At 46.7% G+C, this 50,070-nt stretch carries 48 protein-coding genes and 3 pseudogenes; 12 read left to right on the top strand and 39 right to left on the bottom strand.

Annotation, left to right across the window (positions count from 1 at the left end; genetic code table 11):
• On the top strand, positions 1-2,039 hold a 2,039-nt coding region (locus tag V5298_RS07935; RefSeq protein ID WP_332930926.1), incomplete at its 5' end, for a GH92 family glycosyl hydrolase.
• Positions 2,040-2,042: 3 nt separating this feature from the next.
• Here V5298_RS07935 and glf read toward each other — a convergent pair.
• The 23 genes from glf to V5298_RS07820 all read right to left on the bottom strand — a co-directional run bounded on the left by glf (position 2,043) and on the right by V5298_RS07820 (position 21,589).
• Positions 2,043-3,161 carry a UDP-galactopyranose mutase gene (glf, locus tag V5298_RS07930; RefSeq protein WP_332930925.1) on the bottom strand — a complete coding sequence of 373 codons (1,119 nt, stop codon included), beginning with the start codon at positions 3,159-3,161 and terminating at the stop codon, positions 2,043-2,045.
• 49 nt (positions 3,162-3,210) lie between these two features.
• Positions 3,211-4,452, bottom strand: coding sequence for a hypothetical protein (locus V5298_RS07925; protein WP_332930924.1), 1,242 nt, complete (start codon positions 4,450-4,452; stop codon positions 3,211-3,213).
• Positions 4,453-4,470: 18 nt separating this feature from the next.
• Complete coding sequence (locus tag V5298_RS07920) at positions 4,471-5,016, bottom strand: hypothetical protein (RefSeq protein WP_332930923.1); 546 nt, start codon at positions 5,014-5,016, stop codon at positions 4,471-4,473.
• Complete coding sequence (locus V5298_RS07915; RefSeq protein WP_332930922.1) at positions 4,997-6,655, bottom strand: hypothetical protein; 1,659 nt, start codon at positions 6,653-6,655, stop codon at positions 4,997-4,999. Before V5298_RS07915 ends, V5298_RS07920 begins: the two co-directional genes overlap by 20 nt.
• A gap of 7 nt (positions 6,656-6,662) precedes the next feature.
• The gene (locus V5298_RS07910; protein ID WP_332930921.1) at positions 6,663-7,436 is read right to left on the bottom strand and encodes a lytic transglycosylase domain-containing protein; all 774 of its coding nucleotides are present in this window, start codon (positions 7,434-7,436) and stop codon (positions 6,663-6,665) included.
• Complete coding sequence (locus V5298_RS07905) at positions 7,433-7,873, bottom strand: hypothetical protein (RefSeq protein ID WP_332930920.1); 441 nt, start codon at positions 7,871-7,873, stop codon at positions 7,433-7,435. Before V5298_RS07905 ends, V5298_RS07910 begins: the two co-directional genes overlap by 4 nt.
• A gap of 39 nt (positions 7,874-7,912) precedes the next feature.
• Positions 7,913-8,683 (bottom strand): hypothetical protein, encoded by a 771-nt coding sequence (locus V5298_RS07900; protein ID WP_332930919.1) that lies wholly within the window; start codon positions 8,681-8,683, stop codon positions 7,913-7,915.
• Between the two features lie 5 nt (positions 8,684-8,688).
• On the bottom strand, positions 8,689-9,138 hold the full coding sequence (locus V5298_RS07895) for a hypothetical protein (protein WP_332930918.1): 450 nt from the start codon (positions 9,136-9,138) through the stop codon (positions 8,689-8,691).
• On the bottom strand, positions 9,135-9,632 hold the full coding sequence (locus tag V5298_RS07890) for a hypothetical protein (protein ID WP_332930917.1): 498 nt from the start codon (positions 9,630-9,632) through the stop codon (positions 9,135-9,137). Before V5298_RS07890 ends, V5298_RS07895 begins: the two co-directional genes overlap by 4 nt.
• Positions 9,632-10,027, bottom strand: coding sequence for a hypothetical protein (locus V5298_RS07885; protein ID WP_332930916.1), 396 nt, complete (start codon positions 10,025-10,027; stop codon positions 9,632-9,634). The genes V5298_RS07890 and V5298_RS07885 overlap by 1 nt, the downstream gene beginning before the upstream one ends.
• 11 nt (positions 10,028-10,038) lie before the next feature.
• Positions 10,039-10,896, bottom strand: a complete 858-nt coding sequence (locus tag V5298_RS07880) for a hypothetical protein (protein ID WP_332930915.1) — start codon at positions 10,894-10,896, stop codon at positions 10,039-10,041.
• A 7-nt stretch (positions 10,897-10,903) separates the two neighbouring features.
• The gene (locus tag V5298_RS07875) at positions 10,904-11,434 is read right to left on the bottom strand and encodes a hypothetical protein (RefSeq protein ID WP_332930914.1); all 531 of its coding nucleotides are present in this window, start codon (positions 11,432-11,434) and stop codon (positions 10,904-10,906) included.
• A gap of 186 nt (positions 11,435-11,620) precedes the next feature.
• Positions 11,621-12,505, bottom strand: a complete 885-nt coding sequence (locus V5298_RS07870) for a hypothetical protein (RefSeq protein ID WP_332930913.1) — start codon at positions 12,503-12,505, stop codon at positions 11,621-11,623.
• Positions 12,506-12,595: 90 nt separating this feature from the next.
• Positions 12,596-13,510 carry a hypothetical protein gene (locus V5298_RS07865; protein WP_332930912.1) on the bottom strand — a complete coding sequence of 305 codons (915 nt, stop codon included), beginning with the start codon at positions 13,508-13,510 and terminating at the stop codon, positions 12,596-12,598.
• A gap of 93 nt (positions 13,511-13,603) precedes the next feature.
• A complete protein-coding gene (locus tag V5298_RS07860) occupies positions 13,604-14,737 on the bottom strand; it encodes a trypsin-like serine peptidase (protein WP_332930911.1) in 1,134 nt (377 codons plus the stop codon).
• A gap of 16 nt (positions 14,738-14,753) precedes the next feature.
• Positions 14,754-15,227, bottom strand: a complete 474-nt coding sequence (locus V5298_RS07855; RefSeq protein WP_332930910.1) for a hypothetical protein — start codon at positions 15,225-15,227, stop codon at positions 14,754-14,756.
• A gap of 10 nt (positions 15,228-15,237) precedes the next feature.
• The gene (locus V5298_RS07850; RefSeq protein ID WP_332930909.1) at positions 15,238-15,564 is read right to left on the bottom strand and encodes a hypothetical protein; all 327 of its coding nucleotides are present in this window, start codon (positions 15,562-15,564) and stop codon (positions 15,238-15,240) included.
• Positions 15,558-16,925, bottom strand: a complete 1,368-nt coding sequence (locus V5298_RS07845) for a S8 family peptidase (protein WP_332930908.1) — start codon at positions 16,923-16,925, stop codon at positions 15,558-15,560. Before V5298_RS07845 ends, V5298_RS07850 begins: the two co-directional genes overlap by 7 nt.
• 223 nt (positions 16,926-17,148) lie before the next feature.
• Positions 17,149-18,009: a hypothetical protein gene (locus tag V5298_RS07840; protein WP_332930907.1), complete on the bottom strand. Its 861-nt coding sequence runs from the start codon at positions 18,007-18,009 to the stop codon at positions 17,149-17,151.
• Between the two features lie 28 nt (positions 18,010-18,037).
• Entirely contained in the window at positions 18,038-18,754 is a 717-nt protein-coding gene (locus tag V5298_RS07835) for a hypothetical protein (RefSeq protein ID WP_332930906.1), read from the bottom strand.
• A 16-nt stretch (positions 18,755-18,770) separates the two neighbouring features.
• The gene (locus V5298_RS07830; protein WP_332930905.1) at positions 18,771-19,658 is read right to left on the bottom strand and encodes a hypothetical protein; all 888 of its coding nucleotides are present in this window, start codon (positions 19,656-19,658) and stop codon (positions 18,771-18,773) included.
• Positions 19,646-20,818, bottom strand: coding sequence for a hypothetical protein (locus V5298_RS07825; RefSeq protein WP_332930904.1), 1,173 nt, complete (start codon positions 20,816-20,818; stop codon positions 19,646-19,648). Before V5298_RS07825 ends, V5298_RS07830 begins: the two co-directional genes overlap by 13 nt.
• Positions 20,819-21,019: 201 nt before the next feature.
• Positions 21,020-21,589, bottom strand: coding sequence for a histidine phosphatase family protein (locus V5298_RS07820; RefSeq protein ID WP_332930903.1), 570 nt, complete (start codon positions 21,587-21,589; stop codon positions 21,020-21,022).
• A 111-nt stretch (positions 21,590-21,700) separates the two neighbouring features.
• On the opposite strand from V5298_RS07820, the gene V5298_RS07815 reads away from it, so the two are divergent.
• From V5298_RS07815 to V5298_RS07785, 8 genes are all read left to right on the top strand, one after another.
• On the top strand, positions 21,701-22,654 hold the full coding sequence (locus tag V5298_RS07815; protein ID WP_332930902.1) for a cation diffusion facilitator family transporter: 954 nt from the start codon (positions 21,701-21,703) through the stop codon (positions 22,652-22,654).
• Between the two features lie 46 nt (positions 22,655-22,700).
• Entirely contained in the window at positions 22,701-23,063 is a 363-nt protein-coding gene (locus V5298_RS07810; RefSeq protein ID WP_332930901.1) for a hypothetical protein, read from the top strand.
• On the top strand, positions 23,060-23,449 hold the full coding sequence (locus tag V5298_RS07805) for a hypothetical protein (RefSeq protein ID WP_332930900.1): 390 nt from the start codon (positions 23,060-23,062) through the stop codon (positions 23,447-23,449). The genes V5298_RS07810 and V5298_RS07805 overlap by 4 nt, the downstream gene beginning before the upstream one ends.
• Before the next feature lie 258 nt (positions 23,450-23,707).
• Positions 23,708-25,192 carry a hypothetical protein gene (locus V5298_RS07800; RefSeq protein WP_332930899.1) on the top strand — a complete coding sequence of 495 codons (1,485 nt, stop codon included), beginning with the start codon at positions 23,708-23,710 and terminating at the stop codon, positions 25,190-25,192.
• Entirely contained in the window at positions 25,185-26,420 is a 1,236-nt protein-coding gene (locus V5298_RS07795) for a hypothetical protein (RefSeq protein WP_332930898.1), read from the top strand. Before V5298_RS07800 ends, V5298_RS07795 begins: the two co-directional genes overlap by 8 nt.
• A gap of 439 nt (positions 26,421-26,859) precedes the next feature.
• The gene (locus V5298_RS07790) at positions 26,860-28,500 is read left to right on the top strand and encodes a methyl-accepting chemotaxis protein (protein ID WP_332930897.1); all 1,641 of its coding nucleotides are present in this window, start codon (positions 26,860-26,862) and stop codon (positions 28,498-28,500) included.
• Positions 28,501-28,621: 121 nt separating this feature from the next.
• Positions 28,622-28,825, top strand: coding sequence for a class IIb bacteriocin, lactobin A/cerein 7B family (locus tag V5298_RS21030; protein WP_416351157.1), 204 nt, complete (start codon positions 28,622-28,624; stop codon positions 28,823-28,825).
• Positions 28,826-28,887: 62 nt separating this feature from the next.
• On the top strand, positions 28,888-29,193 hold the full coding sequence (locus V5298_RS07785; protein ID WP_332930896.1) for a hypothetical protein: 306 nt from the start codon (positions 28,888-28,890) through the stop codon (positions 29,191-29,193).
• Positions 29,194-29,461: 268 nt separating this feature from the next.
• Here V5298_RS07785 and V5298_RS07780 read toward each other — a convergent pair whose 3' ends face one another.
• Both V5298_RS07780 and V5298_RS07775 read right to left on the bottom strand, forming a co-directional pair.
• On the bottom strand, positions 29,462-30,958 hold the full coding sequence (locus V5298_RS07780; protein ID WP_332930895.1) for a Na+/H+ antiporter NhaC family protein: 1,497 nt from the start codon (positions 30,956-30,958) through the stop codon (positions 29,462-29,464).
• Between the two features lie 272 nt (positions 30,959-31,230).
• A pseudogene (locus V5298_RS07775) lies at positions 31,231-31,713 on the bottom strand (transposase); the annotation flags it as partial.
• A 250-nt stretch (positions 31,714-31,963) separates the two neighbouring features.
• Between V5298_RS07775 and V5298_RS07770 the strand changes: the two are divergent.
• Both V5298_RS07770 and V5298_RS07765 read left to right on the top strand, forming a co-directional pair.
• Positions 31,964-32,119, top strand: coding sequence for a hypothetical protein (locus tag V5298_RS07770; RefSeq protein WP_332930894.1), 156 nt, complete (start codon positions 31,964-31,966; stop codon positions 32,117-32,119).
• 26 nt (positions 32,120-32,145) lie between these two features.
• Positions 32,146-32,466 carry a hypothetical protein gene (locus tag V5298_RS07765; protein ID WP_332930893.1) on the top strand — a complete coding sequence of 107 codons (321 nt, stop codon included), beginning with the start codon at positions 32,146-32,148 and terminating at the stop codon, positions 32,464-32,466.
• Between the two features lie 134 nt (positions 32,467-32,600).
• Here the strand turns inward: V5298_RS07765 and V5298_RS07760 are convergent.
• The 5 genes and pseudogenes from V5298_RS07760 to glmU all read right to left on the bottom strand — a co-directional run.
• Positions 32,601-32,768: pseudogene (locus V5298_RS07760) on the bottom strand (IS5/IS1182 family transposase); the annotation flags it as partial.
• Between the two features lie 390 nt (positions 32,769-33,158).
• Positions 33,159-34,991 (bottom strand): glutamine--fructose-6-phosphate transaminase (isomerizing), encoded by a 1,833-nt coding sequence (glmS, locus tag V5298_RS07755; protein WP_332930892.1) that lies wholly within the window; start codon positions 34,989-34,991, stop codon positions 33,159-33,161.
• Between the two features lie 2 nt (positions 34,992-34,993).
• Positions 34,994-35,770: a DeoR/GlpR family DNA-binding transcription regulator gene (locus V5298_RS07750; protein WP_332930891.1), complete on the bottom strand. Its 777-nt coding sequence runs from the start codon at positions 35,768-35,770 to the stop codon at positions 34,994-34,996.
• A gap of 65 nt (positions 35,771-35,835) precedes the next feature.
• Positions 35,836-36,882 (bottom strand): Gfo/Idh/MocA family oxidoreductase, encoded by a 1,047-nt coding sequence (locus tag V5298_RS07745; RefSeq protein ID WP_332930890.1) that lies wholly within the window; start codon positions 36,880-36,882, stop codon positions 35,836-35,838.
• Positions 36,883-36,962: 80 nt separating this feature from the next.
• A complete protein-coding gene (gene glmU, locus V5298_RS07740; RefSeq protein ID WP_332930889.1) occupies positions 36,963-38,321 on the bottom strand; it encodes a bifunctional UDP-N-acetylglucosamine diphosphorylase/glucosamine-1-phosphate N-acetyltransferase GlmU in 1,359 nt (452 codons plus the stop codon).
• Between the two features lie 210 nt (positions 38,322-38,531).
• Between glmU and V5298_RS07735 the strand changes: the two genes are divergently transcribed.
• A complete protein-coding gene (locus V5298_RS07735) occupies positions 38,532-39,953 on the top strand; it encodes a sensor domain-containing diguanylate cyclase (protein WP_332930888.1) in 1,422 nt (473 codons plus the stop codon).
• Positions 39,954-39,967: 14 nt separating this feature from the next.
• Here the strand turns inward: V5298_RS07735 and V5298_RS07730 are convergent, their stop codons facing one another.
• From V5298_RS07730 to V5298_RS07690, 9 genes and pseudogenes are all read right to left on the bottom strand, one after another.
• Positions 39,968-40,651, bottom strand: coding sequence for a hypothetical protein (locus V5298_RS07730; RefSeq protein WP_332930887.1), 684 nt, complete (start codon positions 40,649-40,651; stop codon positions 39,968-39,970).
• Positions 40,652-40,776: 125 nt separating this feature from the next.
• Complete coding sequence (locus V5298_RS07725; RefSeq protein ID WP_332930886.1) at positions 40,777-42,867, bottom strand: TonB-dependent receptor; 2,091 nt, start codon at positions 42,865-42,867, stop codon at positions 40,777-40,779.
• Between the two features lie 182 nt (positions 42,868-43,049).
• Positions 43,050-43,730 carry a response regulator gene (locus V5298_RS07720; RefSeq protein WP_332930885.1) on the bottom strand — a complete coding sequence of 227 codons (681 nt, stop codon included), beginning with the start codon at positions 43,728-43,730 and terminating at the stop codon, positions 43,050-43,052.
• A gap of 3 nt (positions 43,731-43,733) precedes the next feature.
• The gene (locus V5298_RS07715) at positions 43,734-45,017 is read right to left on the bottom strand and encodes an ATP-binding protein (protein WP_332930884.1); all 1,284 of its coding nucleotides are present in this window, start codon (positions 45,015-45,017) and stop codon (positions 43,734-43,736) included.
• Positions 45,018-45,234: 217 nt separating this feature from the next.
• Entirely contained in the window at positions 45,235-45,744 is a 510-nt protein-coding gene (locus V5298_RS07710) for a hypothetical protein (protein ID WP_332930883.1), read from the bottom strand.
• 39 nt (positions 45,745-45,783) lie between these two features.
• Positions 45,784-47,958: a YHYH protein gene (locus V5298_RS07705; protein ID WP_332930882.1), complete on the bottom strand. Its 2,175-nt coding sequence runs from the start codon at positions 47,956-47,958 to the stop codon at positions 45,784-45,786.
• A 250-nt stretch (positions 47,959-48,208) separates the two neighbouring features.
• A pseudogene (locus tag V5298_RS07700) lies at positions 48,209-48,664 on the bottom strand (type II toxin-antitoxin system YhaV family toxin).
• Between the two features lie 20 nt (positions 48,665-48,684).
• A complete protein-coding gene (locus V5298_RS07695; RefSeq protein WP_332930880.1) occupies positions 48,685-49,017 on the bottom strand; it encodes a type II toxin-antitoxin system PrlF family antitoxin in 333 nt (110 codons plus the stop codon).
• A 560-nt stretch (positions 49,018-49,577) separates the two neighbouring features.
• Complete coding sequence (locus V5298_RS07690; protein WP_332930879.1) at positions 49,578-49,958, bottom strand: hypothetical protein; 381 nt, start codon at positions 49,956-49,958, stop codon at positions 49,578-49,580.
• Between the last annotated feature and the right edge of the window lie 112 nt (positions 49,959-50,070).

Raw genomic sequence — 50,070 nt, 5'->3', positions numbered from 1 at the left:
AGCTAAACCCCACCCAAAAAGATGAGGCGTGGAATTCCCGGGGCTACATCTACGAAAACGGTTTTCTTACCGGATTCAGCCACCTTAACTTAAGCGGTGTTGGTTGCCCGGAAGCTGGGGTGATGCTGCTCATGCCCACCACCGGAAAAGTAAACTACGATCCTAGCGAATATGGCTCAGCTTACTCAAATGAAAGCGCCAGCCCCGGTTATTACCGTACGCACCTGGACAAATACGATATTACCGCGGAAGTCTCCAGCACATTGCGCACCGGTATTAGTCGGTTTACCTTCCCTGCCGGTCAGGCCAATATTCTGATGAACCTTGGTCTAGGACTAACAAACGAAACCGGCGGCATGGTACGAGTGGTGTCTGATACCGAAATTGAAGGCATGCGCACTGTCGGCACATTTTGCTACCATGCCGACGCCGTACGCCCGGTGTATTTTGTGGCCCAGTTCAGCAAACCGGCAACCCAACAAGGCGTTTGGAAAAAAATGCCCACCTATAAAAATGTGGAAGCCCAATGGGTAGGCTATAACGATACCATCAAACCCTATGTTAACTACCGCGCGCCAATGGCAGGGGATAATGTGGGTGCTTGGCTAAGTTTCGACACCGCGGAAAACGAAGCCATTGAAGTGAAAGTGGGGATTTCTTTTGTCAGCATTGAAAATGCCCGCGCGAATCTGGCGGCGGAACAACCCGGTTTTGCATTCAATGACATAAAAACGCAGGCCAAAACCGCGTGGGATTCCTATCTGGATCGCATCGAAGTTGAAGGTAAACACAATGACAAGGTGAAGTTCTATACCGCCTTATATCACACCCTTATTCATCCCAGTATCTTTCAGGACGTTAACGGAGATTACCCACTAAACGGCCAGTATGAAGTCGGCAATAGCGGCGATAAAAACCGTTACACCGTGTATTCACTTTGGGATACAAATCGAAATGTTCATCCTTTGCTAAGCTTGGTTTACCCTGCCTTGCAGGCCGATATGGTGCGCTCTGCCATTGCCATGTCACAAGAAAGCGGCTGGCTGCCTAAATGGGAGTTATACGGCTTGGAAACCCATGTCATGGTGGGGGATCCAGCCACCCCCATGATTGCCGATACCTATTTGCGAGGGATCATTGACTTTGATGTTAACGCCGCCTATCAGGCCATGAAGCGTTCCGCCGATGAAACCGAAAACAACCCCTTACGCCCTGAAAACAAAGACTATCTGCACCTTGGTTATGTGCCCGTGGATGACGAGGGCCCCTATGACGGTAGCGTTTCCACCAGCTTAGAATACTATTTAGCCGATTATAGTCTTGCCCGACTCGCTGGCGCACTAGGTAAAGACGACGATGCCAAACGTTACATGGCTCGGGCACAACATTATCAACGTTTGTTTGATCCAGCCACCGGCATGCTGCGCCCCAAAGATCGGCAAGGGAAATGGTTAACCCCATATGATCCTGAGCTGGGCCGTAACTTTGAGCCTGCGCCTGGCTATATTGAAGGCAATGCCTGGAACTACCGTTTTTACGTGCCCTTTGACACACCGGGGTTAATCAAGTTGCTGGGCGGAGAAGACGGGTTTATTCACGCCCTGGATAAAACATTTGATACTGACAACTTTGATATGGCAAATGAGCCGGATATTACCTATCCGTTTTTGTACAACTTTGTTGCTGGTCACGAACCCCAAACCCGTGCGCGGGTAAAACAACTTATCGATGAGCACTTTTTAACCACCCCGGGCGGGATCCCCGGTAATGATGACACCGGTGCACTATCGGCCTGGCTGGTATACAGCATGATGGGCTTTTACCCGGTTAGCCCCGCCGACATGGACTATGCATTGTTTGCGCCGGTATTTGATAAAGTGACCTTACACTTAAATGAAAAGTACTATGGTGGAAAAACATTGGTAATTGAAAAAGCCTCTGAGGCCCAAACGTCACCGATGTGGAATAATCAGCCTTTAAACCGCTATTTTATTTCCCATCAAACACTGACTTCCGGAGGCGTGTTACGCATCCACTAGTCTCTAGCCTAACTGCGTCTTTACTAACTGTAAGGACGCAGCCACCGTATCATCCATATCGTAATATTTGTAATCGGCCAACCGACCACCAAAAATATACTTGTCTTTATACGGCGCGGTATTCGCCAGCGCTTTATAGCGTGCGATCAACGCATTGTTGTGACTATCGTTCATAGGATAATAGGGCTCGTTATCCTTGCTGTATTCATGGGGGTATTCCCGGGTTACCACGGTATGCGGCTGGGTACCAAACTCAAAATGCTTATGTTCGAGAATGCGAGTATAGGGCACCGCTTTATCGGTATAATTGACCACTGCATTGCCTTGATAATTCTCCTGCTCCAAGACTTCGCTCTCAAAATGCAAACTACGGTATTCCAGCTTGCCTAACTGGCAATCAAAAAACTCATCAATTTTACCGGTATACAATACTTGGCGCGCCTGTTTGTCTAGTTTGGCTTTATGCTCAAAATAATTAATGTCGGTGCGAACCTCAATGCCCTCTAACAAGGCATCGGTCAGGGCGTTGTAGCCGCCAATGGGAATGCCCTGATACAAATCATCAAAGTAGTTGTTGTCGAAGGTAAAACGAAAGGGCAGACGTTTAATAATAAACGCAGGAATTTGGGTGGCGGGCCGTCCCCACTGTTTTTCCGTATAGCCTTTTATCAGTGTTTCATACAGATCCCGCCCGCCCAAATACAGCGCTTGTTCTTCCAGATTCTGAGGCTCTAAATGGCGGTAATCCTGTCGCTGCTCAGCAATTTTGGCTTTAGCTTCGGCAGGCGTTTTCACCCCCCACAATTGATAAAAGGTGTTCATATTAAAGGGCAGATTGAACAACTTGCCCTGATAGTTGGCAATGGGGGAATTCACGTAACGGTTAAACGACACAAACTGGTTGACGTAATCCCACACTGCCCGATCGCTGGTATGGAAAATATGTGCCCCATATTTATGCACATTAATACCGGCTATATTTTCACAGTGAATATTGCCGCCGGTATGGGCGCGCTTATCAATCACCAATACCCGCTTGCCCGCCTTAACGGCCTCATGGGCAAAGACAGAACCAAACAGCCCTGCGCCAACAATTAAGTAGTCGTACTGAAACACTGACATCTTTTCGCCTGCAACCTCGTGTAGCTAAAATGTATCAGAAAATTCGCCATTATTCGCCACTAAGTGTGTGTTGATACAAGGAAAACCGAGGCATTAACTGGACAAGCTTCTGCTCTACCTCTCCCCGTGTAAGGGTAGTTGGGGAAGCCTGTTCAAACAAGTACCCTTTTAGCTGATTCAAGGTTTTTTCATTCAGTTCATCCGCCAATGCAGCCAAATAATAACGCTTGGTACCCTTACCTTGCGGTAATGGAATGAAAGGTTTATTCATGGGCAACTGACGCAATACCACTCGCTGCTCGCCCAAGCCAATAAACAAGAGCGCCGTCACCGCTTCGGAAGGAAGAACAGCTATTCTACAAAGGTTTTTATTCACCGCCACTTCGTTAAATACATTATCTTGTTCAGAGACTGGCGCTTTACTCATCTTAGCTGCCCCGCAAGTCTCACCGTGCTGTGTTTCCAGCGCTAAGGTGAGCGCAGGGTCCGGTGAGGCATTTGGCACCGGCGTACTGTGATCCGCCGAGGATGACACCACACCTTGATGTTGGGTGTCTGACTGGGCCTGTGCAGGGTTTCCCGAGCCTGGCCACTGCCAGGCAACCCCGCTTATTATCGCTATCCCTGCGCAGGCTACCAAAGCCGCTATCCAATAGGATATAGATCGTGACGAGGGAGCAGGCACTTGTTCAGGTGATTCGGCTGGTAACAGTGTGGATTTATGAAGGGGTCTTATGGCAGCATGATCAGGTAAAAAAAGCGCCACCTCTTCCGGTGCTTCGACAAGTTGAAATGTGACGCCTTCGACCTCGGTGATCTCCTCGGCATTGGCTTGTGGCAGCAAAAAAAGTACTGAACACATTGATTGCCAAAGCGTAAGTTGCTCCCGTGCCCATTCAATCTTGACCGGAACATGATCCACTTCCACCACACGGCGCTGGGCCGTATTGATTGCACCGGTGGCGCAGATAATGTGATCGCCAGGTTGCGGTTGGCCGTTTCCCAAAATGCCACAATGACGTGCGGCATGGGCCAGATAAAAACCCAGTTGCCAGCTAAGTCCTTGGGTAATTTCATCGCTTAAATCAATGCGAAATTTCCCCTCGCCGAAATCCTCTTCGATGATGCCAGAGCCTAACTTCACGAAATTATGATAATTATTCGCAATGGGTAAGGGCTGAGAAAATCCTTTTGCCGTTACCGTGGAATTCGCCACAGCTCCCGGCAGCGTGTATAAATTATTAACCGCTACCAAGCCTTGTGTGGTTGCAATAAAAACATGAGTGGCCACGAATTGTCCTTATTCTGTCTAATTCATAATAACGATACTGGCTTGGGGATCGATTAATGCCTGTAACGCACTATCACTTTGTTCAAACAACAATTGTGTTTTGTTATCGATGAGGGGCCCAAAACGAATTTGCTGGATCCCCTGTTGCCCATCCACATTCACCAACACGCCGTCAGTACAATGCTGCGAATTAGGAAAATGAATCGTCAGTACCACATATATCTGGGAATGAGCCACCGGATCACGGCTGAAACTCAAGGCAAATTTATCGGTTTCCCGCCCCTCTAAGGTATCAAGACTGCTTGCCGCCGCCTGCGCCGAACTGTATTCATAGGAAAACTGTTTGACCAAGTTCATGTATTGGCGGCGCAAATCAAGGGACTGATTAATTTTATGCAAAATATTGCGATGGCTGCCGGGCAGCCGTCCGCTGGCTAATTGCATAAGATCATTAAATACCACAGCGGCCTGCTCCTCGCTGTTCTCATGGCTTGCACTTAAGACATCATATTGTCGCTTGGCAACAAAAATCGCTTCTGCCTGCTTATGATTCACTGGCGACATGGATCTCTCCGTATAATTGATTAAACCTGGCTGTGAATATAGAAACATCAGCGTGGAATTTGCTGTCTTGAGGGGTGATTTCCCCTAATGACTTCAGCGCTTTTAAGTGATTTTGTACAATGCCCTGCAATTTGCTCACCTCGCTAAGTGCTTCTAAATAAGCATCGGTAACATAGGCGTTGGGCAATGTTTTAAAGCCCTCTTTATTGTTGGCTTTATACGCGGATGCCAGTTTATTCAGCGCATCTTGTAAAGCGGGCCAATCCCTGGCAAGAGTCTCCACCAAGGTCTTTTTTTGTTGTGGGGTGTTGGTCCCTTTTACCTGCAAAGCCAACTTTTGTTGGGCGTTTTCATCCAGTGGCGGCAATGTACCGATAAGCTCGCCAAGTACCCGTTCAGGCTCATGGGGCAGTAATGCATACAATAAACACTGCCGTGAAAATGCCAGTGAATCGGCACAGGCGATCATTTCCTGTTGATAGCCGTCATAGCCGTTATCCGGCGGCGAAGCCATTTTTTCCTTTAAACTGGCAGCGGATTTTCGCTTTGCCTGAGACAATACTGCTTGCCATTGCCCAAATACCTGCAACCTGAGTAAGCTCTGGCAAAACCGTCCAAGATGCACAGTATGCTTAACAATGGGCTGCATGCGTTTTGCCTGACTTTTGGTTAAACATTTAGGCGTCAGGGTAAGTAAATTAGGCTGGGCTGGGGCGGGGATATGGGTAAACAACGCCCCATGCACAAACTCCCCAAGGCTATCTTCCCCTTGGGATCCCTCAGGCTCGGCCATAACCCGAGAGAGATCAACTTCACCTAAATCATCATCAAGCCCTTGGGAGAACGCCCGCTGGGACGCCTTTTGAATACGTAACAACGCGAGGGCCTGAAGTGTATTAAGCACATCATCCACCGCAGTTTCAAACCTCACATGGCTGGGTTTGGCCGGTGCGGGATCATCATTGGCCTGCTGCCAGAAAAGCAAAATATCATCATCATTGATGTCTTCTGGCGCTTGCTCATTGCGGTTTAACCAATCGGTGACATAGCGATAACGGCTTTGCTCATTGGCTTCGGGCAAATGGTGTTTAAGAAAGTCGTACAAACACTTTTGCAGGGCCTTGGACAATATATCGATGTCGCCGCTTCCCCCTTTGCTCACCGTATCAGTAATATGTTGAACCTGTGTGTTATCTACCGAAGCAATAAATTCCATAAGACCAGCCAATACACCGGCACGGGAAGACGAGATAACAAATGAAGTTTGCCCAACCTGAATGTGCAGCGCGCCCTCTTGCAGGTAAACCTGGTCTTGGTCGCCCTGCCAAGGATTAGCAAATGCCCGTCGCAATCCAGCGGCCGTGGCCACATCTGTGAGCCAAAAATAAGTGAATAAAGGAGCGTTGAATTGTTTGTCGGAGCAGGCACGTACAATTGCCCAACATAAAAAGCACAGCTCCCGACAAAGAAAACCATAGTTTCGACAACAAATGTATTGGGCAAGACGGTCAATATCGGCACAGAGAAATTTGCGCTTTATCTCCCTTTGCGGTTCTGACGTAGATATCGTGGTCTGTCTTAACCCATCAAACATACTCAGTAGCGTTTCGCTAACGCCATAGCCCACTGTACTTACCATGTGTCTTTTACTCCTTGTAAATCGACTCCCACTGGGCAACCTTAGCGCGTTTGCTATTTGGCGCAGTGTTATAGGGCAAAACAGCCTGCCTGATTGAACTAGTTTGCACCCCTCCCGCCGTGCGGGTCAAGTTATGAACACGGAGTTTTTGCAGCCGACTAATTCGACTATCATCCCTTGCACTTATGTCCGCTTCTACACCGTGGGAGGTGCTGTATTCCGTTGTCGCACGAGCATAAGTTTGTGAATACTCACCATTACCATAAGGGTTGTAATTAAAGGTATCCACGCCTTCTTTTTGATATTCCCGTTGATAAGCGAGTACCTTTGAAACATAACCTTGCGTGGCAGGAATAACCCGATAATTGCTGTACTGGTCTTTCACTCGCGAGCCGCCGTTATAATGAGAAAGAGCTATATCAACTCGGCCACCATAAGTTTTTATTAGCTGGTTGATGAAAGCCACGCCAATACGAATATTTGTCGCAGGATCATAAAGTCGCGATGCCGGTACGCGAAATTCCCCTTCCGCAGTGGCGGGCATGATTTGCATAACCCCCCGGGCACCGGCATGACTCAACGCGTAAGGATCAAATCCTGACTCGGCCTTGGCCATAGCCAGCGCCAGTGACGGCGGCAAACTCTGGCGCACCGATTCGGCGATGATCATCTGCTCGATATCCGATTGTTGATACGGACTATAGGCCAATGCCCGCGGACAAATCGTCAGTACAAACAGTAAAAGGACAAAGGAAAGTCGTGTAATGGATTGTTGTATCATGGTTGTTGCTCCAGCCGTATTTGCCATGCGTGATCAATCAGGGTTATAAAAAGCTTTGGATGATTTATTTGTTGCTGAGTTTTAATAATATTGGCCAGCGCTAAATCAGGGGGGACTGCCAGATAAACGGGGCTTGCGGGATCCAGCGTCTCGACCACAACTTCCCTTAAAGTTTGATCCAGTAACTTCCCATCGTGATAAAAAATAAACTGGGCATCCCCTGTGGCCTTGGCATTGCTCGTGGCAGACCCCAAACTTAATGAAGTATCCGGTAAGGTCATCGGCTTAATTTCCTGCGATTGGATTTCAGGGGGTTGATGAGAGGCGCTCGTTGACAGCAAGGCCACTATCAATATGGCGAAAAAAGCCATGGATAAACCCAGTGCCACCTCGGTCATGGCTTGGCTACTAGTATCCTGACTGTAGGTGCTATTCATCCTGTTTTCTCCATAATAAAAAGGTAATAAGTGATAACGTTAATGACAATTTGAGGAGCCCGTTGAAAGTAACCACTCACTTTCAATCTGTTTTCCGTTGATAAGGATCTGATTAAGATAAAGTTGAGAATGGGTTAACTGGTATTGCCCCCGCAATGAAATAAGGCTTTCATCACCAAGGGCTTCACTGACGTAGGCCGATAAGCGCTGATCCACCGCTTCGGGCAGTATCCTCACCGCCGTCCCCGTTACCGATGATGCATTTATCCAGCGTTGTTCCTGGGCGCTTAAACTGCCGTGCACCAGGCGCAGCCACTGGCTTTTACGTTCAAAGGTATTCGCCGACAGGTACACCAGCGTTTGACCTTGAAGCAAAGCGAACTCTGCGGCCATACAGGTATATAAGTAGTCAAGGAGCGCCTCACGTTTGCTCCTGTCTTGGGGCCAGGCCAATTCAATATCCAGCTGGGAGTTCTGCGCCAACTGATAATAAATGTCTTGCCCTGCCACCGCTTTAGCCACCGAATTAGTTGGCCCGTTTACCATGGGTTGTTTTAGGGCAATATCCCTTTGGGCGGCTTGGGGCTGGACTGTTACTTTGGGCGGGGGAGGCAAACGCGCAGCAGGTAAAACGCGAATATGCCTATCTTTCGGTAATGCCTGCGCGTCAACGACGGGCGGTTTTGCCCTGCGTTTCGCCGCATCGGATAACACCTGCGCCGCCTGATAATGGGTCCACATCACCAGGCTTGCGCCAAGCAGTACTACCACCATCGATACCCCAAAAAACCGCAGCAGCCCGATACTCATGGGGTTTACTCCTCAACAATATGTGCAAACGACAAGGCCTGCATGCGCTCAGTAATAGCTTGCAGGTGGGTCTGGGCACTGGCCGAGGTGCTATCTGCAACCCGGCTATTTACCCCGTGGGGATCAGGGGGCGTTGCCGATAAATCGGGGCTAACAGACATCACAGATACGGTTTTCTCTTCACCCATAGTTTGTTGCTGTAACAGGGTATCCACTTGATTTTGTAGCCTATCAAGGCGCTGATTAATCTTAGCCATGGATGCTTGTTGCGCCTTTTCATGCTGCAAGGTAAATTCCGCAATTTGGGCATCCACCTCATCGAGCACTTGCTGGGCGGTGTGCGCCATTTCATCGCCCCAGAAAAATGCGCTCACCGGGTGCTCGGCGATCTGCGGTCGCGCGACTAAATAGACAACAGCACCGGCCACGACAATAATAAAAAGCAAGGATTTCATGACGCCTCTCCCCCTTTACAGGTAATGGCTTGTAAGCGAATACTGCTCCATGCTCGCAATAAGGTCGCTGAGGGCAAGCCCACCACTGTCGTCATAAAGGCCGTAGAAAACCGCGCCGTAAGTTCACCGATAATGCTATTGATGTTATCTGGCGTAAGAGGCTGAACCGACAAGCTACCAATGCCTAAACTAATCCCTAGCAAGGTAAAAGTGAGAGCCAGCGAGGCAATGCCATTACCGGCTTGTTGCGCTATTTCCCAGTAAAAAGCGGCCGTTTTGTGGTTGTTTGTTGCCTGACACGCTAAAACACCGATCACCATCAACACGCTATACAGGCCAGCAAAGCTCCAGCCAAATACCTGTTGCGCCCACACAAGTAAATCGGACAGTCCTTTATCGGTGAGGTAGCTCGCCATAGCCAGCATAATGATAAGGCTACCTATGCCAGCCAGCGCCCAACGACCAAGTTGTTTGGGGTGCGTAAGAATACTCATTATCGTCCTCCCATTTTGCTGCGGCCTAACACCGCTGGCGTAATATTTAAGGTGAACAGCCAATGGCTGTAGGGCGTGCGCTGGCTTTCTGCGCTGGCGTGAGCTAAAAAGGTCAGTTCGTAATGGGAAAAGGCGTTTTTCACCATGGGCGCGTCACTTTGGGTAATGCGTTCGTCCCGCAGCACCATCCGCTCCATATCCACCATGCGCCGATATGTTTGTTTGCTTTGACGCAGACGTTCATCGGCACTCAAGGCGCTGTTAGCTAACAGGTGCAGATAGGTCGCTCGCTCCCGTTCCAGATTTTCAAGGCTAAACAATGTGTTGCTGTGCGCCTGATGGCTCATCAATAATGTCCCCATCATCAACCCTGTGGTAATAGAAAGTAATTTCATGTCATCGCCCCTTATAAGATAAATAAATCCACAGCCTGACTGGCCTGGTTCACCACACGGGTTTTGTTGCCGTCGCCGCTATCACCGTAGGCCAGTTGATACTCCAATTCCTGGGCATCCAGGGCCACCAGCCGGGCCATGTAACTCAGCATGAGTCCTTCCTGATCCAACAGCGACTGATGCATGGCGATATCCATTAATAGCTGACGTAAATACTCTTCGGAACTCACTTGCGCGCCGTTTAAGGTAGGCGATGCGTTACCTCTATGACTGGTAATAGCGTTTTTCAGCTGTTCAATCTGCGCGAGGTTGCCGGCGTATTCATCGGCGTACGGTGATGTCTCGTTAAACCCCGCGTGGATGAGGTTTTGATCCACTTCGGCCATCACTTTTTCCATTCGTGCCAAGGCCGCTTCCTGCTTTTGTTTTAATTGAATTCGGGTGGGCGTATTTCCCGCCGTTTGCTGATGTCTGAATTTTTTTAATACCTGCTGATACACGCCTTGCTTTTGTATCGACGCCTGTTTTCGCAATTGATGGCTTTCTTGCAGTAAATCCAAATAATCCGATTTTTCCTGCACCAAGGCGTACTTCACATCGGCCAGCGCCTCCCCATCTGCGATTTGTAAGCTATTTTGCAATTGGGCAATACGCGCCGTTTTATCTTGCATTTGGCTATCCAGATCGGTCAGTCGCTGAGCCATGGGCGAAGCACTAAAATCTTGCTCAATACGTTTTTCAATAATATTGGCCGGTAAGGTAATCAACTTGTCACTGGCTTGGGGCTGCCAGTCAGAAGCGACGCTCAAACACGACATCCACAGGGTAGCCATGCCACAACAAAAGGTTAATTTACGTATCTTCATCATTTGCTCCTTAATGGGTAAGCCAGTATTGCTGACGCTCTATTTCAAGGCGTAAATTACGACTGATATTTAACGAGGCCAAAATCTGTGGCTGTAAGCTGGCGCCGGCCAACAATGCGGTAGCCGTGTCTCGAAAAGATGTGAAATCTGGCAGGTAAAGATCTTGCGCCGGGAATTGCGTATCAAACCGGCGAAACTGTGCGGCGGCGCCATTCATGTCTCCGGCTTTAAGGTAGGACAACACCGAAATTGCCATCACCTGCATGATCTGTTCGCTGTCTTTGTCACTGAGGTTGGCGGGCAAGGGATTGGCTATACAATGTTGCATGGCATTTGCCGCGCCTAAGTGTTGCGCCGGTGATTGGCTATATTCTGCGTGCTCACTCATTTTTTGGGCATGGGCGACACAATGCTTGTCAATCGCGCTCACCGCCATGGTAGTTTCAGTGCTAGTACAGGCCGTAAGAGCAAGGGCCAGGAAAACACCGGTAGTAAGAGAAAGTGGTTTGAGGTTGGTCTGTGCGAAAATGCTATTCGACATTGCCTTTTCCTTATCAGTTGGGAACACATCTGACTATGAAAGGCTTTGGCGTTTTTTTTAGCTCGCAAATTCGATGATGTTAAAAACGCCCATCAACAGGGAAAAAGAAAAAGGCCCTAACCCTTATAAATCAGCCGTTAGGGCAATATGGAGATAGCAGATTACATCGCAGTTTTAGGACAATGGTTACTCTTCCCAGCTATTAAGATCGTCTTTGGTATCGCTGACGCGCCCTTTAACAATGGTGGCCGTATTACCCGATAGTCTGACGGTACCGGTTAAACCCAGCTCAGACAGCACACGGTTGAGGTTTTTATGCAGTTTATTGCGGCTAATGGCCCCAATATACTGTATTTGGGCAAATTGATACCCTGAGGCAACATAGGTCATACTTTGGTAGCCAGAAAACACCGGCAAATAGACATCAATATCTTCCATTTGCTGTGCATTAAAGCCCTCAAAAACAAGGGTAAAATCCACCGCGTTGGGGGCACTAGGGGCAATCGGAGCCGAAGCCTTTACCCTGCTTTTCACCTGCCCCTTAGCGCCGGGTAATGTACCCAAAATATGCTCGGTAACCTCACCGGTTAGGGTTAAAAGCGTCTCTTCTATTGCAGCGTTTATGCACACCCTTGCACACTGGGCGTCGCGATTGGTTTGGGGGCCATCCACATGATATGTCCCTGCCACGCGGCCATTGTTCACACTTAGGGTTTGTCCGGTCACATTGGTGCTTATTTTGGTGCTATAAGCGGTATGGCGGACGGAGCCATCGAGGGTTAAAACCACCACAAAATCCACCGCTGGCGTCGTTTGACTGCGGGCAATAGCCAGTAATTGGGCTTTCGTCTTTGCCCCTGCGGCCTCACCTTGGTACACATCTACGCCTTGCTGGGTAAGCTGACCGGATACCGCATAAATAAAGCGTTCCATCTGGCGGTGGGCGTCGGGTAACGCCCTAGCCCCATCCTCTTGGGCTAGCAGCATGATTCGTAGGGGTTCCTCAACGCGGTTTTGATGAGCGCACGCGCCCAATACCACCACTAAAAATGTAATAAGTAGCTTTTTCATGTCCTTCCCCGGTATCGCTTTTTATGATGCGCCACAAGGTCGCGCATCGGTGTGATAATGACAAGATGATTTAAACCGATGAGGTGGCCCTTACCAGCCACCATCGACAGAGGGCTTACGCTTTTCGCCGCGACGGGTGATCCGTTTAAGGGTAAAGGTATTGCCTTCAAAGGTTACCGTGGCACGCATATCCAGTTCACCTAACATCTTTTTCAGGTTACGGCTCAGTTTTGCTGTGCCAATACTCGAACGATATAAGACTTCCGAGCGAGTATGACGCTGCTCTGTGGGGCGATGAGATTTATAACCACTGAAGATAACTAGATATTCTTCAATATCCATAAAGTCTTCGGCGCTAAAACCATCAAAAATGAGGTAATAGTCGGTGATCATGTCGTTGGTGGCACTACGATCCTGACCATTTTCAGCCATTTGGCCTTCCACTAACCAATCTAGCTTCTCTGCCAGCACTGCGCCTAGTTCTTCTGCCAGAATTTTTGCTTTGTCACCCACCACTTCCAAAATACATTCACGACTACACTCATTGGGTGCGTTCCAGAACTGTCCGCTATCCACTTCAAAGGTGTCGATAAACTTACCGCTTTTCGCGTTAATCATGCGCCCGGTAATGCGCGCTTTGATCTTGGTGGTATGATCTTTTTGTTGTGCGCTGGCATACATGGTAAACACCACCACCACATCAATGGGCGGACGCTTGACCGAACGGGCAATATCAAACAACTCGGCGTCGCTACGACGTACCCGCCCCTGGGTAAAGTTGTCCATGGTGACATAGGTTTCATCGTACACATCAAAACTGTAGTAATTCATTTGCCCTTGCAGCGCATATACCACACGCTTAAACACACGACTGTTACGGGGCACAGAGTCTTCATCGGCATCCTCGCCCATGACCAGTAAATTGGGATTATCTGCCGCATAAACAGGTACAGAAAGCAGACCGAACGTCAAAACAAAAGCCAGGTTTTTCAACAAGTAACGCATAATAATTCCTTAGTTAGCTATATTCTTTGCTACCTGGGTTTATAAAAACCTTTGGTAGATTTCCTTTTACTGCATGTAATAAATTTTATTTTTCTACCACTTCACACACGAAACATTGCCCTTTTCATCGGTGACTGCCATGCCCTTTCCTTGGCAATCCACGGTTTTTACCGGAGCAGGTTTTGGCGTGGCAGGCGCAGGCTTGGCGGGAACCGGGGCTATAGGTTTAGGCTCAGCAGGGGGCGGCGTCTTGGGCTGAGATGGTGCAGGCTGTGATGGAGTCGGTGTAGCCGGTACGGCGGCCTGAGGTGGTGTTTGTTGCCCCGAGCGCCGTCTTGCGGCGGGTGCCTCCGGTGTTTGTGGTGCCGGCGTGGTGGCAGCCCGCTGTTTGCCTCGACGGGTTGGCGCTTCCTGGGGTAAAAACTGACGAATTTGGGCATAAATTCTCGACGAGGGGATCCCTTCGTTAACCAACCCCTTACCTTGGTTGTCTTTAAAACCCGAGTGGTGCAGCGCAATGATGGTATCGCCATCGGCAGAGAGCACCGGTGAACCACTGGAGCCTGGCTCGGTATCCGCAAAATAGTGGATCACGCCATCATTTAAGTATTTTTTATAGAGCCCGGTATTTTTTAATACCACTTCCTTTGAGCGCCCGGCAGGATGCTGAATAATTTTCACTTGCTGAGCATTAATAATGGCGCTGTCGTTAGGGGCTAACGGGAACCAGCCAAGGGTATTGCCCACCGGTTGGTTTAATTGATATAAGGCATAATCCAGTTTGGCGTCATATTTAAGCAAGGCCACCGCCTTGAACAAGGGCAAGCCAGAGACCTGTTTTAAGTCATCCACATAATAATCAAAGCTAAACAGGTATTGTGACAGTGGAATGGCTTTTCCTGCAGAAAAAGCACAGTGTTCATTAGTAAGAAATAAATCCGGGCCAACCAGACTACCGGTACAGATGGGTCTACCTTTTACGAATACCGCGCCCACCCGACGACTTAATTTATACAGCGCACTGGCCGATGGATAATCTCGCATTTTCTCAAAGTCGGCACTGCCAACAATGGTTTGAATATCGTAGCCCTGAGTGATCTCGTTGGCTTTCACCGGTTTAAAAAAACCACGACCTGGAAACTGATTAGATGGGGTTAAATCTGCCGCGAAAACGGGCAGTGTCAGCAGACATAGAACCACACTGACAAATCGATTGATGACGCACATATCGCTTTCCTTGTAATTAATGTGGTGTGAACCGGATATGGGCAAGCTCGATACTGCGCCACTGCGCCTGCAGTTGTTCACGGTACTCATACTGTAATTGGCTAAGCCTAAAATCATTCACGGCCTGCCACTTCCCGTTTATAAAAACATCAGCGGTATAATTGCTGCTATCCACGGCCTGTGGTGACAGGATCTCGGTAATAAATACCGCCAACGGGGTGTTATCGTGATAGCGCGCCACCTGCAACTGGGGAGGATAACTTTCCAGTATGTCATCGCTGTTTTTGTAGGCCGGCCAAATATGCCCGTCTACCGTCACCATCATCAGGCTCCCTTGTGCCAGCAGTGCCAATTGAAAATCACTGTACTGGGGTGAAGATAAAGACAGTGGTGACATCCCATCTTGGGAGGCGGGTTTACTGTGACAGCCTGTTACCAACGTAAGCAGTAGCAAGAGTGTGAAAAGATTAGTAATACGGAGTATGCCCATGACGGAGTCCTTATCGTGGATAAAATTTATCAATGCTGATGTTTTCAATACCGGGCTGAGCACTTAACGCAATAAATTCGCTCATGGTTAATTCCACTAACCATTGATCGGTGGCTTCAAATTCCGTGACAATGCGAATATCCTCATCCTCCAACCATGACTTCAGCGTCGGTTTATCCGCGGTAAAGCTAGCGGTGACAATGGCGGTGATAGGCTGATGATTTTTTAGCTCTGCACATACAGCGGGGAAGCGCTCACAGGCATGGGTTGAGTCTTGCTCACAGCCGGTACTCAGTAGCCCAGCAACAATGCAAAAGTAATAACGGCTTATTACCATTGGATAGCTCCTTCTTGTGGCTGACATGCTGCGTCAGTGTTTTCGATGACAATTCCATCTATAACCTGCCGACAAGGCGTTTGTGGCGTGTTATCAGGAACCGGCGAATTCTTCGGTGGCGGTACAGAGGACATCACCTGCTGCAAATAAGCCAAAGCGGTGGGCAAATACAACCCAGGGGTCTGCACATTATTTCTCGGATCAGTAAAAGCATGCCCATGCTGTAACGCTGCCATTAACTGCTCCACCGAGGCCTTCGGATAAGTGGATTTAAGCAGGGCGATGGCGCCAGCCACATGAGGGGCGGCCATAGAGGTACCGGAAGACGCGGCATACTCACCGTTTAACACCGACGAGGTAATATGACCGCCGGGGGCAACCATATCCAATTGGGCATAGCTATTGGAAAACGCAGAGATGGTGCCTTCAGGTTCAATGGAACCCACCGTCACCGCGGTAGAAATACAGCCTGGACTGGCCACGCCGTCTTCACGGCCCTCATTTCCGGCCGCAATAACGGTCACAACCCCACGTGTTGCCAGCAAATCCACATAGCGTTTAATGGGGGAGTCATCGCAGGGCTGGGAATAATAGCCGCCCCCCAAGCTCATGTTGACCGCTGCAATATGATAGCTATCGGCGTGCTGATAAACCCAGTCCAATGCTTGCATCACATCACTATCACGGGAGGTAATACCCTGCCCCAAGGTTGAAAACACATTAATGGCGATCAACGAAGCGTCTTTGGCAATGCCGCTTAATTGCTCATGTTGACCGGCCACAATACCGGCCACATGGGTACCATGAAAACATCCCGGCCCGCTGCACGGCATACCGGCTTCAATGCCCGAAGCCCGTTTTGTTCCCCCCGGACAACTGGCATTAAAGGAAAAACACGCGCCCGCTATCACCCGGGAGGCTAAAAAAGGATGGGAGGCTTGCACACCGGAATCAATAATCGCCACCGCATAACCTTGTCCAAGACGAACGGTATCCGCCAGTGCATTGAGGCCAACGGTTTTGCTGCTGGTGTTTAATGACAGATTATTTAAACGGTCGGTATACACCCCCTGGACTAAATCCGATGCCGCAAGCTGTTTAAATTCCTGGGCAGTAACGGTTTTGGCAATGGCTGGGACATGTTTAAATTTAACCATGTCATTAAAGTTTACCCAGCCCATGTCGTCAGCTAATTGTTGCTGCACCTGTTCAATATGATCTTGCAGGTTAAGCCACTGCCCCTTTTTCTCAGCCGTAGTGGATTTGTTGTCGCCGCTATGGTTTAAAAGCACAATGACGGGCACGGGCTCATCATCTTGGGCCATCGCCTCGAAGGCTACAGGGTTGAGTTGTCCAGCCATAACGCTGCACACCATGCCAGTACAAAAAAGGCAAACATTTATGCTAATAAAAACGCGGATTTTAAACATGGAACATTCCATTTATTGCATCACCTGGCGTTGTGCTGCTGCCATGGATGCCGGTTTTGTTGTCTCTTTTTCTTGTTATAAAAAGAACAGAACAAAAACCTGTTATTCCCAGTGAACGGTATTGTCGTTCACGGTGCTGTGTCTTACCGCGCCTTTAATTAAAAATGCTAGACACATCGACTTTCTGTTTTTCTTGCTCAACCGACGAGGTATTTACGCTGACGTTAAACACGCTGCCTAACTGCTCAACACCTAAAGGATGTGGCCAATCTGAAACCAGCTTTTGCAATTCCGCCGCGACCTTTTCCCGGCTTTGCCGACTACTCAACATCACGCCAATATTTTTGTATTGCACCACGTTTACGAAGCCTTCCATTTGCGGCAAGGTTGCAATAAAACGGGCAATGTCGTCGTCGGTCATCTTGATAAAATTAATTTGATGCTTGTAGGCAAAGCCCGGTCGGTTAACTTCGTACTCCAGCATTTCAGCCAGCACAGCGCCAAGCTCTTCGGCCAACCAGCTGGCATAGTGCCCCACCGATTCAGATAAACACACCGACGTGCAATCACTAGGTACAAACCAAGAATCCGATGCCTTGGTTTCAAACGACCCCAAGGACTCACCGGTAGCAATATAAATCAGTTTACCCACCAATCGGGCTTTGACGGCTTTTCGGGTTTTATAGCGGTTTTCAGGGGTATAAAGATGAATGGAAAACTGCACTAAAATATCAACGGGTTGACGCTGAATACTGCGGGCGAGTTCCTTCACCCGCTTGTCATCCCGTTTACCCGTTGTTTGATAATCCAGCGTAAAAATATCCTTGTCGGCATAGGTGGTGAAACCGCGAAATACCATTTGCTCCACAATGGCGGTGGTCACCCGAGAATAAATAGGATCGCTTTGCGCTATGGTACTTTCGTCGCCATCGGCACCGATGACCACCAAACTGGGCGTAGCATAAGCAGGTAACGACATCAAAAAGAGTACGCATAACATCGGTAGTTTTTTCATTGTCGCCTCCTGATTATTGCCCGCGGCCCTACAAATTCATCTGGGAAATATCGTTAAGCTCTTCCATTTCAGAAGGCATCTCGATGCCTTGATCTTGGGAGTATTCGTATACCAGCGCCGTTGTTTCATACAAGGTGGTCAAATAACTCGGCCCCGTGCGGGTGATTTCCGCTACCGCATTTAGGCGAAGTTTGTTACTTTCTAACTGCCGATAATCGGCGGCATTATCCACGAGATATTGGGAATAACCTGGCGCAACCTCTACCACGTCCCGCGCTTGTTTCACCCCCACGTAATAAGGCACAAAACCGGTGGCAAACAAGATGGCATTTTCCCGCGACAAGGTTTCTTCTTTGTCCTTGGTTTGTGCAATGACTTCCTGCGCCTTGTTACTTAATTCGTTAAGGGTATCTAAGGCTTCGCTGTCTAATGTACTGCCTCGTTCCAGATCTTCCCGCTGGGCTTCCAGTTCTGCCGCCAATTCGGCTTTACCCAAGGCGTTTAACCAGATTTCCTGGGCGGAAAGAATGGACAACAATGACGTGATATAGGCGCCTAGCAAAGGATCAGTCACCGCCAGACCGGGGTTGATCTCAAAGCGTTCGCTAATGTCCTCGGGACTAACACTTTCGGTGGTGCTTCCCTGTAAAATCACCAAAGTATCCTTAATGACCTGTTCTGTTGTCTGGCAGCCACACAACACGCTGGCCCCCACGAATACTGCCACTACTTTCGCTTTTAACATGGTTTATTCCTCTGATTTATATTTTGCGTAAAAAGTAACTTTTTATTTTTCCTGCTAATTTCTTAGTGGCAGTATTCACACCGTTTTGTGCCGCCAATTCCATGGTTTCACCTTGTCCTAGCACGTTGCTGACGGTTTCTGTGGCTTCTATGTCGCCACTTTTCGCATTGATGATCCTGGCTTGAGATTGCAGCTTCACCAAATGCATGGTTTCAGTGAGTTCATCAAGCCCCACATAAACCAATTGATGACTCACCAACACGCTATACGCCTCTGAAAGACCCGCTTTGGCTTTGGCTGCCAAATTTAGCGGGGCTAGGGAGATATCGCCCCGAGATTCAAATTCGTCATGCAATAAGGCTAGGTTGAAGGCGCCACCGGTACGATCTGTAAGCTCGTTGTAATTGGTTTCCACAGCCAGATGGCCGCCACCAAGTAAGCCGGGCAGCGAAGGCGAAATGCCTTCAATCACCGTTAACAGTTCCCCTTGGGGCGGTTCGAACAGTTCAAGTACCACCACCGTCACCGAGGATTGGCCGTTCATAAGCTTATCGAGCCGGGCTTCAAAATCCCCTTTGTTAAAATAGGCCACGACGTCAGTTTGTAAGGTGGAATCAACAAGAGTGTGGGTTACCTTGTGCTCACCAATAAGCTGCTTCACGTTGTTAATCATGGTCTCTTCGGGAATGTGCTCTTTAATGAAGGCCAGCATGTGCGGATCGTGCGCCTGATAATAGCTTTGCATACCCTTATACAAGGCCACCTGGGTTTGCCGTGCTTTTTCTTCTTGCGTAAAGCCAGATTGGGTGAGCTCGGCGTAGCCTTCTATTCTGACTTTGGTGCCGGCGTAAGTGGTTGCTGAAAAGGTGCTTAACAGCACCAGTAGCGCCATTAAAGCTGGCATGACTCATACGCCTTTTTTAACGCCTCAAATTGTTTGAAAAACGCCCGTTTTTGCTTGCGTTCAAACCCCTGCATTTTAAAAAAGGCCGTGGTATCAGAATAAATATCAGTATTGGATTTGTAGATTAACGATTGCAATTGCTCATCAAAGAGATTCCATTCATCAAAATCCGTAAGGGTGCTGGATGTGGGAATAGACTGGCCAAAACGTAGCGGTTGGCTAAAGATAAGAACATCCCCCCGTTCGAGGTTTTTATTCACCTTGAGGTGAGAAAAGGCGACGTAATAATTGGCTTCACCAGCCTTATTTTTACTAAAAGGGACTTTTTTAAACCCTCTGACGGTGTAATCCACTTTGTAATAGGGTTTAGGCAAAATTAAATTGTATGTTTGTTCGCCGCCAGAAAAACGCCCCTGCATGGTCAAAACAGACAAATCGGCATTATAGGGTTGCACCGCGATCCCTTGTGTTTCCGCCATGGCTTTGGTGAGTTGGTTGGCCACGTAACGCTTCAATACCGCCATATCATCGGTTTTAAATTTCTCAGGAATAACCTGTTTGGCTTTTTCTTCAATGGTCACTGAGGTAACAGCAAACTGGGTGAGGTTTGATTTGCCCGGCGGTGGCGCAGCGTGTAAATAATCCACAAAATGGGCAAGCAAGCTTGCAGATTGACCGCATACATTATTTGCTAACATATCTGCCACCCTGCGATGGATAACCGCCTCGGTGGGAGGTGCAGTGTCTACGTCTTTACAGCGCACAACAGGTAAAGTGTGCGTATGTACCAACTGTGAAGACTGCACATCGAAAATAAGCAATTGCCCTGAAAGCTGCACCCACCACGGATAGAGCCCTTGATTGTCGATGACCAGGCGTTCGGTGGATACCGTTTCGCTGTCTAGCAGCAAGGTGACGGCATATTTATAACCGTCATCTTTATCTAGGATGCTGGCGGTGAGGGTGAAGTTTTTTGGCGGCTTTTTTAAAATTGCCTGATAGAGGGCCCGATTGAGCTTTTCAGATTTAACAATCGATATGCTATAGGGGAAACGAACTGATAAATCCTTTTTTCCGCCCTGAAACGTAATACCCGCAAAGGCCACGGTTTCTTTAAATTCGTCATTGCCACTGGCATTTAAGGAAAGAGGTAGCCACACAACTAGCCACACGTACCTTAGAAATGACCTTAAACGCCATTGTTGTGGTAATTTTTGCTGCCATAACCTCTGATACATAACACCCATTGCCTAACCTGTCCTTTTGTTTGAGGCTATAAGAGTATTTGCTTTATTTTTTCTTAATGCTCAATCTATATTAACTTTAAAGACTGTGCAAATTTTGATCGTTTGGCGAGATTTTTAGTCTAACCATTTCTCCCAATGCAGCTTGTTGTCTTCCCAGCGCAATAACATGCCCCCACAATTATCAATGACTTGGCCTTTATCAAAACTCTGCGCCAAACAGGCCATGGCATCACCGTGGCTGATAATCATGACCCCCTTACAGGCATGTGTTGCAAACAAATGGGCAAAGGTTTGATAGAACCGGGCAGTGACCATGTTGGCACTTTCACCGCCGGTATTCGGCATAAGATCCGGGCGAGTATAGCGGTGCTTACGAAAGGCCTGATAATCGGGAAGTTCAGCGGTTTGCTTTCCCTGCCACGCCCCAAAATGGCGTTCACAAAAGCCCGGCAAGGTTAAACGGGGCTTGTTAAGGGTGGCGGCAATAATATCTGCCGTTTGCACTGCGCGCCCTAAATGGGAACTCACAATCATCTCCACCGGCCAGGATTTTGCTTTTTGAGCAAGCTGCTGCGCCTGTGCCTGCCCTTCCTCGGTAAGCGGGCTATCCAGTTGCCCTTGTAAAATTTTTGCTTTGTTCCACTGGGTTTGTCCGTGACGACACAAGTAAATCTGTTGCCCCATTGTTGTTCCTCATTAAATTGAAATTAGTGGTGTAAAACTTTGATAAATGACTGCCAGATTAAGTACACTTAGTCACCTTAACGTCCACCTATCAATAAGATTAAGTGCCCGGTGACACAGAAACAATCTACCCATAACCGCTGGATCAATGCCGCAACCACTGCCGCCGTTTGTGTCGCACTTTTATTATGCGCCGTGAAAATAGCAGGGTGGCTTATTACAGGTTCAACGGCAATATTAGGATCGCTAGCCGACAGTTGTATTGATTTACTCGCCAGTGTGGCTGCTGCATTGGCCGCGCGATTTGCGGCTATCAAACCCGATGCTAACCATAAATATGGGCACAATAAAGCAGAAGCCTTATTTGCCCTCACTCAGGTTGTGTTGATCAGTGTGTCTGCTGCGCTGGTGCTCTGGGAATCCACCCACCGTTTACTCACGCCGCAACCGGTTTACGACCCCCATATTGCCATGGGCACACTCGTATTTGCCCTACTTGCCACCCTTGGTTTGGTTAGCTTTCAAACCTATGCGCTGAAAAAAACCGATTCGTTGATTGTAAAATCTGATCGCGCCCACTATTTGGGTGATGTGATGGCCCTTACCGGCGCATTGGCCGCGGTGGTTATTGGTGAAACTTACGGTATTCCCCGGCTCGATGCAATTGCTGGGCTGGTGATGGGACTCTTTTTAGCCCGCGCCGCTTGGCAAGTGGGTAAATGCGCCATTCCTGAGTTGATGGACGAAGAACTGCCCGAAGAAGACAGGCAAAAAATACTCGCAATCTTAGAACAAAATAAAGAAATTTTAGGTTATCATGCCCTACGTACCCGACGGGCAGGCTCAAAGCGCTTTATTCAGCTGGATATTCTACTTACCGCCTCGTTATCCTTTCGTCAGGCCCATAAAATCACTGATGATCTCGAACTTGCGCTAGAAGCCGCATTTGCCGACACCGATGTAATTGTGCATGCCGATCCTGCCGGTGAAGCCAGACTCGAACGCCGGGGACGAGAAGAAGCCGCTTTCACAAAACAAACGGATACCGAGCATAACGCATCCTGACATCTACCGTTTAATTTATCATCGTCATCCTTAGAGAGTTTCCATCATGGCTTTCTTATTTAGCAAACTTGTTGCGTTCTTTTTAGGTACCTTTACCTGCTTTGTGCTGCATCAAGAATTTCAGGTTCCCGTTGTACTGGCCGGAGCCATCACCGGATTAGCCGGGAGTTTCTGGCATTATCCCAAACGCTTTGACCCTCATCCTCAGGCGGCGGTGTATGCGGGCGCATTTGCCGGAATGTGCTCTGCTCAGCTCATTGGTGGCTACGTAGAGTTAGCCGCGGTAGCAGCATTAGGTGCGGTACTTTATACCCTTAGCCGCCCTTTATTTCATGGCTTTGGCGGGCGCTTAGGCACCATTTCCTTTATTGCCGTTGCCTTGGTACTACTGATAAAAGGCTTCGTATGATTGAACTATTTACGGTAATTGTGTCGGTTATCAGTGCAATGAGCACCTACAAGCTGGCACAGTTTTCTTCCTTTAATGCCATACGTGCATCCAGTACGCTTACTATTGTGTCCTATGCGGTGACATATGTGGTGCAGGTTGACGCCGCCTATTGGTCATTGGTTTTCTTTGGTGCCAGCTTTGTGGGCATGAGTACACCGAAAAAATTTGGTTATACCTCGATGGCGGTTTCCGGTGGGTGTTTTGGAGGTATGTATCTTTTAATTGCGCCGTACATTGACGGCATTGGCGGCGCATTAGGCAGCAGCGCCTTTTTAGCCGTGTGTATATCCCATGTGGGAATATTGCTAAAAGAGCGCCATATGAAAACCCAACCAGTCGATTAACCTCTTTTATTTAAAAAGAATAAAGGCTTGTGTTACGTAAGATTTTGAACATTAAATAGGCTATAAGCCAAAACCATGAAGCCAAAGGGGAGAAATTAACACTTTTGCAACAGAAATCGCGCTAAACATTCTAAATAATTAATTTGAATCAATAATCTAAGTACTTTAGTCTTTGCCACTCTTGTTGCGCGCATTCCCACCAAAGCGACAAAATAGTGGGTCTAGCGGTGAATTTTTAACGGATCAAATAGAGTAATTATGAAGGTTTTTCTTCTCGATTGGTTAAGCACCATATTTTTCTGGGGCGCGGCATTTTATTTCTGTTTTATTGGCACCGAAGTTGGCCTTAAATACTGGAAAAGAAAGCTCGTCGTTGGTGTGCCCTTCTTCCTTTTATTTGTTTTTTTGGTTCAAGCCTTTGGCGTACCCCGTTACTTTGTTTATGATCATGTGGAACCCAAAGTCATCGAGGGCAAAGCCTATTACCCTGCGGTCAAAAATCATCTCATCTTTCAGGGGCCGGCGTTCAAAGAATATGGCGTGATCAACCAAGATCTCACCGAATTTCAGAAAAACGAAAGCTATTTTAATGCCTTTTCTGTAGCGCCTCTTGAAGACTATCCTTCGGTGCAGGGCATTAAGCGATGGGCAAACGAACTCATTTTGTTGGCTTATTTTGTACTGTGGCTGTTACTGCTGAATAAAATGCAAAACGCCAGTGCTGCCAGCGCCCTTTATAAAAATGCTCGAAAAATGGGGCGTCTGGAGGGATATCAGGCTTACCTCGATGCGTCACATCCCATACGCTTTTTACAACCCATAAGAAGGCACAATGCCAAACGTCATTTCAGTGAAATACGGCAGGTTTATATCCAATCGTTGCACAGGATACTCAACAGCCTCTCTTTAGGCGCCAATGAACAGTCTGCTGCCTTTATAAGCTATATATCCCAAAAGCTTGAAGAATCGATAAACCCCTGGCCCTCCATTAATGTAGAAGGGAAAATTGACGATATCACCACCAGCCAAGACGCAGCATTGCACGAATCAGGTGTTGATCTTAAGCGCGACCACTACAAACCGTCTGATACCGACTTAAGTGAAGCGCTAAGCAATAGCCTAACCCGCACCCTTAACCTGTTTTTACCCGAAGCGTTTTTACAGCAAGAAAGCGATCCGCACGATGCCACCATTGCGCTAAGCTGCCCTTTAACCATGCGGGCCCAGATGCAATGCGAACTGAAAGATTCCAATAAAAAAATCACCCTAGTTGCTGTGGCTGGCAAGGAAGAGCCGGATAGCATTCGACCTGTACTTCCCTTAAGCAAAGTCATTAGTCCCTTCCCAGCGAAGATATATCAGCACGGGCAAGACAAAAATATAAAACTGTGTGCAAATACACTGGCTCAATTGGTGGTAAATGATGCCTTGTTTACCAACACCAAAATGGTGGATATCAGCAATGAAGATGAAAAAGCCCTACAGGATGAATTAGCGCATATTAAAGCGCGACAAATCCCCTTGTTTGACGCCATTCTCCGTGAATATAAAACCACAGCTAAAGGGGCGTTACTTGCCGAAAGCATCAATGCCGCCATTAAACACAATGAAGCCCAATTTGACAGTTTAGTGGCAGATCTACATCAATTGATTGGCGAAAATACCAATTTATACGCTGACTTTGTAGCCCAAGAGGTAGTTAGTGGCCTGCATGAAGGGCTAGTGGAGGTTGTCAGTGAATAAGTTAACTCGGCTTAGCCTTTGGGCATTCGTTTCGCTTTTACTCTTATCGTGCTCAAAAAACGACACGTTGTGGGATATTGCAAATGAAGAAGGAGTTGCTTCCGCAACAAGTTGGGGCGTAGATCCACTATTGGAGTATGTAAAACTCGATTACCTGCTTTCACTGATAGAAGAAAACCGCGTTCATAGTGCAACGGCGGGCAGAGGTGTGATGTTAAGGATCAAGCACTGGCAAAACAATATGGAGCTTTCAATAGCGCCGGTAGACGGTGTGGGTAAAAAACGCAGAGTCTATGAAACCATTCATGTATTTCCCGGTACCTATACCATCACCTCCGATAAAGGGGCGGCATCGTTAACACTGACCCTTAATCAAGATTCCACGCTGAATTATTTTGCTCTTGCCAAAAAGCTGCAAGCAGATAGCAACAAGGGGCTAGGCAGATTAACGCTTACCATCACCCCAGAGGATGCCCAGGTTGTCATTTATGGTACGCCGCAAAAATACCATGACGGGGTAAAACTGCCCGAAGGACAATTCAAAATAAAAGTATACAAAGCCGGATATGAGGATTTTCTATCCACGGTGGTTATTAATGACAATGCCTTAACCACTAAAACCATTTCCTTAAAGAAAAAGCCATCGTTGCCTCACTCAGATAACAAGGGTGGCGAAGACAATGTCGAGACAATTCCAGTTACCGGTGCACCCCAACCGGCATCAGACACCGATGAAAAGGTGATCACCGGACAGTTAGAGGTGTTGCCGCAACGAGACGATGTGACCTACTTAATCACATCGGCATCCGGTGAACAATTCCCGTTTTCTCCTACCCGACAATTGCCCGTTGGTGACTACAGCGTGACAGCAAAACGAAGCGATAACGGTGAGGTGTTGAGTACCAAACAGGTTACTATTAGCGAAAATGAACCCCAGTCGGTGGAATTCGACATCCCCGAGCCACCGTATCAATACGAATTGGATACCCTATTAAGCTTTAAAACCCAGTTTTTGTATCGACAACGCGCGGTGATCCATTTAACGCCTAAAACCGGCGACATAATCACCTTTCAGGAACGCATAGGCCGACACGGGTTAGAAATCGAAACGCCGTTGCTTAACGGTGAATATGAAGCCGAACTGCACGCAAAAGGCGTAAAATACGAATTGGGAACCATCACCATTTCAAAAGCGAAGAGTAACAAGTTTGAGTTTGTATTGAAGTAGATCGCGGCGCTAAGGTAGCCACTGACAACGAAGCCGCTTTCCTTAGATGAGTTCACCGCCATAGTAGCCGCGGCACAATAAGGGATTGGTACAATTCCAGTCCCCCACTATCATATTGTTAATGACTTGAAATTGGGCACCTTGCTGCCCCTGTTAGATACTATTTCCCCTCGTCATCACCGGTCTCCATTTTGGATCCCCAAAACCGAAAACATGCATCCAGAGTTAACGTATTGATAGACTGGTTGGAAGCCATTTTTCAATAGCTACAACGAGATCTTAAGACTGAATGTAATTTTTTTAAAATTTTGCCTGTGTCATTGAACTTCTTTTCCTCTTCTGGGGGTCTATTTCCTTTTCTCGGCTCCCCTAGGCTTTTTATAGGCTACTCGTGGTGGCCTGACGACACACTTCTACACTGGAAATTGAAAGGCTCAATATGCATAACTTAACCATTCGACATAAATTATTTGCAGGCTTTGGTTTAGTGCTATTGATGATGATCTCCCTCGTCGTTATTGGTATTCAGAATGTGAATTATATCGATGAGACATTAACCGAAATATCCGATATTAATTCTGTTAAACAACGTTATGGGATTAACTTTCGCGGTAGTGTGCACGATCGTTCTGTCGATATCCGTGACGTCGTATTAACCATCACTAGCGCTGAAATAGAGGAATTAGAACGCAATATCAATTCCCTGGAAGCCTTTTATCAGGAGTCGGAGCAAGCCATGCAAGAGATGATTGATTCTGGCGTTCCGTTCACACCAGAAGAGATGAACATCTTATCTGCTATCGCTGCGGTTAAACAAAAAACCACGCCGCAAATTGAGCAAATTATTACCCTTATGCGGCAAGGTAACCAGTCACAAGCCCGCTCGTTGTTAGCCACAGAGGTGGCGGTGGATTTTAAGCTGTGGTTAGAAGCGATTAATGAATTTATCGATTACCAGGAAGAGATGAATAAAATCGCCACACCCAAGGCCCGGGAAGTGGCGGGCAATTTTCAGTTTTTAATGCTCATTATTACCACTATCGCCATAGTGATTGGCATCGGCGTCACGCTATTAATTAGCCGTAATTTAACGAACCAATTAGGCGCAGAGCCTTCTGACGCCGCCAGCGCATTAGCCAATATGAGCATGGGCGATTTAAATACCTCATTTGCGCATTATCGCTCTGACAGCTTGATGGGATCAGTGGTCACCATGAGGGAGAAATTGCGCGGAATTGTGGCCAGCATCCTTAATGGTGCGACTGAACTTGCCGCGCAGACTCAACAAGTCTCCGTGGGGTCCGGGCAGGTATACTCCTCAGCGCAAATACAAGCTAAGTTAACCAATGAAACCACCCAAAACCTCGAAACTATGCGCCACGGACTGGCATCTGTGTCTGAATCTATGTCTCAGTCTAAAAGCAATTCGGCCTCCACATCAAACTTTGCCCAAATGGGCAAAGATAAAATTGAAGAAAGCGCCCGTGAAATGGATTTGATTGCCAGTACCGTTGCTAAAACCGTTGCGCAAATAAAACAACTGGAAGACAAAACAAAAGAAATTGGCAGTATTGTGAGCGTGATAGTCAGCATCTCGGATCAAACCAACTTACTCGCCCTGAATGCAGCCATTGAAGCGGCTAGAGCAGGCGAACGGGGTCGTGGATTTGCCGTTGTCGCCGATGAAGTGAGAAACTTGTCTTTACGCACAGGGGAAGCCACCCAGCAAATAGAAAAAATGATAAACGAAGTGCAAAAGGAAACCGCCGCATCGGTACTGGCGATGGAAGAAACCCAGCCTTTGGTGGAAAATGGCCGCGCCCTAACCATTGAAACCATAGATTTACTTCAAAATATCGAAAAACAGGCAGCCGACACGTTACACAACGTGCAAGACGTTGCCGGTGCCACCATCCAGCAAGTGGCATTTATTGAAAAAATTTCAAGCTCCATGACAGAAATTAACACCATGTCGGCAGAATCCATCACGGCCTTGCAGCTAAACAATGAGATAACCCAATCACTGAATGCCCTATCTCAGGAACTAAAATCAACGGTGAATTTCTTTAAAATTAATTAAGCCCAAATCAACTTAACGACGCCTTTCTACAAAACATGATGGGCGTTAACCTGAGCTAGACTCCCCCATAACAAAACCACCTTAAGTACAGTATTTTAAAATTTTTTATCGCATAAAGTGAATGGTGCCAATGTTGGCGAGTGAATTAGTAAATGGAAAAACTATGCGATTAATTCAAAAAGATGAGTTAGAGAATATAAACGGTGGAATTCTACCAGCCATTGCCGCTGGTATAGCTGCGCCTATATTTATGAGGCTATTGGAGGCAAAAAAGGGATTGATGAGTACTTCGCTAATGGCTGGGCTTCGACTAAGTCATCAATAAACTATTGGTTCCGATAAGTGCATATAAAAAGCACAATTAGTGTCCGAGCAATTCATATCATCTTGGCACTCATATTTTTCGTTGTTGGGTATGTTTACGATGAGTATCGCCCTGCCATGACATTCTGGTTTAGTGGCAATATACCCAACATCTATGCGGTTATTATCACCTGTGCTCTGATCGGTGCGGCGTATAACAAACATCAAATAAAAAATGTGGTCGACGTCACTATTGGGCTCATTGGCTATGAAGTGTTACAGCTTTGGCTTCCAGAGCGAACATTTGACCTATGGGATATTGCTGCCTGCGTGGTGGGCTTATTGTGCTACCTAGTTATGGCAAGATTGTTTTTTCAGTGGTCAGCATAAAGGGGCTAGATATGTTGCTGGGAGCTGCCATGCTGGCTATGTATAGGCTATGGGCAGCTGTGTACGTGAGTGGGACCTTGGTGCTATGCATTTTCCACCCTATTGATCAGTAGATTGACATGAAAATCATCTACACACAGTGATGCCAATGCAGACATATAGACAGCAATTAGGTAATAAAAAACTTTTTTAATAATGACTTACTTAAAAATAAATACAAGGTCGCACCATCAACGTCATGACCTTGACGGCGGACTTAACACACTAGCTAGGGAGTGGCGACTTTGAATTTTCGCGTTATCCCAATCAAGAGTAATAATTGCAATAGAAGCGCCATCACAATAATTCCCTGATGTTCATAAATACCCGCCACTAAAAAGCTCACCACAGCAATACCACCATTCATTAAGGCATAAGGTAATTGGGTACGAAAATGCTCAAATTGATTACAATTGGAGCCTGTGGCCGACAAGATAGTAGTTTCAGAAATAGGCGAGCAATGATCGCCAAATAGCCCGCCGGATAACACAGCGCCCATACTGACAAATAAAGCCGCATCAATGGCAAAGGCCGTTGGGATCACCAAGGGCAACATAATCGCAAAAGTACCCCAAGAGGATCCTGTGGCAAAGGAAATAATGGCAGAAAATACGAAAGCAACGGCAGGCAATAACCAAGATGGAAAGCCACGCTGAGCTTGTTCGGCAATATACTGGGCTGTTCCTAGCTCTTTACCTAAACTACTCAGCGTCCAAGCAAGCACAAGTATAATAGTCACCTGCATCATATTACTCATACCATTTAAATACACGCCTATGCCATTATTTAAACTCCGCACCTTATACCAGGCCATTAATCCAATAAGAGTGACAGCTGCCAAAAAATAGGCACTAGATAACGCCGCTCGAAACACCGACCCTGGCACACTGTTAAACGGAAACCCTAAAGGCACCAGCATAATCCCAAGCACAGCGGCCATCACAAACAAGGGGCCAAAAACAAAAGATGCCCTAGCGTTCTTATGGGAAAAAGGCGTGATGAAAGCCGGATCGTTACTGCGCTCTTGGGTCGCGGCTGTTTTACACTTATATTCAGCGTCTGCCATAGGACCAAAGTCTGCTTTACGCCATACCAGAATAGGCACCACCGCGATGGCTAAAATGGCATAAAACTGAAAGGGGATGGTATAGAAAAAGGCATCCCACGCTGATATGTTCTGCGCGGCGGCATCAAATTCTTTTTGCATCAAGCCCATGATATATATTCCCCAACCAATAAAGGGAATTAAGATGGCTACCGGCGATGCCGTGGAATCGATAATAAAGGCCAGTTTTTGTCGTGATACCTGTAATTTATCAAATAAAGGCCGAAATACGGGACCAACAATTAAGGGGGTTCCAAGATCGGAGTAAAAAATAAATATTCCACCACACCAAGCGGCAATTTGAGCCCGAGCGCGACTGCTGATCCAAGTCATAATTTTACTGGCAAAGGCTGGGCCGCCACCGGATTTTTCCATTAAGGCAACAAAGCCGCCAATAAATACCATAAGGACAATCACCCCGGCATTGTAACTATCGGTTAAGGTTCCAACCAAATAGGTTTTAACCAATATCGACAACACGGTAAAAGGGTTGAACCCACTTAACATGACGACCGCAGCCACCACTCCAGTAAACAAACCAATGATAACGTTACGTGTATAAAGAGATAAAATCAGAGTGAATACGATGGGTAACAAAGAGGTTATATCTGGACTTGGCAAAATTACATTTCCTTGCAATAAAAGAATAAAAACAAATTAAAAGCGTAAAACCGATTTAGCGGCCAGAAGGAAACGATGGCCGCCATCTGATTAAGTAAAACAAAGGTCCACACAAGTTAGCTAGGGAAACTGCGAATAAGTTCTGCAATTTAGTTCTTGAGCAAGGCTTTGCACTCGCCGTTTTATTTTTGAACTCTAAATTCTCAATTTCGGCCAATATCCACTACCGTTTTAGGCCAAATTTCCCCCTTATTCCGGGTTATTCCCGGATGTCAGGCAGAGCTTGGCTGTCGTCGTAGCATTTGGTCTACTTTAAACAGGTTCGCCAAGGTGAATAGCATGGCTAACTGTGGATCATTTTTCATCAGTTCTTTATAGCGTGCTTTTATAAAGACGAACTGACATTTGATGATGCGGAACGAATGCGCTACCTTTGCCCGGATACTGGCTTTTAAGTATTCGATGTTAATGGCCGTTTTGTTTTTGCGGAGATGCTTCTTCAGTGCGCGGACTTTGCCGGGACCCTCAGCAATCAGCCATTCTACATCCGTACCTTCAAGTTCTTCTCGCTTCTCTGCGCCTTGCTATCCGGCATCGCCAGAGATGAATTCCTCGTCGCCGTACAACAATTTTTTCAACTGATTCAGATCATGCTCGTTGGCGGCGGTGGTTACCCGTGTATGGGTGAGACCGCGCTTGGCATCCACACCAAAAATATGGGCTTTCATGCCGAAGTACCATTCATTGCCTTGCTCATGGGCGGTAATGGCTGTGATTTACTATGTAGCTATGATCTCACATCAGGGACTTATTCGCATCTTCCCTAGAGTGCATCAAACCTGTATTTTAGTCCAATTTTTGCACGTACAGGGTGGTATTTTGGCTCACATTTTCGCAAAGTACTTCCATCCAGTTTAGATGAGAAGACAGAACAAAATGGAAAAATACATTATGCATAAATTAAAGATATTCAAAAAGTAAGCGCTGCTGAAGTCACTGCAGAATATGGTATTGCAGGGCGAAAGTGGTGCGCTAGCTGGTGGCGGCTTTGGAGGTACAGTAGATGGTGTTTTAGGTGGACTTCCCGGTGCGTTGGTAATTGGTGGTATGGGGGCCGGTATCGGTTTTATTTCTGGCTTAGTTTCTTATGCGCTTAGGTAATGTGTCTTTTTGGGGATAAAAAGTTGATGGCTCGCTCTGTATTGAACGCATTGTGTTGGGCACTAATACTTAGCTTACTGCCATTTAGCTATTTTTCTTTGGTGTTAGGTTCATATTTAGGGCTATTGGCGGTGCCTTTCTTTTACGTTATCGTAAAATTGCAACCGTATATTTTTACCAAAGACGGGGATTATTATTTTCGTAATAAACCCTTTAAAAAGCCCCAAAATGTGCTTGCTTTGAAAAGCATTAACGACCTCGATATCGTTTTTGACTCTCAAGATAATATTAGGTCAGTATGGCATACCATTAAACAAATCCAAGTAAATCGTCGGTTCTCAACCTAATCACCCTATTAATGTTGTTGCGTTACGTCTAAAAATTAAGAATCTGATTCATTTTTAACCGCGAATAAATCGTTCTCATGTATATCTATAGCATCGCCATTCTCAAATTCTACGGCATATTCTGCGCCTTGCTATCCGGCATCGCCAGAGATGAATTTCTCATCGCCGTACAACCGTTTTTTCAACTGATTCAGATCATGCTCGTTGGCGGCGGTGGTTACCCGTGTATGGGTGAGACCGCGCTTGGCATCCACACCAAAAATATGGTTTTTTATGCCGAAGTACCATTCATTGCCTTGCTCATGGGCGGTAATGGCTGTGATTTACTATGTAGCTATGATCTCACATCAAGGACTTGTTCGCATCTTCCCTAAGTCCTCATGCTTACCACGTTCTCGCCAATAAACTGGATCCGCTGATAATCAAATTACTACAACCAAAGGCCGAAGCTGTAAATTAAAAGTAGTGTTAGGGGCGGCAGCGAGAGCCTGCTCAGCATGAATCGCTAGCTCTAAAAAAGATAAGCTCATGCTCTTCAAGGAAAGAAAAAACGCGTTTTTAACCTTTGTCTAATCTCACGCAAAAAAGTGATCCGCTGTAAATAGCGAAATCACTTTTCAACTTTATTTAAGACTTCCCATGTATTATTTAGCAACCTGTAGTGGCACAGTACGTGCGCCACCACATTACCCCTACTCCACCGTCACCGATTTCGCTAAATTACGGGGCTGGTCTACATCTGTGCCTTTTATTAGTGCCACGTAGTACGACAACAACTGTAACGGCAAGGTGTACACAATAGGGGCAATGGGTGATGCACAGTGCGGTACATTGATCACCCGCATGGTGTCATCGCTGGCAAAGTTAGCATCGCCGTCGGCAAACACATACATGATGCCACCACGGGCCCGTACTTCTTCCACGTTAGATTTTAACTTTTCGAGCAACTCGTTATTCGGTGCCACCACAATCACGGGCATTTCTTCGTCAATAAGCGCCAAAGGACCATGCTTTAATTCACCTGATGCGTAAGCTTCAGCATGAATGTAAGAGATTTCTTTGAGCTTTAATGCCCCTTCCATGGCAATGGGGTATTGATCGCCACGGCCTAGGAACAAGGAATGGTGTTTATCGGCAAATTCTTCGGCTAAATCTTCAATGCCTTGGGTAATGGCCAGAGTTTCTTCTAACTTCGCCGGTAAGCTGTGCAGGGCATTTACAATTTCACTACGATCTTCATCGCTAATGCCGTTATGCTCGCCCAGTGCCAGTGTCAGCATTAAAAATGCTGTCAGCTGAGTGGTGAAGGCCTTTGTTGAGGCCACGCCTATTTCCGCCCCCGCTCGGGTCATAAAGGAAAGTTCAGATTCCCGTACTAACGATGAACCGGGCACGTTACATATGGCCAAACTCGACATATAGCCCAATTCTTTTGCCAAGCGCAAGGCGGCTAGTGTATCGGCGGTTTCCCCAGACTGGGAAATGGTCACCAGCAAGCTGTTTTCGTACACCACTGATTTACGGTATCTAAATTCTGAGGCAATCTCCACGTTGCAAGACACATTGGCGTACTGCTCAAGCCAATAGCGGGCAGTCATTCCAGCATGGTAACTGGTACCGCAGGCAATAATTTGTACGTGTTTTACTTTGGCCAGTATGGCGTCGGCACCCGCACCAAAAATCCCGGGCACCAAGCCTTGCTCATCCACCCGCTGTTGCAAGGTATTGCGCACTACCGTTGGCTGCTCGTGAATTTCTTTTAGCATGTAATGGCGATAACCGGCTTTGTCTCCTGCATCATGCTCGATATTGGATTCCACCACTTCCCGCTCTACGGGGTTGCCATTCACATCAAAAATGCTAACCGAGCGGCGGGTGATTTCTGCCACGTCGCCTTCTTCTAGGAAAATAAAGCGACGGGTAACCGGTAATAAGGCCATTTGATCAGAAGCAATAAAGTTTTCGCCCAGTCCCAGTCCAATCACCAGCGGACTACCAGAGCGAGCCACCACTACGCGAGAAGGATCTTCACTGTCCATGATCACCGTACCGTAAGCCCCATGAAATTGTGACACGCTGTTTTGTACCGCCTTTAACAAGGACACGCCTTTTTGCAATTCGGCATGCACGGTATGGGCAATAGTTTCCGTATCCGTATCACTATCGAAGGTATAGCCTTGCTCTGTTAACGCTGCGCGCAATGCCAAATAGTTTTCAATAATGCCATTGTGCACCACCGAAATTCGTTCGTTAGAGCAATGGGGGTGAGCATTGTATTCGGTTACGCCACCGTGGGTGGCCCAACGGGTGTGGGCGATGCCCGTCGATCCTAATGCTTCATGTTCAGCCACGGCGTCGGCTAGCGCTTGCACCTTGCCGGTTTTACGCAATCGAGTTAGGGTGCCATTGGGCTGCAACAGCGCCACACCGGCAGAATCATAGCCACGGTATTCCAGACGCTTTAAGCCTTCCAGTAAGATTTCGACAACGTTGCGCTCTGCCACCGCGCCTACAATTCCACACATGGTTAATCTCCGTTTAACGGCGCTATCTTTACCGAAACGCCTTTGTCTTCAAGTTGTTGTTTGGTGTTCTCATCAATACGGTTATCAGTAACCAGAACATCGATATTGTCCCATGCCAGCTCTAAATTCGGCATGCGATGAAAAAATTTGTCAGACTCGGCTAAAATCACCACCTTGCGGGCGACCTCAGCCATGGCTTGGGATAACCCAGTCAGTTCATTAAATGTGGTTGAGCCACGGCTTACATCCAGCCCCGAGGCACCGATAAAAGCAACATCAAAACTGTAGGCCGTTATCATATTTTTTGCCATTTCGCCCTGAAAGGACTGGGAATGGGCGTCCCAGGTTCCGCCGGTCATCAAAACCGTGGGCTCATTCTCTGCCGAGGTTAGTGCACCGGCAATGCTTAGCGAATTGGTTAACACCACCAGCTTTTGCTGATGTAAAAAAGGCAATAACGCAGCGGTGGTGTTACCATTATCAAGGATCAATTTCGTACCGTCAGACACAAATTGTGCGGCTTCTTGGGCGATGGCGATTTTTCGCGCCGTCACAGTAGAAAGCGGTGTATTGTGCTTTGTTTCAGCCGACGGCAACGGTGCTGCGCCGCCAAACTCCCGAAGGACCCTTTTTTCAGCGGCCAATGCGGCTAAGTCTTTACGGATGGTAACCTGTGAGGTGCCAAACCGTGAGGCCATTTCATCCACATGAACATGACCGGCCTGATTCACCCATTCTACGATGTCATTTCTGCGTTGCTGGGTATTTCGCTTTTGCATTTCGAAACTTCTTGATTACGAACCGAAACAAATAAAGCATCAAAAGTTACGATGCGCAAGTTTTTTTAGTTATTTTCGTTCATATCTAGGTATACAGGCAGAGCTTTACCTGTTTCGGCACTTTCCAACGCTAATTCGATAAGTTGAATAACGGGAATGACCGATTTTCCATCAGCGGGGGCTTCGCTGCCTTCTGAGATTGCCCCAGCCAGCCCATGATAAAATTGCAGATAATCCCCTTTTTGTGTGCTAATTGTTTGTAAACACTCACCGTTACTCAATTGCCCATTTTGATCGCTGGGAGTTTCTCCCCATTGGCTGTCATCAAAAGTGAGTCCTTGCTTTAACTGATTTTCCTGTGGATCTAAACCGTATTTTCGATAGCTTCCCTGGTCTCCTTGTACCTCAAAGCGCAACGTCTGATGCCCCTGAAACGGGGAGCTTCCAAGCACTACCGTAATGCCGTTGTAAAACAGGGTAATATCGAAGCTATCATGGCTTTGCCCGCCATCACGTAAGGTTTGCACCACGGCCTGCACCTGTTTTGGCACACCGAATAACTGCACAGCTTGATCCACAAGATGGGGGCCAAGATCCCATAAAATACCTGCGCCGGGACCGGCGTTTTCTCGCCAACGATCCCGGGATCTGGGTCTAAAACGGTCAAAACGGGAAGCAAAACGTTTTACATTACCTAGCTGATTTTCTGCAATCAGCTTTTTCACGGTAAGAAAATCACCGTCAAAACGCCGGTTTTGGTACACGCTCAAAATACGTTGTTTTTCTTTGGCTAAAGACACCAAGGCTTTCGCTTCTTCGCTACTTAGCGTAAAGGGCTTTTCCACCAACACATGACAGCCAAATATCAGGGCTTGTCTGGCCTGCATGGCATGTAGCACATTCGGTGTGGTGATCACCACGAGATCAACCGTTGCTGCCTCTAATGCTTTTGTCATCGACGAATACACGGGCACGTCAGGCAGAACATCGGCCACGGCGGCAGGTCGTGAAGACACCACGCCCACAAGTTCAAAAGCATTCATAAACTGAAGAAAAGGAAGGTGGAAGGTTTTGGCAGAAAAGCCAAAGCCCACCAAAAGGGTTCTAATCATTAAGGTGTCGCCTGTCTTAAAGAAAAGCGACACATTAACCTATTGCGTCGCGTTCAACAAAAGCCACAACCCTCGCGCCCTTATTTTTTAGTTGGGCGAGGCCAGTTGGCAATGGTGCGCTGGCGCGCTCGGGCAATGGTAAGGGCATTATCTTCAACTTCACTGGTGACCGTTGAACCCGCGCCTACCGTAGCATTGTCTCCAATTTTTACCGGTGCCACTAACGAAGAGTTCGAACCAATAAACGCATTGGCTCCAATAGACGTTTTGGACTTATTCACGCCATCGTAGTTACAGGTAATGGTACCGGCACCGATATTGGCCCCCGCGCCCACTTCCGCATCACCTAAATACGTAAGGTGGTTGGCTTTAGCGCCTTCCCCCAAAATGGCTTTTTTCATCTCGACAAAGTTGCCGACTTTGGCTCGCGATTGCATAACCGCCCCCGGACGCAAACGGGCATATGGCCCAACGGTACAGGCTTCGCCCACGGTAGCCTCTTCAATGATGGAGTTAGCTTCAATCACTACGTTATCGGCAATGGTACAATTGGTCAGTATACAATTTGGTCCGATGCGTACGTTGTTGCCGATTTTCACGTCGCCGTTCAGTACCACATTGATATCGATGGAAACATCCTTGCCTGTGACCACGTTACCGCGAAGATCAAAGCGAGCAGGATCTGCCAGGGTTACTCCTTCCATCATCAAGGCATGGGCTTGTCGTGCCTGCAAGGCCCGTTCTAGAGCGGCTAACTGTGCTCGGTTGTTAATGCCTTCAACTTCGCTGGCGGTATCTGGGTGGGCAGCTTGAATGGTTTTCCCTTCTGCTGCGGCCATGGCAATAACATCGGTAAGATAATATTCGCCTTGTGCGTTATCGTTACTTAGGTTGCCCAGCCAGCGTTTTAGATCCGCACCGGACATCATCATCATACCGGTATTAATTTCTTTAATCTGGCGCTGGGCATCGGTGGCGTCTTTATGTTCCACAATGGCTTTAATGTTATCGCCTTCTCTCACGATTCTTCCCATGCCGGTCGGATCATCAAGTTCAACGGTAAGCAACGCCAAATCACAATTGGCTTTCACTGCCGCTAAACGGGCCAGGGTTTCAGCTTGAATAAGCGGCGCATCGCCTACCAAAATCAGCACATCTTCTTTTTCATCGATGTAAGGGATAGCCTGTTGTACCGCATGACCGGTGCCTAATTGTTCTGATTGCAAGCACCAGTTTAAGTTATTGCCGGTAAGGGCGGCTTTAAGCTGCTCTCCACCATGACCGTAGACAAGGTGTACCGCACTTGCCTGCAAGGATTCCACGGTGTTGATGACGCGCTGGACCATAGGAATGCCACCAATAGGATGCAAAACCTTAGGTAACGAAGATTTCATTCTTGTGCCCTTACCTGCTGCAAGAACAATGACAGAGAAAGCCATGTATTTTCCTTAATAAAAAATGCTAAACACCGATGTTATTCTGCTAGTGTAACTAAGCCGATATAACAAGTCAGCGCATCGACAAGTAAAAATGCATTTTATATTCTTATTCTTTTGTCTGGGTAGTAGTTTAAATGGCGAAAAGGTATACTTAGTGCTCATTAGGAATCTTTCACACATGCTTACAAAGCTAGGGAGAGCAAGTAGTTCGTGAAAACATTTCGAACCCTACATAGAAGTATTTTATTACTGTTTGCAGTGGTGGTTGTCGCTATTGTAACCCTCGTCCATTTTAGTGTTAATACCATTGTGGCAGAGCAAAGCCGTGCCCAACAGCAATCCTTGTCTCCCGCTATCTCATTAATTGTTAATCAGCTACTCAAGCCGTTACACATCTCCGAAGCACTGGGGAAGTCACAAGAACTTGTAGAGCTAATGAACTCCCCCACCGTTGATAAAGATCGCATATTTTCCACCCTTACCCGTCTACAAGATGAGTTTGACTTGTATTTTTTTATTGCCAGAGAACACGATCGCATGCAATACAACTCTGACGGCACGTCTTTGCCGCTGGTAAAAGGGGATGTAAGCTGGTATTTCAAATATAAAGATCGTCCCGAAGATGCGGTAGCAGATATTGGGAAATGGGAAGATACCCACTTTTATATCGATATTAAGATTTATAACGAAGATAACGAATTTTTAGGCTTCTTTGGCATCGGCAAAAGCTTAGCCAGCTTCATCAGCATCTTCGACTCGTACAAACAGCAGTACGGTTACGACTTTCTGTTTGTTGATGAAAATGGCGATATTATGCTGTCTTCTGATGCCAATTTAATGGCGTCCTATTCGGATTTTACCAACTTGTCTGAATTACCCTGGTACGCCAGTTTACCGGCAGATGTTCGTGATCAGCGCGCCCTCAACAACCGGTTGGTCACCATCAATCAGCAGGAATACCTCATTGCCGAAGTGAAACTAAACCAGTTTAACTGGACTGTCTTCCTGCTTAGTCCCCTGGATAAACGCAAAGCTGAAATTTCCAAGGCCTTTGTGATCAGTGTGGTCACGCTGCTGGTGGTCGTCTTTTCATTATTTATGATGATTTATCATCTGCTGTATTACTTCCGCAAAGACATGCAACCCGATTTGGTTATTCGCAATACCCAGCGTCTGCCAGATCGGCAGAAAATCGATGCCAAATATAAAGCGATGCAGGAAGAGTTTTCATCCTTAAGCGTGATCATTGTGGGTGTGGATAACTTTAGCACCATCAACGACACATACGGTCGCAATGTGGGCGATGATGTACTCGACCTGATTTCTGGCCACTTGCTCACCAGTGTGAGAACCAAAGATATTGTTGGGCGCTGGAGTAGCGAGGAATTCATTATTTTATTGCCCGAAACCGGCCCGAACGAAGCGGTAGAAATTGCCCAGAGTTTACGCCACGGCATCGCCACCATGGACACCTCAGATTTGCAGCCTCATATTCACCTTACGGGCTCATTCGGCGTGTCATTTACTGCCACGCCTAGGCCTTTGAACGAACTCACCGCGAATGCAGAGGATGCGTTATATCAGGCACGGCGTGACGGGAACAACTTAGTGCGCAAACAACTGATACAATAGGGTATTATCGAATCTTATTGGAGTGATTGTCGTTCTTTTAGTACCTGCTGAATACTTGTTGAAATAGCGTCTGCAAGGGCGCTATGTTGTTTATACAAAGCATGTACTGCACGACCTTTTACGAGATTTACGTGGTTCACGCCTTGCGTTGTAAAAGCGGGTATTTCCTGAGTGCCACTTGCGATAATTGCATAATCATAACGCCCTTTTGACACTAGCTGTATAACGCGATTTAGATCTTCAACACGCAAAGTGCTTGCTTTAATAACAAGATCACTTCGGGCTTCCATCAACACACTAATCAAGCGCCGGGTAGTTACCACCGTTTTTGTAGCATCGGATAATACGTTTTCATTGCAGATCATCTGGATACGGCAATAGAGATTCACATTCGCCTCGGCGATGGGGGGCTGCACAGCAATGATGTTTTTATAGGGCGCCAACACGCTTTCAACACGCAATGTGCTGGCGTCCAACAGGCCTTCATTGAGCAATATCAAACCGCGCTCACCACTGACTTCCACAAATTGAACCCGTAATCCTAGCCGCTCGTAAGCTTCCTGTACCACCTCTTTATAAAAGGATTTGACGCCAGGATGAGAAACATAACCAATAACGTATATCCTCTCGCTGGCAGAGGCTGGAAAGATCACAAAGAAAGTGAAGATAAAAACCCAAAAACTGGGACGTGTTGTCATAAACCGCGTACAGGTTACGTTAATGTATACAGACTATAGTGCAGATATTGATATTCTGCCTAGTTAGGAAAAAAAGGTGGAAAGTGGGCTTTCCAGTGACCTTAGAAAGCCCATTCAATAAGAGGTTAGAAAGCCACTTTCATTTGTAAGCGAGCTGTTGCGCCATCGCCAATTGTCACGTTATTGGTGCCGCCACCGGCAAGGTAATCGGTATCAAACAGATTCTCGATGTTCAAACGAAGGCCTACTGCTTTGCCCATGACATCAGTAGTATAGGTTGCGCCCACATCCACCCGGGTATAGGCATCTTTTTCAACGGTATTGGCATTATCGGCAAAGCGTGCTCCCTGATAAAACAAACCGGCGTTAAGTGCGAGTTTGTCAGTCAGTTCATAACGAGACCACAGCGAAGCTGACCATTTAGGGGCATCTGCTGGCGTGTTACCTTGATAGCTTTCATCCACTTCGTATTCTGCATGCAAATACATCGCCGATGTCATCACAAACCATTTGTCAGTCACTGCACCTTGGGCTGAAATTTCAAACCCTTTATGGGTTTGTAAGCCCGATTGGGTAGTCACCGTTTCATACACGGGATCGTCATCCAATTGCTCTGAAATTAGCGTACCGGATTTTTCGATATTGAAAACGGCGGTATTTACCAACAAGCGCTCTGACACTTGCCATTTCGCGCCTAATTCCCACTGCTTAGAAGTCACCGCGTCGATTTCCATGCCATAGTTTTGATCTAACTCATCGTCAATGGTTTCGCTAGACTGGGGTTCAAAGCCTTCAGAATAATTCACATAAATCGTACTATTTTCTGCAGGATGATAGAGCACGCCCACTTTAGGCAAAACAGACTCGTTATCTGCGCCTGACCGGTTTTGTTTGTCGTAGCGCCCGCCCACGGCCACTTGCCAGTGCTCGCTCAAGGTCATCAAGTCCTGAAAGTACACACCGTAATAATCGTATTTGGTCACACTTAGCGTATCGTCATTGTGATAGTCCAGTTCAGGACGACTGGGTTCGGTGTCACCCGGCGTATAGGTAATGGTATCGCCACGCTCTATCAATTGCCCGTAGTAATAATCGAGGCTGTTCGCACCAAACAATAGGTTATGCTCGATACCACCAAAGTTAACCTGACCATGCAAATCCACATACGCGGTTTTAAATTGCCAATCATCAAAGCGGTCATAAGGGTTTGAGTCATAGCTGTCGCCAGCCACATAACCAGAAGGGTAACTGGGTGATGATTCAAAGCGTTCCCGTTCGAAGGTTTGCTCGTTATAACCGACTTGTACATCCCACTGAGAATTAAAAAAGTAGCTTAAATTTGCGCCAATATTTTCAACCGTAATATCGGTAAACGCCCACGAGAAATCATTGATGGTGTGTTTTTCGCTAACCACATCGCCGTTATCATCTAACCAAGCGCCGGTATCTAAGCCCGCTTTATCGTTAGTACGATCATAATAAGCGTTAACAACGAGATCGTCGCTAAAATGATGCTCGATGTTTAACGAGCCTAAGAAACGATCCCGCTCGCGGGTTTCGCCATTGTAATAGTCACGGTCGAAATTCACGTCTTGTTTTACCAGTACCGCACGGTAATTGGTGTCTTCGACAATTTCACCGCCGGCATCTAACATAAAGCGGGTTGAGCCAAATTGGTCGGTATCGGCACTTAACTCGAATAAAGGGGCAACCGTAGGCTTTTTAGTCACCATATTCACCAAGCCACCCGGCGCAGACTGGCCGTAAAGAATACTTGATGGGCCTTTAATCACTTCAACCCGGGACAGGGTTTCTATGGGTTGCTGATAGTGAGACCAATGTTGGTGACCATCACGCAAATAACCGGTAGAGGAGCTTAACTCAAAACCCCGGGAGCTAAACACTTCCCGATTGCGCTGGGTAGAGCCTGGCGACAAGCTGGCATCGTTATTTAGCACTTCACCTAATGTGGTGGCCAGTTGCTCAGCCATAATAATTTCTGGAATTACGGTAACCGATTGGGCGGTTTCAAGCAGCGGTATGTTAGAGCGCATCGCACCTGAGGCATCCTGTACCTGATAGTCATCAAAAGAAGCACCATTGATGGTGATAACCTCCATCGCGTTAGCATTTGTGTTTGCTTCGCTTTCATTTGCTGCACTTGATAACGCCACCAAGCCCAAACTCACACCAACAAAAATCCGATTTAACTGCATGAAAGTTCCCAAATAGTATTCGCAATTAAGATAAGAGGCGCTGATATTAACACAAATGCAAATAGCATCAATTCTTGTTTAAAGAAATTGTCACGACTACTTCACAATGATGGGCGTGATTGTTGATTACTAAAAGGAGAGATAAGCGAGGGTAACGTATTGAAATAACGAATGAACAACGATTACCCGCTTTTGAATTTGTAACCCACACTGTAAACCGCGGCAATGGGGTTTACATCCGCATCAATGGCGCTAATTTTTTTGCGTATATTTTTAATATGAGTATCGATATTACGATCGGATATGTTGTCCGTGCAGGTATACACACTATTGATAATATCTTCGCGACTAAACACCCGACCCACATGACTAATAAACAACCAGAATATTTTAAACTCTACCGCAGTAAACTTTAGATTTTCGCCGTGAAGATACGCATCGTAGTTGTCTTTGCTTAAGCGAAAACCCTCGTACTTAATGGTATTGGCTGTGGTTGGGCTTGTTCTTCTAAGTACCGTTTTTATGCGCGCAACGACCTCTTTGGGGCTAAAAGGTTTACATATGTAATCATCTGCGCCAAGTTCCAAACCCAGCAGGCGATCTTCTTCTTCTCGTTTAGCAGTAAGCATAATAATAGGTACACTCGAGAAAAGGCGCAGACGTTTGCATATGTCGATACCACTAACATCTGGCAGCATTAAATCAAGCACAACAAGATCAATATCATGTTGCTTGATATAATCCACCACGCCCTGGCCGCTGGTAAAGTGAACAGTAACGTAACCTTGCTGCTCACAATACGCCACAAGAACTTCAGCGATGTTTTCTTCATCTTCAACAATGAGTATTTTTTGTGCTGTCATTTGCTAGCCTAGTAATGAAAAGGTAACCTTTACCTCTAGCCCACCTTGCGGTGAATTATCGAGGGTTATTGTTCCACCATGGGCATCGACAATCTGTTTACATAGGGCAAGCCCCAAGCCAGAGCCACCGTGTTCTCTGCTACGAGATTTTTCGACTCGATAAAAGCGTTCAAATAACTTTTTTTGATCTTGGGGTAAAACCCCTGGTGCAGAATCTTGCAAAGTAAGTTGAATCGTACCATCTATTACTTGGCCAGTTATGATGACCTGCCCGCCAGAATGGGTGTATCGACAGCTGTTTTCCAACAGGTTTGAAAATAACTGTTTAAGCCGATTTTTATCACCTTTTACCATCCATTCTTCCCCATTGTTTAAACTCTCACAGATTAGGGTTAAGCCTTGCTCGGCGAAACGGGCGGCATAACTGTCAACCAATGCCTCTAATAAGCTTGTTAAATTAACCGGTGCAAAGTCATAGGAAAGGTTGGCCATATCGTTATGTGCCAACTGAGCCAAATCATCAACAATGAGATTAAGGTTTTCAACTTGATTAACCAGCAAGGCAATACGTTTCTCGTCGGCTTCAAATACACCGTCTTGTATGGCCAGTAAATGTGAGCGAAGCACCGTCAAGGGCGTTCTTAATTCGTGGGAAGTATCTGACACCCACTGTTGACGCATTTGCTGATTTTGTTCAAGCGTTTGAGCCAACTCGTTAAAATTATTAGATAAGGTCCCTAACTCGTCTTGGCTTACCGGTACTATTCGGCTACTAAAGTTACCTTTGGTTAACGCATCGGTACCGCCTACGATCTGCTTAATGGGTTTGATTAAATGGCGAGACAACACAATTGCCATAACAAAAGCCAAAACCACAACCCATAGCGTGATCACAAAGTAATTATTAAACTGGGCGGTTAAAAATGCTTTTGCAGGGCTTGCCTGGATAAACCGAGAAGGCACAAGACCTATCCAGCCGATAACGCTATCATTTAGCAAAATTGGCTCTATATGGGGGTTTTCATCTAACTTAGCTCTGCCCACGATCACCTGTTTATCTTTGTTATACAAGCTTATTCGCTGCCCCGTTTTAAGCGAATCTACAGGCCCAGACACACTCGTTTTTTTTTGCGGCTCGACGATAGCCCGCCACAATTGCATGTTTTCTGCTATTGACTGCCAACTGCCCAACTCCCGATAAAATTCAGTGAGTTGATACTTAATACTGGCAACGTGATTTTTTTCCTGTTGTTCCACAAAGTCGTTAAACCCGGTGGAGAAACTCATATATAAAAAACCAAACATCACGCCAACAAGAGCAATGTTGGTAACAAAAAAAGCTAAAAAGAATTTATGGATTAGTTTCACAGGTTTAAGACGCTTAGCGAAGATAGCGTGATATCCGTATTGCAATGTTGCATATTGATTATGTACCTACAATTCATAAAACCCAAAAGCGTATCCCCTTTTCGATACGCTTTTAGTGGTTAATCGTATGACAAGGTTAAAATGTAACTTTGGCTGTGTCACCAGGGCTAAGCAATTGATACTGGGGCTTCACAAAATTTGCATGTACTGTGCCCAAGGTTTTAGGGAACGATAAAGCAAGTTCATCGACGCGACTAAACCGGTGTTTTGCTTGGAATACAATTTCCAAATCGTGAACATCATTGCCCCCAAGAGGAGTAACGTCCACTCGTTGAAAGGGAATAGCCTGGTTATTAATACGCAATACCATTTTTTTCTTAAGCGCCTTTTTTATATAATTTTTTAGCTCAACAGCGCTTAAATTTTCTGGCATTACCTCATCAATATCGCCCATAAGCCACGCTTGCTCACTTTGAAGCGCCAAGATCAAATGCGTGGTATTGGTATACACCTTTACCTCTACTTGACCATCTCGCAAGGTAACCTGTGCCGTGGTTGCTTTTAATTCGTGGGCTGCAAGGTAAGGGCTTACGCTGACAATTATTGCGACAAAAAGCAGCCAGGTTATTTTAGTGATTACATTCATACAATGTGCCTTAATGCTTTGCCAAACATATCCATTATTCTATTTGGGCTGCACGATAGTGGCTTTACAAATGAGGGTGTTATCGGTTTCCAGATCCTCACCCCAGATAAACTTCGCGCTTTCGTCCCAAACAATATCGTCATAGCCATCCTTTGGCCCCACAGATGCGGAGTCGTGCTCAGTCGCATTGGGCCAGCCACTGTAATCAAAGTCGCTTTTCAACCATCCCTCCGGCGCCTCTTTCGCCATAAAGGTGCAATACCCTTCTCCGGCCACAGGATTTGCTTCCCCTTCACATAATTTATTCAGTGGCGCTTTGTGCAACACCTCACATTTAAAGGCTTTATCACTTACCCCAACCACTCGTTGGGTGTCGGTATCGGTTATCTGCATGATAAAACCCCCATCGCCCATTTGCTGATTTCTAGCACCAATGTATTCAAGGCCCGTATCATTTTGCTTAAAGTCTTTAATGATCAAATTAAGCTCAATAGGATAATTGGCAGAAAACGTAATACTTTCAGCATTAAAGGAACGCTCAGTGGTAATGGGAACGGAATCCTCAATAAGTAATTGTTCGCCAATGTAGGCGCTAAACCAGTTGTCTGCCCATGCCTCAAGTTTAAAGTGGTGTTCACCGGTAATTTCAGGGTTGGTGTTTTGTTTTGTCACCGTTGCGGTGTGTTTATTAGGTAAAGGGCCTCGACAAAATGTGCCCGTTTCAATCTTTCCACCATTGCTAATGGTTTTTTGCGTAAATTCGTAGCAGTTTTTCCCCTCTCGGGCGGGACGATAGGTCGTGAAATAGTCTTCCCCTTTGTATGAATAACGCATGGTACGGCTACCATCTTCAGCAATAGTATGGGTAAGGTTTTCAACACTGCCTCGCGGTGGGCGCAGGTCGGCGCGAATTCCCTGGGTATCGCCATTTAACGGTGCCACTCTGGGTAGTCGGCTTGTGTCCACTTCGCCCACTAAACACTGAATAATGTAGGGCGGTGTAGTCGAGGTTTGGTATCGATACCCAAACGTGGGATCTGACTGTCCGTTACACACATCAAGCTCCCCTTTGGCAATTGGGCTTCCGTCTGGATTATTATTGCCATACAACGGGTAGCCATCGTAGGCCCAACCAATAATGGCATCACTACCTTGGTTTTTCATAGCATCGATCATACAGGTGGGAGCAGCATGATAGTGATAGTCATCGCCCCGTCCTGCATGACCCCCACAAATATCCAGTTGCCCCAACACCACTGTGTCGTGCTGCTCATCGTAGCTGTTAACGTCTAACTCCCCCTGAGAAGAATAGTCGTATATGGGCACACCATTTACCGCCACACCCACAGCAGCATCAATGGTGGTTACCGATTGAGCCTTTTTGGGGTGCAGCTTAATAGGAGCCACATAATCTTTCGCTGGCACAGGTATTTGCTCGTTGGTCGAGGTGATGCCAGTCATCATTTCGTGTTCAGGGTACGTTGAAGAGGCTACGTATGCGTAATTTTCATCGCAGGTCACCGATACGCTTTCCCCAAAGCCCGCTTGACTGACAGATTGCTTTATTTGAGTACATCGCGGTGATGCGACATTTGCCGTTAGGTAAGCAGAATTCAGGGATGTTTGATCATTAGGCTCGGGTTTTCTATTTGGCTTGGGCCTATCACCACCGCGACCACGTCGCTCGTAGGTAACCGACATACTGGCAGAGCCAAGGGATATATCTTTTATGGCATTAAGCAGTGTGGCACGGTCCACTGTGGCATTGGGGTTAACAATGACAGGTGCCGACAAGGCGTACAAGGTATAGGTGTAACGTTTTACGCCCGGCCCTTTAGAACAAGGTGGTGCGTACTGATTTACATCATTTACGCTGTTCGAACCGACATCACCGAGGTTTTCCCCTGCTTCGATATGGGTTTTGCTAGCTGGAATATTGTAGAGCGTCCAATACCAATGCATGCCCTCTGGCGCTTCATGATCCATAATTAGCGCATAATATTGCGTATCTGTGGGCGCGCCATGCCAATTTAACGGTGGGCTAATACCTTTGCCATCACAGGTGTAAACCATTGGTAGTTTACTATCATCATTTACTGCCGGACTACTTAGGGTAAACCCCTGCTCACGTCCTTGAGGATCCTGGCTATTGCAAGCCGTTAACAACAAACAGCAGAGGCCCATTAAGCACATAGCGTTAATTTTCTTCATCATGTAAAACTCCAAAGTTTGAGGTACATATATGAGTTCGCGAAGATAACTATAACCGGCAAATGTAGGGCAATTATGTAGTTTTGGGATTTTGAAATCGTAAAGGGAAGTCCAGTAAATCCGTTAGGGGTGACCTTTCCCCATAAAAACAAAGCCCCTCACGAGGGAGGCTTTGAATGATAAATCCGTGCTTTGTAGTAGAGTAATCGGAATCACGATTAGGCTATTTTCTTGTAGAAAACAAGCGAAGTACTTATGGAGAGAGCGTTTCGTCCCTAGCTGCTTTTAAAAGTTCATCCCATCCTTCGGAAGGATTACCCGACTTTAACATCTTTTCGAACACTTTCTAAGCATCGGTCTTACTGCCGTAGGCGCGTTTATTCTTCTCGTCATTCACCCATGCATACACGATGACCTTAGACTCTAAGTGATAACGAAAGAATAGGCGATATTGCTGGAAAAACTTAGCCCTAAACCAATGCTTATTCTCGCTACCTAAGGTACTTCCTAGACGGTAATCCGAGCTGGTTGGATCCAGTGGAACAACCTGAAAAATCAGTTTTTGAATAGCAGCTAATCGTTTAGTGGCATTTTTCTTAACGTAACCCGTTGGGTCTTTCTGCTTCAGGTTTTCTACCTGCGCTTTCAGCTCTAAATATTGTTCTGCGAACAATGGATGCGTGTAAAGCGTCCAACCATTTACCACCATTGGAATGCTTTGCGACAAAATTATTCATCCTCATCCATAAGTGGCGCGTCTAAATCGACGCCCACACCTGAAACTAAGGCTTCCACACTTTCACGCATACTTGCTGTGAGCGGTTGCAGTCTTTCAGGGTGAGCTTGCATGTCACTAGCGATAAATGACAAGAATTCACCAAGAACGGGATCACTTTCGGGAGCGGCTGTGGCACGAGAAATAACCACACTTCCGTCTGACTGAATAGCATATTTAATCTTATCTTTTTTACCTAAGTGCAATGCCTGGCGAACAGGACTGGGCACTGTAGTTTGAAAGCGGTCTGTCAATGTGGACTCTGCTTCTAATGTAACTTGAGCCATAATAACCTCTCAATATGAAATACAGACATTTGTTTAAAGTTTAATACGGAAGAAGGGGGTAATGCAAACGCATTACCTCTTCTTCCGTATCAAATACGTGCTTATCGCTCAATGCCAAAGGATGCGTCCGGTTTGTACACTTCCATCAGCTTGGAGCGCGATACGTAGGTGTATGCCATCGTACAGTTGGAAAATCACAATAAAGCGGCACAATAGAAATTATTTGAATACCAAAGTGAAAGCCATGCCAAAACCTCGAAGAAGCCTTATTAGCTTATCAGACACACCATATTAACACTGCATTTCGCGCTGCTTGCGCCGTGCATTTTTATATGGAAAAGATAAACTGATCGGAAAAAGTTTTGAGCACCAGCGCCAGTGGGTGGAGGACCGCCTAATGCTTCTCGCTGACGTTTTCTGCGTAGACGTATGTTATTTGCCATCATGAGTAAAACCACACGCATGTGGCCACTGGCGCTATGGCGAATTCGAACAAGTCATCAGCCTGCTTTAAAAACAAAGCCCCGACTAGCGAGGCTTTGGATTCAAAATTAAGACAGTTATTTATCTAGGTAGTCCTTTAGCTGCCACTCAATTAAGCTACCGCAGTCTCCAAACTGAGCTACTAGGCTGGAGGTTTGGGCAAGACTTTCAGGTAGTGTGAAAAAGCTTACGTGCATTTCATCTTGTTCATACAAAGATAGAGGCACAAAAAAACTTTGGTTTTCTTTGTCAGCACTATAGGTAACCATCACTAGACTTGAAAGGTCTTCACGAACAGGTATTTTTGCAACGAATGAGAAAGACTTATTTTCTTCAGATACAGACACCCATTCTTTTTCTGAAATAGTCGGTGGCTTATAATCCTCCGGGGTAATGAAGCAACCACCTAATACACTAAAACTCATCAAAAATAACAAAATTGATAGCAAATTTTTCATGGGTATACTCTGAATCGCCCAGATTAGCGAGGCTATGGATTCAAATAAAAAGCTGTCCTTCTTGCTATTCTATAATATTAAAGGCATTTAAAAAGAATGCCAAAAAAATAAA

Origin of the sequence: Alteromonas sp. 14N.309.X.WAT.G.H12 (assembly GCF_036697315.1) — a bacterium.
In the GTDB taxonomy this organism is placed as follows: domain Bacteria; phylum Pseudomonadota; class Gammaproteobacteria; order Enterobacterales; family Alteromonadaceae; genus Alteromonas.
This window is presented reverse-complemented; position numbering and strand designations above follow the sequence as displayed.

What these genes read in the sequence shown, in the direction of transcription:
- V5298_RS07860 (WP_332930911.1), bottom strand. Translation starts at nt 14,737, where the DNA reads ATGTGCGTCATCAATCGATTTGTCAGTGTGGTTCTATGTCTGCTGACA.
- V5298_RS07705 (WP_332930882.1), bottom strand. Translation starts at nt 47,958, where the DNA reads ATGATGAAGAAAATTAACGCTATGTGCTTAATGGGCCTCTGCTGTTTG.
- V5298_RS07750 (WP_332930891.1), bottom strand. Translation starts at nt 35,770, where the DNA reads ATGCAAAAGCGAAATACCCAGCAACGCAGAAATGACATCGTAGAATGG.
- V5298_RS07885 (WP_332930916.1), bottom strand. Translation starts at nt 10,027, where the DNA reads ATGAAATTACTTTCTATTACCACAGGGTTGATGATGGGGACATTATTG.
- V5298_RS07805 (WP_332930900.1), top strand. Translation starts at nt 23,060, where the DNA reads ATGATTGAACTATTTACGGTAATTGTGTCGGTTATCAGTGCAATGAGC.
- V5298_RS07880 (WP_332930915.1), bottom strand. Translation starts at nt 10,896, where the DNA reads ATGATGAAGATACGTAAATTAACCTTTTGTTGTGGCATGGCTACCCTG.
- V5298_RS07900 (WP_332930919.1), bottom strand. Translation starts at nt 8,683, where the DNA reads ATGAGTATCGGGCTGCTGCGGTTTTTTGGGGTATCGATGGTGGTAGTA.
- V5298_RS07710 (WP_332930883.1), bottom strand. Translation starts at nt 45,744, where the DNA reads ATGAATGTAATCACTAAAATAACCTGGCTGCTTTTTGTCGCAATAATT.
- V5298_RS07865 (WP_332930912.1), bottom strand. Translation starts at nt 13,510, where the DNA reads ATGCGTTACTTGTTGAAAAACCTGGCTTTTGTTTTGACGTTCGGTCTG.
- V5298_RS07850 (WP_332930909.1), bottom strand. Translation starts at nt 15,564, where the DNA reads ATGGTAATAAGCCGTTATTACTTTTGCATTGTTGCTGGGCTACTGAGT.
- glf (WP_332930925.1), bottom strand. Translation starts at nt 3,161, where the DNA reads ATGTCAGTGTTTCAGTACGACTACTTAATTGTTGGCGCAGGGCTGTTT.
- V5298_RS07695 (WP_332930880.1), bottom strand. Translation starts at nt 49,017, where the DNA reads ATGGCTCAAGTTACATTAGAAGCAGAGTCCACATTGACAGACCGCTTT.
- V5298_RS07800 (WP_332930899.1), top strand. Translation starts at nt 23,708, where the DNA reads ATGAAGGTTTTTCTTCTCGATTGGTTAAGCACCATATTTTTCTGGGGC.
- V5298_RS07915 (WP_332930922.1), bottom strand. Translation starts at nt 6,655, where the DNA reads ATGGTAAGTACAGTGGGCTATGGCGTTAGCGAAACGCTACTGAGTATG.
- V5298_RS07920 (WP_332930923.1), bottom strand. Translation starts at nt 5,016, where the DNA reads ATGTCGCCAGTGAATCATAAGCAGGCAGAAGCGATTTTTGTTGCCAAG.
- V5298_RS07810 (WP_332930901.1), top strand. Translation starts at nt 22,701, where the DNA reads ATGGCTTTCTTATTTAGCAAACTTGTTGCGTTCTTTTTAGGTACCTTT.
- V5298_RS07730 (WP_332930887.1), bottom strand. Translation starts at nt 40,651, where the DNA reads ATGACAACACGTCCCAGTTTTTGGGTTTTTATCTTCACTTTCTTTGTG.
- V5298_RS07840 (WP_332930907.1), bottom strand. Translation starts at nt 18,009, where the DNA reads ATGAAAAAACTACCGATGTTATGCGTACTCTTTTTGATGTCGTTACCT.
- V5298_RS07720 (WP_332930885.1), bottom strand. Translation starts at nt 43,730, where the DNA reads ATGACAGCACAAAAAATACTCATTGTTGAAGATGAAGAAAACATCGCT.
- V5298_RS07905 (WP_332930920.1), bottom strand. Translation starts at nt 7,873, where the DNA reads ATGAATAGCACCTACAGTCAGGATACTAGTAGCCAAGCCATGACCGAG.
- glmU (WP_332930889.1), bottom strand. Translation starts at nt 38,321, where the DNA reads ATGGCTTTCTCTGTCATTGTTCTTGCAGCAGGTAAGGGCACAAGAATG.
- V5298_RS07830 (WP_332930905.1), bottom strand. Translation starts at nt 19,658, where the DNA reads ATGCCAGCTTTAATGGCGCTACTGGTGCTGTTAAGCACCTTTTCAGCA.
- V5298_RS07820 (WP_332930903.1), bottom strand. Translation starts at nt 21,589, where the DNA reads ATGGGGCAACAGATTTACTTGTGTCGTCACGGACAAACCCAGTGGAAC.
- V5298_RS07870 (WP_332930913.1), bottom strand. Translation starts at nt 12,505, where the DNA reads ATGAAAAAGCTACTTATTACATTTTTAGTGGTGGTATTGGGCGCGTGC.
- V5298_RS07910 (WP_332930921.1), bottom strand. Translation starts at nt 7,436, where the DNA reads ATGATACAACAATCCATTACACGACTTTCCTTTGTCCTTTTACTGTTT.
- V5298_RS07895 (WP_332930918.1), bottom strand. Translation starts at nt 9,138, where the DNA reads ATGAAATCCTTGCTTTTTATTATTGTCGTGGCCGGTGCTGTTGTCTAT.
- V5298_RS07770 (WP_332930894.1), top strand. Translation starts at nt 31,964, where the DNA reads ATGGTATTGCAGGGCGAAAGTGGTGCGCTAGCTGGTGGCGGCTTTGGA.
- V5298_RS07875 (WP_332930914.1), bottom strand. Translation starts at nt 11,434, where the DNA reads ATGTCGAATAGCATTTTCGCACAGACCAACCTCAAACCACTTTCTCTT.
- V5298_RS07690 (WP_332930879.1), bottom strand. Translation starts at nt 49,958, where the DNA reads ATGAAAAATTTGCTATCAATTTTGTTATTTTTGATGAGTTTTAGTGTA.
- V5298_RS07790 (WP_332930897.1), top strand. Translation starts at nt 26,860, where the DNA reads ATGCATAACTTAACCATTCGACATAAATTATTTGCAGGCTTTGGTTTA.
- V5298_RS07745 (WP_332930890.1), bottom strand. Translation starts at nt 36,882, where the DNA reads ATGATTAGAACCCTTTTGGTGGGCTTTGGCTTTTCTGCCAAAACCTTC.
- glmS (WP_332930892.1), bottom strand. Translation starts at nt 34,991, where the DNA reads ATGTGTGGAATTGTAGGCGCGGTGGCAGAGCGCAACGTTGTCGAAATC.
- V5298_RS07890 (WP_332930917.1), bottom strand. Translation starts at nt 9,632, where the DNA reads ATGAGTATTCTTACGCACCCCAAACAACTTGGTCGTTGGGCGCTGGCT.
- V5298_RS07765 (WP_332930893.1), top strand. Translation starts at nt 32,146, where the DNA reads ATGGCTCGCTCTGTATTGAACGCATTGTGTTGGGCACTAATACTTAGC.
- V5298_RS07835 (WP_332930906.1), bottom strand. Translation starts at nt 18,754, where the DNA reads ATGTTAAAAGCGAAAGTAGTGGCAGTATTCGTGGGGGCCAGCGTGTTG.
- V5298_RS07715 (WP_332930884.1), bottom strand. Translation starts at nt 45,017, where the DNA reads ATGAGTTTCTCCACCGGGTTTAACGACTTTGTGGAACAACAGGAAAAA.
- V5298_RS21030 (WP_416351157.1), top strand. Translation starts at nt 28,622, where the DNA reads ATGGTGCCAATGTTGGCGAGTGAATTAGTAAATGGAAAAACTATGCGA.
- V5298_RS07725 (WP_332930886.1), bottom strand. Translation starts at nt 42,867, where the DNA reads ATGCAGTTAAATCGGATTTTTGTTGGTGTGAGTTTGGGCTTGGTGGCG.
- V5298_RS07855 (WP_332930910.1), bottom strand. Translation starts at nt 15,227, where the DNA reads ATGGGCATACTCCGTATTACTAATCTTTTCACACTCTTGCTACTGCTT.
- V5298_RS07845 (WP_332930908.1), bottom strand. Translation starts at nt 16,925, where the DNA reads ATGGCTGGACAACTCAACCCTGTAGCCTTCGAGGCGATGGCCCAAGAT.